Annotated in this window: 50 protein-coding genes and 3 tRNA genes (1 of these 53 running past the window's edge); 23 read left to right on the plus strand and 30 right to left on the minus strand. The window is 42.1% G+C overall.

Annotated features, from left to right (window positions below; all coding sequences use genetic code 11):
• From CL667_16075 to CL667_16130, 12 genes are all read left to right on the plus strand, one after another.
• Positions 1–109 (plus strand): hypothetical protein (locus CL667_16075; GenBank protein ID MAL19217.1); only part of this gene is annotated, 109 nt, incomplete at its 5' end.
• 64 nt (positions 110–173) lie between these two features.
• Positions 174–246, plus strand: a tRNA-Trp gene (locus tag CL667_16080).
• Between the two features lie 18 nt (positions 247–264).
• A complete protein-coding gene (gene secE, locus CL667_16085; GenBank protein ID MAL19218.1) occupies positions 265–447 on the plus strand; it encodes a preprotein translocase subunit SecE in 183 nt (60 codons plus the stop codon).
• Between the two features lie 3 nt (positions 448–450).
• On the plus strand, positions 451–1,008 hold the full coding sequence (locus tag CL667_16090; protein ID MAL19219.1) for a transcription termination/antitermination factor NusG: 558 nt from the start codon (positions 451–453) through the stop codon (positions 1,006–1,008).
• Positions 1,009–1,081: 73 nt separating this feature from the next.
• A complete protein-coding gene (rplK, locus tag CL667_16095) occupies positions 1,082–1,513 on the plus strand; it encodes a 50S ribosomal protein L11 (GenBank protein ID MAL19220.1) in 432 nt (143 codons plus the stop codon).
• Positions 1,514–1,525: 12 nt separating this feature from the next.
• Positions 1,526–2,224: a 50S ribosomal protein L1 gene (locus CL667_16100; protein ID MAL19221.1), complete on the plus strand. Its 699-nt coding sequence runs from the start codon at positions 1,526–1,528 to the stop codon at positions 2,222–2,224.
• A 16-nt stretch (positions 2,225–2,240) separates the two neighbouring features.
• Positions 2,241–2,762, plus strand: a complete 522-nt coding sequence (rplJ, locus tag CL667_16105; protein MAL19222.1) for a 50S ribosomal protein L10 — start codon at positions 2,241–2,243, stop codon at positions 2,760–2,762.
• A 52-nt stretch (positions 2,763–2,814) separates the two neighbouring features.
• Positions 2,815–3,192: a 50S ribosomal protein L7/L12 gene (locus CL667_16110; protein ID MAL19223.1), complete on the plus strand. Its 378-nt coding sequence runs from the start codon at positions 2,815–2,817 to the stop codon at positions 3,190–3,192.
• A gap of 145 nt (positions 3,193–3,337) precedes the next feature.
• Positions 3,338–7,153, plus strand: coding sequence for a DNA-directed RNA polymerase subunit beta (gene rpoB, locus CL667_16115; protein ID MAL19224.1), 3,816 nt, complete (start codon positions 3,338–3,340; stop codon positions 7,151–7,153).
• A gap of 30 nt (positions 7,154–7,183) precedes the next feature.
• Positions 7,184–11,500 (plus strand): DNA-directed RNA polymerase subunit beta', encoded by a 4,317-nt coding sequence (rpoC, locus tag CL667_16120; protein ID MAL19225.1) that lies wholly within the window; start codon positions 7,184–7,186, stop codon positions 11,498–11,500.
• Between the two features lie 169 nt (positions 11,501–11,669).
• Positions 11,670–12,182, plus strand: a complete 513-nt coding sequence (locus CL667_16125) for a hypothetical protein (protein MAL19226.1) — start codon at positions 11,670–11,672, stop codon at positions 12,180–12,182.
• Between the two features lie 41 nt (positions 12,183–12,223).
• Positions 12,224–13,090 (plus strand): hypothetical protein, encoded by an 867-nt coding sequence (locus tag CL667_16130; GenBank protein MAL19227.1) that lies wholly within the window; start codon positions 12,224–12,226, stop codon positions 13,088–13,090.
• 57 nt (positions 13,091–13,147) lie between these two features.
• Here the strand turns inward: CL667_16130 and CL667_16135 are convergent, their stop codons facing one another.
• The 10 genes from CL667_16135 to CL667_16180 form a co-directional block, all read right to left on the minus strand.
• A complete protein-coding gene (locus tag CL667_16135) occupies positions 13,148–13,543 on the minus strand; it encodes an oxidoreductase (protein MAL19228.1) in 396 nt (131 codons plus the stop codon).
• A 186-nt stretch (positions 13,544–13,729) separates the two neighbouring features.
• Positions 13,730–15,247, minus strand: a complete 1,518-nt coding sequence (locus tag CL667_16140; protein MAL19229.1) for a peptidase M28 — start codon at positions 15,245–15,247, stop codon at positions 13,730–13,732.
• 178 nt (positions 15,248–15,425) lie between these two features.
• Positions 15,426–15,773 carry a rhodanese-like domain-containing protein gene (locus CL667_16145; protein MAL19230.1) on the minus strand — a complete coding sequence of 116 codons (348 nt, stop codon included), beginning with the start codon at positions 15,771–15,773 and terminating at the stop codon, positions 15,426–15,428.
• A 64-nt stretch (positions 15,774–15,837) separates the two neighbouring features.
• Entirely contained in the window at positions 15,838–16,974 is a 1,137-nt protein-coding gene (locus CL667_16150) for a peptidase M20 (GenBank protein ID MAL19231.1), read from the minus strand.
• Between the two features lie 2 nt (positions 16,975–16,976).
• On the minus strand, positions 16,977–17,447 hold the full coding sequence (locus CL667_16155; GenBank protein ID MAL19232.1) for a reactive intermediate/imine deaminase: 471 nt from the start codon (positions 17,445–17,447) through the stop codon (positions 16,977–16,979).
• Between the two features lie 50 nt (positions 17,448–17,497).
• Positions 17,498–18,787, minus strand: coding sequence for an aminotransferase V (locus CL667_16160; GenBank protein MAL19233.1), 1,290 nt, complete (start codon positions 18,785–18,787; stop codon positions 17,498–17,500).
• A 135-nt stretch (positions 18,788–18,922) separates the two neighbouring features.
• Complete coding sequence (locus tag CL667_16165; protein MAL19234.1) at positions 18,923–19,231, minus strand: gas vesicle protein; 309 nt, start codon at positions 19,229–19,231, stop codon at positions 18,923–18,925.
• Positions 19,232–19,383: 152 nt separating this feature from the next.
• Positions 19,384–22,572, minus strand: a complete 3,189-nt coding sequence (locus CL667_16170; protein MAL19235.1) for a hypothetical protein — start codon at positions 22,570–22,572, stop codon at positions 19,384–19,386.
• Entirely contained in the window at positions 22,569–25,697 is a 3,129-nt protein-coding gene (locus tag CL667_16175; GenBank protein MAL19236.1) for a hypothetical protein, read from the minus strand. Before CL667_16175 ends, CL667_16170 begins: the two co-directional genes overlap by 4 nt.
• Before the next feature lie 5 nt (positions 25,698–25,702).
• Complete coding sequence (locus tag CL667_16180) at positions 25,703–27,082, minus strand: efflux transporter periplasmic adaptor subunit (protein ID MAL19237.1); 1,380 nt, start codon at positions 27,080–27,082, stop codon at positions 25,703–25,705.
• A gap of 186 nt (positions 27,083–27,268) precedes the next feature.
• Here CL667_16180 and fsa point away from each other — a divergent pair, with 186 nt between their 5' ends.
• Entirely contained in the window at positions 27,269–27,928 is a 660-nt protein-coding gene (fsa, locus tag CL667_16185) for a fructose-6-phosphate aldolase (protein MAL19238.1), read from the plus strand.
• 83 nt (positions 27,929–28,011) lie between these two features.
• Here the strand turns inward: fsa and CL667_16190 are convergent, their stop codons facing one another.
• The 8 genes from CL667_16190 to CL667_16225 form a co-directional block, all read right to left on the minus strand.
• On the minus strand, positions 28,012–29,574 hold the full coding sequence (locus CL667_16190; protein ID MAL19239.1) for an amidase: 1,563 nt from the start codon (positions 29,572–29,574) through the stop codon (positions 28,012–28,014).
• 64 nt (positions 29,575–29,638) lie between these two features.
• Positions 29,639–29,959 carry a hypothetical protein gene (locus CL667_16195; protein ID MAL19240.1) on the minus strand — a complete coding sequence of 107 codons (321 nt, stop codon included), beginning with the start codon at positions 29,957–29,959 and terminating at the stop codon, positions 29,639–29,641.
• 68 nt (positions 29,960–30,027) lie between these two features.
• Positions 30,028–32,409, minus strand: coding sequence for a hypothetical protein (locus tag CL667_16200; GenBank protein MAL19241.1), 2,382 nt, complete (start codon positions 32,407–32,409; stop codon positions 30,028–30,030).
• An 86-nt stretch (positions 32,410–32,495) separates the two neighbouring features.
• Positions 32,496–33,563, minus strand: a complete 1,068-nt coding sequence (locus tag CL667_16205; protein MAL19242.1) for a PAS domain-containing sensor histidine kinase — start codon at positions 33,561–33,563, stop codon at positions 32,496–32,498.
• Between the two features lie 148 nt (positions 33,564–33,711).
• Positions 33,712–35,190 (minus strand): phytoene dehydrogenase, encoded by a 1,479-nt coding sequence (locus CL667_16210; GenBank protein ID MAL19243.1) that lies wholly within the window; start codon positions 35,188–35,190, stop codon positions 33,712–33,714.
• Positions 35,191–35,254: 64 nt separating this feature from the next.
• Positions 35,255–35,920 (minus strand): septal ring lytic transglycosylase RlpA family lipoprotein, encoded by a 666-nt coding sequence (locus CL667_16215; GenBank protein MAL19244.1) that lies wholly within the window; start codon positions 35,918–35,920, stop codon positions 35,255–35,257.
• Between the two features lie 52 nt (positions 35,921–35,972).
• Positions 35,973–36,974: a hypothetical protein gene (locus CL667_16220; protein MAL19245.1), complete on the minus strand. Its 1,002-nt coding sequence runs from the start codon at positions 36,972–36,974 to the stop codon at positions 35,973–35,975.
• A gap of 95 nt (positions 36,975–37,069) precedes the next feature.
• Positions 37,070–37,141: transfer RNA gene (locus CL667_16225), tRNA-Thr, on the minus strand.
• A gap of 82 nt (positions 37,142–37,223) precedes the next feature.
• Between CL667_16225 and CL667_16230 the strand changes: the two genes are divergently transcribed.
• Positions 37,224–37,817: a rhomboid family intramembrane serine protease gene (locus CL667_16230; protein ID MAL19246.1), complete on the plus strand. Its 594-nt coding sequence runs from the start codon at positions 37,224–37,226 to the stop codon at positions 37,815–37,817.
• A 9-nt stretch (positions 37,818–37,826) separates the two neighbouring features.
• Here the strand turns inward: CL667_16230 and CL667_16235 are convergent, their stop codons facing one another.
• On the minus strand, positions 37,827–38,906 hold the full coding sequence (locus CL667_16235; protein ID MAL19247.1) for a 3-phosphoserine/phosphohydroxythreonine aminotransferase: 1,080 nt from the start codon (positions 38,904–38,906) through the stop codon (positions 37,827–37,829).
• Positions 38,907–38,944: 38 nt separating this feature from the next.
• Entirely contained in the window at positions 38,945–40,159 is a 1,215-nt protein-coding gene (locus tag CL667_16240; GenBank protein ID MAL19248.1) for a hypothetical protein, read from the minus strand.
• 122 nt (positions 40,160–40,281) lie between these two features.
• Here CL667_16240 and CL667_16245 point away from each other — a divergent pair, with 122 nt between their 5' ends.
• The gene (locus tag CL667_16245) at positions 40,282–40,608 is read left to right on the plus strand and encodes a hypothetical protein (GenBank protein ID MAL19249.1); all 327 of its coding nucleotides are present in this window, start codon (positions 40,282–40,284) and stop codon (positions 40,606–40,608) included.
• Positions 40,601–41,032 (plus strand): hypothetical protein, encoded by a 432-nt coding sequence (locus CL667_16250; GenBank protein ID MAL19250.1) that lies wholly within the window; start codon positions 40,601–40,603, stop codon positions 41,030–41,032. Before CL667_16245 ends, CL667_16250 begins: the two co-directional genes overlap by 8 nt.
• Positions 41,033–41,084: 52 nt before the next feature.
• Here the strand turns inward: CL667_16250 and CL667_16255 are convergent, their stop codons facing one another.
• The 4 genes from CL667_16255 to CL667_16270 form a co-directional block, all read right to left on the minus strand.
• A complete protein-coding gene (locus CL667_16255) occupies positions 41,085–41,738 on the minus strand; it encodes an energy transducer TonB (protein MAL19251.1) in 654 nt (217 codons plus the stop codon).
• Positions 41,739–41,936: 198 nt separating this feature from the next.
• The gene (locus tag CL667_16260; protein ID MAL19252.1) at positions 41,937–42,344 is read right to left on the minus strand and encodes a hypothetical protein; all 408 of its coding nucleotides are present in this window, start codon (positions 42,342–42,344) and stop codon (positions 41,937–41,939) included.
• Positions 42,345–42,346: 2 nt separating this feature from the next.
• Positions 42,347–43,846: an NAD(P)H-hydrate epimerase gene (locus CL667_16265; protein MAL19253.1), complete on the minus strand. Its 1,500-nt coding sequence runs from the start codon at positions 43,844–43,846 to the stop codon at positions 42,347–42,349.
• A 1-nt stretch (position 43,847) separates the two neighbouring features.
• The gene (locus CL667_16270) at positions 43,848–45,314 is read right to left on the minus strand and encodes a proline--tRNA ligase (GenBank protein MAL19254.1); all 1,467 of its coding nucleotides are present in this window, start codon (positions 45,312–45,314) and stop codon (positions 43,848–43,850) included.
• 412 nt (positions 45,315–45,726) lie between these two features.
• Here CL667_16270 and CL667_16275 point away from each other — a divergent pair.
• Positions 45,727–45,803: transfer RNA gene (locus tag CL667_16275), tRNA-Met, on the plus strand.
• A gap of 48 nt (positions 45,804–45,851) precedes the next feature.
• Here CL667_16275 and CL667_16280 read toward each other — a convergent pair.
• Positions 45,852–46,316 (minus strand): hypothetical protein, encoded by a 465-nt coding sequence (locus CL667_16280; GenBank protein ID MAL19255.1) that lies wholly within the window; start codon positions 46,314–46,316, stop codon positions 45,852–45,854.
• A 410-nt stretch (positions 46,317–46,726) separates the two neighbouring features.
• Between CL667_16280 and CL667_16285 the strand changes: the two genes are divergently transcribed.
• A complete protein-coding gene (locus CL667_16285; protein MAL19256.1) occupies positions 46,727–47,107 on the plus strand; it encodes a hypothetical protein in 381 nt (126 codons plus the stop codon).
• 365 nt (positions 47,108–47,472) lie between these two features.
• On the opposite strand, the gene CL667_16290 is transcribed toward CL667_16285, so the two are convergent.
• Together CL667_16290 and CL667_16295 are read right to left on the minus strand one after the other, a co-directional pair.
• Positions 47,473–48,129, minus strand: a complete 657-nt coding sequence (locus CL667_16290; GenBank protein MAL19257.1) for a DNA-binding response regulator — start codon at positions 48,127–48,129, stop codon at positions 47,473–47,475.
• Positions 48,130–48,298: 169 nt separating this feature from the next.
• Positions 48,299–48,730, minus strand: coding sequence for a hypothetical protein (locus CL667_16295; GenBank protein MAL19258.1), 432 nt, complete (start codon positions 48,728–48,730; stop codon positions 48,299–48,301).
• Between the two features lie 82 nt (positions 48,731–48,812).
• Here CL667_16295 and CL667_16300 point away from each other — a divergent pair, with 82 nt between their 5' ends.
• Entirely contained in the window at positions 48,813–50,597 is a 1,785-nt protein-coding gene (locus CL667_16300; GenBank protein ID MAL19259.1) for an aspartate--tRNA ligase, read from the plus strand.
• Positions 50,594–51,301 (plus strand): hypothetical protein, encoded by a 708-nt coding sequence (locus tag CL667_16305; GenBank protein ID MAL19260.1) that lies wholly within the window; start codon positions 50,594–50,596, stop codon positions 51,299–51,301. Before CL667_16300 ends, CL667_16305 begins: the two co-directional genes overlap by 4 nt.
• A gap of 53 nt (positions 51,302–51,354) precedes the next feature.
• Here the strand turns inward: CL667_16305 and CL667_16310 are convergent, their stop codons facing one another.
• The gene (locus tag CL667_16310) at positions 51,355–52,815 is read right to left on the minus strand and encodes a Si-specific NAD(P)(+) transhydrogenase (protein ID MAL19261.1); all 1,461 of its coding nucleotides are present in this window, start codon (positions 52,813–52,815) and stop codon (positions 51,355–51,357) included.
• 217 nt (positions 52,816–53,032) lie between these two features.
• On the opposite strand from CL667_16310, the gene CL667_16315 reads away from it, so the two are divergent.
• The 3 genes from CL667_16315 (at position 53,033) to CL667_16325 (ending at position 54,672) form a co-directional block, all read left to right on the plus strand.
• Positions 53,033–53,641, plus strand: coding sequence for a superoxide dismutase (locus tag CL667_16315; GenBank protein ID MAL19262.1), 609 nt, complete (start codon positions 53,033–53,035; stop codon positions 53,639–53,641).
• Between the two features lie 23 nt (positions 53,642–53,664).
• Positions 53,665–54,135: a four helix bundle protein gene (locus CL667_16320; GenBank protein MAL19263.1), complete on the plus strand. Its 471-nt coding sequence runs from the start codon at positions 53,665–53,667 to the stop codon at positions 54,133–54,135.
• An 81-nt stretch (positions 54,136–54,216) separates the two neighbouring features.
• Positions 54,217–54,672 carry a hypothetical protein gene (locus CL667_16325; protein ID MAL19264.1) on the plus strand — a complete coding sequence of 152 codons (456 nt, stop codon included), beginning with the start codon at positions 54,217–54,219 and terminating at the stop codon, positions 54,670–54,672.
• Between the two features lie 252 nt (positions 54,673–54,924).
• On the opposite strand, the gene CL667_16330 is transcribed toward CL667_16325, so the two are convergent.
• Together CL667_16330 and CL667_16335 are read right to left on the minus strand one after the other, a co-directional pair.
• On the minus strand, positions 54,925–56,622 hold the full coding sequence (locus CL667_16330) for a hypothetical protein (GenBank protein MAL19265.1): 1,698 nt from the start codon (positions 56,620–56,622) through the stop codon (positions 54,925–54,927).
• A 416-nt stretch (positions 56,623–57,038) separates the two neighbouring features.
• Positions 57,039–57,671, minus strand: partial view of a hypothetical protein gene (locus CL667_16335; protein MAL19266.1) — the 3' portion only. 201 nt of this gene lie beyond the right edge of the window; 633 of the gene's 834 nt are visible here — the last part of the coding sequence; the start codon falls outside the window, past its right edge; it ends in the stop codon at positions 57,039–57,041.

Consider the following 57,671-nt stretch of genomic DNA (forward strand, 5'->3'; position numbering starts at 1 on the left):
AAGTGTAGAACTTATCCAGCCAGTGGCTATGGAAGAGGGATTACGCTTTGCGATACGCGAAGGTGGCCGTACCGTCGGTGCCGGAGTGGTAACTAAAATATTGGATTAGGTTATTACCTAAATAAGGCCAGTGCAAAGAGCAGACGGATTCCGCCTGCTCTTGTGCGCTTTACACGGGTGTAGCTCAGTTGGCAGAGCACTGGTCTCCAAAACCAGGTGTCGGGAGTTCGAGCCTCTCCACCCGTGCATATTCAAATAGATAATATGAGCAAGATTAATAATTTTTTTGATGGAGTGGTTAAGGAGTTCAAGAAAGTTTCTTGGCCTACTCAGCAAGAACTAATCGATAACACGATTATCGTTGTAGTTTTTACAATAATAGTATCGTTATTCATCTTTGGTGTCGATCAAATGTATAGCACCATATTAGAAGCTATTTACAATTAAATAATGAGTAAAGAACAAACGCATGATTGGTACGTAGTTCGATGTTTTTCCAGTCATGAAAAAAAGGTTAAAGAGTTTCTTGAGCGCGAAATAGAAGATCAGGGTTTGGAAGACAAGATTAGTGAAATCTTGATTCCTACTGAAACTGTGGTTGAAATTCGTGCAGGAAAGAAGCGTACCAGAGAGAAGAATTTCTTTCCGGGTTATATCCTTTTAAATACTCATTATGATGAAGAAGTAAACAATTTAGTACAAAGTGCACCTTCCTGCCTTGGTTTTTTGAAGGTAGGTAAAAATGTAACGGTGCCATCACCACTTAAAGAGCACGAGGTCAAGCGCATCATTGGTAGAGTGCAAGATAGTGGTGAAGAATCACGGAATATTGAAATTCCGTACAGCGAGGGAGACCTGGTTAAAGTGATATCCGGACCATTTAAAGATTTTGATGGTACTGTTCAGGAAGTGAATCCTGAAAAACTAAAACTGCGAGTTATGGTAAGTATTTTTGGCCGTAAGACTCCGGTAGAAGTGGATGTTAGCCAAGTTGAATCCGCCAGCTAAAGAACCTAGTTGATGCACACTAGCTATTACGCAAAATAAACTGAAGTTATTAATTATAGGATCCTGAGAATCCATGGCTAAAAAAGTTGATAAAATCCTGAAGCTCCAGATTGTTGGGGGGCAGGCAAACCCTGCGCCACCTGTAGGACCGGCACTCGGTCAGGCAGGAATCAATATTATGGAGTTTTGTAAAGCCTTTAATGCTAAGACTCAGGACAAGGCCGGAACTGTTGTTCCTGTTGAGATTACGGTTTATGCTGATAAGTCTTTTACATTCAAAACTAAGACTCCACCAGCACCTGTACTTCTCAAGAAAGCAGCGAAAATCAAGTCCGGATCAGGTGAACCTAACCGAAATAAAGTAGGTACAGTAACCTGGAGCCAATGCAAAGAAATCGCAGAAGAAAAGATGGAAGACTTAAATGCGTTTGACATCGAAGCTGGTGCGGAAATGGTTGCAGGAACGGCTCGCAGTATGGGTCTTAGAGTAAATCGCGAAAAGTAAGGAATTGTGATCATGGCAAATAGAGGAAAAAAATACCAACAGGCTGTGGCACTCGTGAATCCCGAGGTAGAGTATACTTTGGAAGAAGCGTGCGATCTGGTTAAAAAAACATCTAACGTAAACTTTGATGCTTCTGTGGACGTTGACGTCCGATTAGGAGTTGATCCCCGCCACGCTGACCAGATGGTCCGTGGTACTGTGAGCTTGCCTCATGGAACAGGGAAAGAAGTTCGCGTGCTGGCTTTGGTAAACGAAGCTAAGCAAGATGAAGCTAGAGAAGCTGGTGCTGACCATGTTGGTCTTGATGACTACATCACGAAAATTGAAGAGGGGTGGTCCGATATCGACGTGATTATCGCAACCCCTGACGTAATGGGTAAACTCGGTAAGCTTGGGCGCTTTTTAGGGCCCCGCGGACTGATGCCTAACCCTAAGAGTGGAACCGTAACAATGGATGTGGCTGATGCTGTTAAAACAGTTAAGGCCGGACAGATTGATTTCCGAGTTGATAAAGCCGGAATCCTTCATACATCGATTGGAAAAGTTAGTTTTGGAGCTAGCGACTTGAAGGAGAATGCTGAGTCATTCTTCCGAACCGTTATGAATCTGAGACCGGCTTCCGCGAAAGGGCTGTATGTGAAAAGTGTTTTCATAAGCAGCACAATGGGACCAAGCATCCCGATAAGCAGAACCGCAGTTACATCCCTATAATAGGAGGAATTAAATTATGCCTACTGCAGAAAAGCAAGCAGTTTTAGACGAGATTGCCGATAAACTAAATAGTTCAAGTGCTTTATATATCACGAACTATTCTGGAATGTCGGTACCTGAAGTTAATGAGCTGCGAGGTGCATTTCGTAAGGGAGATATTCGCTTCAAAGTATATAAGAACAAACTGATGAAGCTCGCAATGGAAAAGGCTGGTGGATATGATGAAATCATCCCGGCACTTGTTGAGCAAAATGCGTTTGCATTCGTTGAAGAAGAATTATCTGCACCTGCCAAGGTACTTAAAGATTTTATCAAGGATAATAACAAGCCACAATTTAAAGCAGCTATCGTAGACGGAGATTTCTACGGGGAAGATAAGCTGGACGTTCTTGCCGCTATGAAGTCGAAGAACGAGATTATTGGTGATATCCTTGGTCTGTTGATGGCCCCACTATCTAATGTAGTTGGTGCGCTTGAATCACAAGGATCTAACCTTGTTGGTGCTGTTAAAACCATCGCTGAAAAAGGCGAAGAGTAACCCCTTTATACACAACTAGAATTTTTTATATCAAAACAACTGGAGAAAAATAATGGCTGACGTTAAAGATTTAGCTGAACAGCTTGTCAACCTGACAATTAAAGAAGCAAATGAACTTGCAAAAGTTCTTGAAGAAGAATACGATATCAAACCTGCTCAAGCTGCTGTTGCAGTAGCTGGACCTGCTGGCGGTGGAGAAGCCGGTGGTGGAGAAGAGCAAACTGAGTTTGACGTAGTTCTGAAGAGTGCTGGTGCTAAGAAAATCGCCGTGATCAAAGAAGTACGCGGTATCACTGGTCTTGGGCTTAAAGAAGCCAAAGAATTAGTTGATGGAGCTCCTAATAATGTTAAAGAAGCAGTATCGAAAGATGAAGCTGAAGACATTAAATCCAAGCTTGAAGAAGCTGGTGCTGAAGTAGAGCTCAAGTAACTCATACTTACAAATTCGTTGGTAGCCAATGCCGTGAAAACGGTATTGGCTATTGGCGTCTATATAAATCGACCCCGATAGCCTTGGGGTTTAGCCGTATCATTTACCTTCAATCTAAGAGGAGAGGTTCCTTTTGAGCAAGAAGATGCAAACTATTCCGAACACGGAACGCTTATCGTTTGGTAAAACCAAACATGTACTGGATTATCCGGATTTTCTGGACATCCAATTAGAGTCATTCGAAAAATTTGTACAACTTGACATTGCTCCCAATGAGCGTGAAAGTCAAGGGCTACAACGAATATTTAATGAAAACTTTCCGATTCAGGACAGTCGTGAGACTCACATACTTGAATTTCTATATTTCAATGTTGATGTGCCTCGTTATACGATTGCTGAATGTCAGGATCGTGGTTTAACTTATTCCGTTCCGCTTAAAGCAAAATTGCGACTATCGTCTGTTGATGATAGTGACGAAGCCAGCGAAACTATTGAGCAGGAAGTATTTTTAGGCGACCTGCCCTGGATGTCAAATCGCGGAACATTTATAATCAATGGCGCAGAGCGTGTAATTGTAAGTCAGTTGCACCGTTCCCCCGGAGTTTTCTTTGGACAAAATGTCCACCCGAATGGAACACAATTGTATTCTGCACGAGTGATTCCTTTTAAAGGCTCATGGATTGAGTTTACAACGGATATTCGTGACGTACTTTGGGCGTATATCGATCGTAAGAAAAAAGTTCCAGCCACTACACTATTACGTGCACTTGGTTATTCATCAGATATCGAGCTCCTTAGCTTGTTTGAGATGTCTGAAGAAATCAAGTTTGGCAAGAAGGCTGATTACAACAAGAAATTAGTTGGGCGACGCCTTGCTGAGAATATTGTTGTTGAAAGCATGGAAGAAGTGGTTGATGATGAGACCGGTGAAGTTACCGAGGCACTGAATCGTCAGATAATCTTTGAACGTGATCATGAACTTACAGAAGATGACTTTGGATCCCTTCAGGAAGCAGAAGTAGAGAAAGTTCTGGTACAGAAAATTTCAGCTGAAGAGTCTGAGCGTTCTGTAATTATGAATACGCTTCGTAAGGATCCTACTTATGATGAGTCAACTGCACTTGGAGAAATTTACCAGCAGATTAGATCAGGTGAAATGCCAGATCCTGAAACTGCACGTTCAATTCTTGAGCGACTGTTCTTCAGTGACAAGAAATACGACTTAGGTGAAGTTGGAAGATACCGACTTAACAAACGACTTAAATTAGATCAGGATAACACCCTTCAGTATCTGACTAAAGAAGATATTGTAGCGATTGTAAAAGAGGTTATCCGCCTTAAGAACATGAAGTCTCAGGTTGATGATATTGATCACTTGAGCAACCGTCGTGTACGTACGGTAGGTGAGCAGTTAGGTCAACAGTTTGCTATTGGGCTTGCCCGAATGGCGCGAACAATCCGCGAGCGTATGAACTCTCGTGATGCTGAGCAGCTAACTCCACAGGATCTTGTGAATGCACGTACCATTTCTAGTGTAATTAACACTTTCTTTGGTACTAACCAGCTTTCTCAGTTCATGGATCAAACGAATCCATTAGCTGAATTGACTCACAAGCGACGTATGTCGGCCCTAGGACCTGGTGGTTTGACACGTGAACGAGCCGGTTTTGAGGTTCGTGACGTTCACTATACTCACTATGGTCGTCTTTGTCCAATTGAAACACCTGAGGGTCCAAACATTGGTTTGATCTCCTCTTTATGTGTGCATGCGAAAGTAAATGACTTTGGATTTATTGAAACTCCTTACCGAAAAGTGAAGGAAGGAAAAGTTTCCAAAGATGTAGAATATCTCGCGGCTGAGCAGGAAGATGAGACAGTAATTGCTCAGGCTAATGCAGAAATTGATGATAAAGGGGTTTTTGAGAGTGAAGCTATTTTCTCTCGTACACGTGAGGGTAACTACCTGCGTGTGAAGCCTGAAGAAATTGAATATATGGATGTTGCTACTAACCAGATTACTTCTCTGGCGGCAGCGATGATTCCATTTATTGAACATGATGATGCTAACCGTGCCCTGATGGGTTCGAACATGCAGCGTCAGGCAGTTCCTCTTCTCCGTCCGGAGGCTCCTGTTGTGGGAACCGGACTTGAGCAACGTGCTGCCCGTGACTCACGTGCTATCATTACAGCAGATTCTGCTGGTGAAGTAGTATATGTAAGTGCGACTGAAATCAGAGTTAAATACAACCGTACCGAAGACGAGCAGCATTGCTACTTTGATGGTGGGGTGAAAACGTACAAGCTCGATAAATTCATTCGTACCAACCAGGATACTACCATAAACCAGCGTCCGGTTGTTAAGATTGGCGACAAAGTTAAAGAAGGTCAGGCTCTTGCCGACGGTTGTTCAACCGATAAAGGTGAGCTTGCTCTTGGCCGTAACCTGCTCGTGGCTTTCATGCCTTGGAGAGGGTACAACTTTGAGGATGCTATTGTAGTGAGTGAGCGCATCGTTCAAGATGACATTTATACTTCCATTCACGTTACTGAATTCGAACAACAAGTTCGTGACACTAAGCGTGGTGAAGAAGAACTGACTCGTGAAATTCCTAACGTAAGTGAGGATGCAACCCGCAACCTTGACGAGCGTGGAATTATTCGCGTAGGTGCTAAGATTGAGCATGGCGATATATTAGTAGGTAAAATTACTCCAAAAGGAGAAACAGATCCTACCCCGGAAGAAAAATTACTCCGCGCCATTTTTGGTGATAAAGCTGGTGATGTGAAAGATGCATCCCTTAAAGTACCTCCGGGTGTTGAAGGGACTGTTATCGACACTAAGCTTTTCAGTCGTAAGCGTGATGAGTTAGTATCTCGTAAAGAAGAGAAAAAACGTGTTGAGCAGGAAGAAGAACGTCATAAGCAGAAGCTGGCTGAATTGAACCAGCTTTGGGCCGACAAGATGTACTCACTGCTTCGCGATAAAACATCTCCAGGTGTATTGGACTACAGTAATGTAGAGCTGATCCCGAAAGGCGAGAAATACAAGAAATCTGTATTTGAAGAATTAGATCCGGTAAACATCAACGAAAACATCGACTGGGCCACTGATGGTGAGCTTGTGAAGATGGTTAAAGAGTTGTTTGCTAACTACCGCGAGCTTCGTCGTGAAATTGACACCGAAGCTAAGCGTCGTAAATTTGCCATCCAGGTAGGAGATGAACTCCCGCCAGGTATCATTCAGAAAGCGAAAGTTTATGTTGCTAAGAAACGTAAGCTTCACGTAGGTGATAAGATGGCCGGTCGTCACGGAAACAAAGGTGTGGTTGCTAAAATCGTGCCTGCCGAAGACATGCCATTTATGGAAGACGGCACCCCGGTTGACATCTGTCTAAACCCACTGGGTGTACCTTCTCGTATGAACCTTGGTCAGATTTATGAAACCATTCTTGGATGGGCTGCCAAGAAAATGGGTGTGACCTTTGCGTCGCCTATCTTCGACGGTGCATCTATGGATGAAGTTAGAGAGAAACTAAAAGAAGCAGGATTACCTGAAGACGGTCGCGTAAATCTTTATGACGGACGTACAGGTGAGCCATTCGCACAGAAAACAACTGTAGGTTATATCTACATGTTGAAACTAAATCACCTGATTCAGGACAAGATGCACTCTCGTTCTATCGGGCCATATTCACTTATTACGCAGCAACCATTGGGCGGTAAAGCTCAGTTTGGTGGCCAGCGACTTGGTGAGATGGAGGTTTGGGCACTGTACGCATATGGTGCATCCAGCATCTTGAAAGAAATGCTCACTGTAAAAAGTGATGACGTAAAAGGGCGCTCTAAAGTATATGAAGCGATCGTGAAAGGTGAGAACCTGCCCGATGGCGACGTGCCCGAATCATTCAAGGTATTGTTACGAGAGCTTATGGGTCTCGGCCTTGAAATGCACATTGAATAATTTCACTGTTAATAATTTGGAGGAACATCCTTGCCAGTAACTAAGACATTAACAGTCACGAAAGACTTCGACAGCATTGGGGTATCCCTTGCTTCCGCAGAGACGATTTTATCTCGCTCTCACGGAGAAGTCTTGACTCCTGAGACAATAAACTATAGAACATTCAAACCGGAAATGGACGGTCTTTTCTGTGAAAAGATCTTCGGGCCGGTGAAAGATTACGAATGCCATTGTGGTAAATACAAGCGTATCCGCTATAAGGGAATTATCTGCGACCGTTGCGGTGTAGAAGTTACCCGGAAAGCTGTACGTCGTGAGCGAATGGGGCATATCACCCTTACCGTTCCTGTAGTACACATCTGGTATTTCAAATCTCTTCCTAACAAGATTGCCTATTTAATAGGTACATCATCTAAGAACCTTGATAAGATTGTTTATTACGAGACATTCGTAATTATCAATCCGGGTGTGGCGCGTGACCTCGGTTATGCTCAGGGTGATATGATCTCGGAAGAAGAAAAATGGGATATTTTAGAACAACTCCCTGAAGACAACCAAGAACTTGATAATGACGATGACGACAAATTTATCGTTAAGGAAGGAGCAGATGCTTTAGAAGCACTTCTTGCTGATCAGGATCTTGATGAATTGGCTTATCAGTTACGTTATGAAGTGAAGCATGAGACTTCACAGATGCGTAAGAAGAAAAAGCTGAAGCGTCTCCAGGTAATTGAGTCTTTCCGTGCAGCGAACCAGCATACTGAAAACCGTCCCGAGTGGATGGTTCAGAGTGTAATCCCGGTAATTCCACCAGAATTACGTCCGTTGGTGCCTCTTGAAGGTGGTCGTTTTGCAACGTCTGACTTGAATGATCTATATCGTCGTGTCATCATCCGTAACAATCGTCTTAAGAGACTGATTGATATTAAAGCTCCTGATGTAATTCTCAGAAATGAGAAACGTATGCTTCAGGAAGCGGTTGATTCACTTTACGATAACTCAAGAAAATCAAACGCAGTAAGAAACAACAACCGACCTCTTAAGTCACTTTCAGATATGCTGAAAGGTAAGAGTGGCCGTTTCCGTCAAAACCTTCTTGGTAAGCGTGTTGACTATTCCGGCCGTTCTGTGATTGTGGTAGGACCCGAGCTGAAAATGCACGAATGCGGTCTGCCGAAAGAAATGGCGGTTGAGCTCTACAAGCCATTCATTATCCGTCGACTCATTGAGCGTGGATATGTGAAAACGGTTAAGAGCGCTAAGAAAGTAGTAGACCGACGCGATGCCGTTGTTTGGGAAGTCCTTGAAAATGTAATTGATGGACACCCCGTAATGCTTAACCGTGCACCAACCTTGCACCGTTTAGGTATTCAGGCATTCCAGCCGGTACTTATTGAAGAAAAAGCTATCCGATTACACCCGCTCGCATGTACAGCGTTTAACGCTGACTTTGACGGTGACCAGATGGCTGTTCACCTTCCATTGAGCCATGATGCCGTACTTGAGGCTTCTGTGCTGATGTTAGGTTCTCACAATATTTTATCTCCTGCGAATGGTGGACCAATTGCGGTTCCTTCTCAGGATATGATTTTGGGTCTGTATTATCTTACCAAGCCGGATGATGGCCGTAAAGGTGAAGGCAAAACCTTCTCTTCTCCAGCAGAAGTATTGGTTGCTTTCGACCAAGGTAAGTTGGATACACACGCCAAAGTCAACGTTCGGATTCCTGTAATCAATGAAGACGGAGAAGTATCTAACGAAGTAATTAAAACTTCTACGGGACGTGTTCTCTTCAACCAGATTACACCTAAGGAAATCCCATTCATCAACAAAACTCTTGGTAAAAAAGAACTGAGAAACTTGATTGGTGATATTCATGCAATTGTAGGAACGGCTAAGACGGCTAAATTCCTTGATGACATGAAGAAAGTTGGTTATGAAGAAGCCACCATTGGTGGTCTGTCTTTCAGCCTTGATGATATCATTATTCCGGATGCGAAAGCTGAGTTGATTACTAAAGCGAAGGCAGAAGTGAATGATATTCAGGGACGTTACGAGATGGGTTTCATTACCGACAACGAACGTTACAACCAGGTTATTGATAAGTGGACCAGTACCACAAACCGTGTTTCCGAAACCCTGTTTACTGCCCTGCAGAACGACAGAGATGGTTTCAACCCGGTATATATGATGGCGGATTCCGGAGCTCGAGGTTCTAAAGAGCAGATTCGTCAGTTAGGTGGTATGCGTGGTCTGATGGCGAAGCCTCAGAAGAGTTCCATGCAGCAAGGGAATGAGGTAATTGAGAACCCGATTCTTTCTTCTTTCAAAGAGGGACTAACGGTACTTGAATACTTTATCTCTACTCACGGTGCTCGTAAAGGTCTTGCCGATACGGCTCTTAAAACTGCCGATGCGGGTTACCTGACTCGTCGTCTAGTTGATGTGTCACAAGATGTGATCATTAACGAGAATGACTGTGGTACACTCCGTGGTATTAAGATGTCGGCATTGAAAGACAATGAAGATATCATTGAAAGTCTTGAGGACAGAATTATCGGGCGTGTTTCACTCCACGAAATTTATGATCCTATTTCTGATGATCTGATCTGCGAAGCCAATCAAATGATTGACGAAGTAGTAGCTCAGAAAATCGCTGAGACCTCCATTGAAGAAGTAGAAATTCGTTCAGTACTTACCTGTGAAACCGGACGTGGTGTATGTGCCAAATGTTATGGCCGTGACCTCGCTCGTGGAACCGTAGTTGAGAAGGGAGAAGCCGTAGGTGTTATCGCTGCTCAGTCTATTGGTGAGCCAGGTACGCAGCTGACCCTTCGAACTTTCCACGTTGGTGGTACAGCTTCTCGACTTGAGGCTGAATCTCAGCATAAGACGAAATTTGAAGGTAAAGTAGAATTTGAAAACGTTCGCGTTGTGGTTTACAACGACGGTGAAGAAGAGCATAGCGTTGTTCTTTCCCGTGCTGGTGAAATCAAGATCGTGAACGACGAAGGTAAAGTACTCATCAACTACAATGTGCCTTACGGTTCAGAGATGTTGGTTGAGGAAGGCGATATGGTGCCTAAAGGAGCTGTGCTCTGTAAGTGGGATCCATATAACGCACTTATCTTCTCTGAAATTGACGGTACCGTTGAGTACAAAGATATCATTGATGGAGTAACATCTTCTGATGATACTGATGCTCAAACTGGTCACCGCGAAAAAGTTATCACGGATTCCAAAGATCGCTCGCTGGTACCAACCCTTGTGATCAAAGGAACCAAAGACCGAATCCGCGAAAGTACTCTGCCAGTTGATACACACATCGTTATTGATGACGGTGAGAAAGTTGAAGCCGGTCAGGTTATCGCTAAGATTCCACGCGCTACATCCAAATCGAAGGATATCACCGCTGGTCTTCCACGTGTAACTGAACTATTTGAAGCACGTTCTCCAAGTGAACCTGCCGTTGTTTCTGAAATTGACGGTATTGTTGAAATGGGTGGACGTAAGCGTGGTTCACAAGAGGTATTTGTGAAATCCAAAGACGGAACCGATGAGAAGAAATACCTGATCTCGCTCAGCAAGCATATCTTGGTTCAATCCAATGACTTTGTGAAAGCTGGACAGGCACTTTCAGACGGAACTATTCCGGCTCAGGATATCCTAAACATCCTCGGACCTTATGCTGTACAGTCGTATCTCGTGAATGAAATTCAGGAGGTTTACCGACTACAGGGTGTGAAAATCAATGACAAGCATATTGAAGTTATTGTACGCACCATGATGCAGAAGACCGAGATCACAGATCCCGGCGATACAATGTTCCTTGAAGGGGACAAAGTTGATCGCTTTGAAGTGAACAAACGTAACGATGAGTTGATTGGTAAATTTGTAGTAACCAATCCGGGTGGCAGCGAACTTAAGAAAGGTGCTATCCTCGATCGTCGTGAAGTAAGAGATGTAAACAATGAGCTAATTAAAGAAGGCGTAGAAGAACTCGAAACCCGTGAAGCAGAACCGGCTATTTCTAAGCCAATTCTGTTGGGTATCACGAGAGCTGCTCTTTCAACTGATAGCTGGTTGTCAGCTGCTTCCTTCCAGGAAACAACGAAGGTACTTACTCAGGCTTCTATTGAAGCTAAGAAAGACTTCCTCCGCGGACTCAAAGAGAATGTGGTGGTTGGGCATAAAGTACCAGCAGGAACCGGTCTTCGAGACTACAACGACATTGTCGTTGGGTCTAAGAAAGACATGGAAGAAGGAGACGAAGAAATCGCTAAGGTATTTGAAGAACTTGGCGGTAGTGAAAATGGTGAAAGCGAAACCGCTGAAGCCGAAGATTAATCTTCATTTCACTGAGACTTCGTTAGCCGAAGTAGCATAAATAAAATTAAAGCCCTGTTCATTAAGTTGAGTAGGGCTTTTTTTTATCTATTAATTACGGATGCATTGTTGTTTCTTATCAAATAATTGTGCTTTTTCGCAAAAACAAACTCAAAATTCGTGGGGTGATATGGAATTATATTGGACAGTTTTGGCTGCTTGTCTTGCTGGTTTTTGGGCTTTAGTGACCAGGTACGGTGAAAGGAAAAGAATGGCAATTGAAGATAACAGAAGTTTAGTAAACCGGCTTCTTACATCAGATCAGTTATTAATCGAACATCCAGAAGTAATTAAATATATTTCAGCTACCGCCCTTGAAAAAGAGGAATACTTTCGGGATCAAAAACGCTTAGAAGAAGACCTATTTTATAAAGCTAAATCACATATCTATTCTCAATTAAACTTATATGATGAGATACTTTGTACTTCAAACCATAATAAAGCTAAATTTTTCTTTATTAATTCACCAGCAATGATAGAAGTTGAAGACTGGGAAGAATATATGAAGTGTAAAATGACACATCCTTTCATTCAGTCTATTTTAAATAATGAAGCTCATATTTTTGGTAAATCTCTACAAACATTTTGGAATGTTTATAGGAAGGAAATAACTGGGAAAACAACAGATAGGTTTTCTTGGTAACTTACTTAGAATAGAAACCAGGGCTAATAGAAATACAAAAAATGGTGATGAAGATACTATCAATCCCTTTATTTTTACTCTTTTCAACACAGATCATTGCTCAACCAAATCCCGAAGTATATGTAGGTGATTTCGAATATTCGGATGGAGGCATCACTATTCAGAATCTGAAGAACGTATCCCAGAGTCCCTTTTACGATAATCAGCCTTCGTTTCTGCCGGATGGTTCGGGGTTTCTTTATGCAAGTATTCGACCTGATGAAAGCAGTTTAGACATCAGGCAATACAATTTTGATTCAGATACAAATACCTGGATTACTGATTTACCTGGTGGAGAATATTCCCCAACTGTTATGCCGGATCAGAACTACTTTTCGGTTATTCGAAGTGAGCCGGAGCAACTGCTCTGGAAAATTCCACTTGCAGAAGGAGAAGCCTCCGTATTGGTTCCAAATGAGATTATTGGATACCATACTTGGTACGATGAAAGCACTCTTTATACGTTTGTACTGTCTGAGCCTTTTACTTTTGTAGAATTTAAGCTCGGAGATAAAATTCAGCGAGAAGTAATAGCTGAAAACCCCGGCCGGTCCATTCATAAGGTGCCGGGCAAAAACGAAGTCAGTTTTGTAGATAAAAGTGATTCCACCAACTGGGTGGTTAAAACCTATTCTCCTGGGGAACAGATGTTCAAAACCTTAGTTTCAACACCAGAAATTTCAGAGGATATGTTCTGGATTGACGGAGAGACCTTTTTGATTGGAGAAGGAAATAACCTGATGGTTTGGAATGAGGTTGCCGGATATACCGGGCCTTATAAGATTTTCGATGATGAGTCAGGGCAAATTACCCGCCTGGCCTTAAGTCCGAATCGGGATAAAATTGCACTCGTTTTTGTAACAGAATAATCAGGCTTAATAGAAAAAAGACCACCCTGAGTTTAATCAAGGTGGTCAAGATTGGGTTTATTCTTCAGAAGGTTTATTCAACATCGAATCAAGGGAATAACTACCAGTGCTCATCATAGCTAAGGCTAAACTGGTAAGCATTAAAATGATTTCAAGGCGCATACCTCTGAAGCCGCCGTCTCCACCCATTTTTACGGTGAAAATAGCAACAAGCATGGTTATAGACAGAAGAATACCGGGCACCTGAACTTTATAACCTATAAGGATCATAATTCCGCCAACAAACTCAACAAGGGCAACAACCCAAGCCATAAAACCTGCCATGGGAATTCCGATATTTCCGAAAAATCCCTGAACTCCTTCAATTCCGGTTAGCTTCCCCCAACCGGCTACAATAAAGATTATACCTACTCCAATACGAAGCAGTAAAACTGCAATATTTTTGTTATTCATATGTACTCCAATTAGTTAAGAGGGTAGCTCAATCTATTTTAAAAGAGCTGAATTTCAAAGAAAAAGTTTAATGTTAAACTAAATTTACATTTGAAACTCCTTCATAGACTGAGATAGAAATAAAAAAGCCATCTTGACAAATCAAGATGGCTTCGATACTAGCTTTGTGTAAATTCAACTTTAGATTTAATTCCCGCCATCCCGGTTAGCGGTACGAGGGGTAGGCCAGGTCATTTGTTCGCCTGTTCTTCGGCTGATTGGAAGTACTGCTTTATCACGAGGGAATGTTTCAGGATCTTCACTTGCCATATAGGTAAGAACTGCGGTAAGAATTGCGTTATTCCGGACATCATCAAAAACAATTTTGTCGTAGGTATCACGATTAGTGTGCCAGGTGTAGTTCCAGTAGCTCCAGCTGAGAGAACTCAATGAAAATCCTGGAGCCCCTGCTGATACGAATGAAGCATAATCAGAACCACCACCACCGGGAGTTCCAGGGAAAGTTGTCTCAATATGTTGACTTACATCTCGGGGAACAGCTTCAAGCCATCTTCCTAAAAACTCATAAGCGTGCAAGAAACCTTGTCCTGAGATACGAACTACTCTACCCGTTCCATTATCCTGATTGAATAGAGCCTGCATGTTGTCAACGATTTCGGGATTGTCTGCTACAAATGCTGCTGAACCATTCAGGCCTTGCTCTTCACTACCCCATAATCCAACAATAATGGTGCGTTTAGGGTTAGGATACACTTCCTTTAAAATGCGGGCAGTTTCCATCATAGTTATAGAACCGGTTGCATTATCTGTGGCTCCGGTTCCGCCATCCCATGAATCATAGTGAGCAGAAAGAATAATATATTCGTCCGGTTTTTCTGATCCCGGTATGGTTGCAATGGTATTAAAAGTAGGCACTTTACCTAACTTAGTGGATTGGGCATTTACTTTTATAACCGGTTGATCTCCGTATTCTACCATTCTATAAAGCATACCATAATCTTCAAGAGCAAGGTCAATGACCGGTACTTTTTCCGTTCCTGCACTAAAAATCTTATTCACCCCAAAACCGCTGGACCAACGTGACTGTATGATTCCCGCAGCTCCTGCTTCTTCAAGAACCCCTAATACTTCTCGTGAATTATAGCCTATTTTAGTGAAGCGTTCTCGCCATGCATCTTCCATAGCATCACGCTCTTGTCTCATTTTTTCAAAAGACTCTTCGGTTGCAAACTCTTGCCAGTTGTAGTCAGGTCGCCCGGTAGGCTGCATCATCGAAACCAGAATGAACTTCCCTTTGATGGTCTTAAGCCATTCTTCAAAAGCTGCTTTATTCTCAACGTTCGGAATGATGTCTAATTTTCCTTCTACGCCACCCTTTTTGGTAGAAGGGCTCCAGGCAAGCTGCATCCCTTCCAGTGAGACTACACGCGGCGAAATGAGGTCTACATGCGTAATGCCGCGCTCCCATCCTTGCCACTGTCCAAATTGTTGGTTTTCAGCAGAAATACCCCATTGATTAAATTGGGCTACCGCCCATTCGTGAGCATTTTGCATTTGCGGTGTTCCCACTAAACGTGGTCCAATAACATCTGTAAGCTGATGTGCTAAGTATTCCAGCTGAGAGTTTTCAGTAGCTTCCTTTACAATAGCATCTACCATGTCGTCTGTGGTTTGGGCATTAACAAAGCCCGGCACAGCTACCATCACCATACATAAAACAAATATGATTCTTTTCATGAACCCATTCTCCGATTCTTTCAGTTAAGATTGATCGAAGAATATATTCTATAAAGGGGTAAAAGGGATTAACCGTAATTTCTTTTTACGAAAAAAAAGCCGCCTCATGCGAGACGGCTTTCTTCAATATTAAGTGAATTAAAAATCAGACTTCAGAACCGATTAAATCATATCCGGCTTCTCTCCATCCTGCAAGCCCCTCTTCAAAATCACTGACGTTTGTATAACCCATTTCTTCGAGCTTTTGAGCCAGGTTTGGAGAAGCATCGCAGTCAGCATTGGCACAGTAAACAATGATTTCAGCATCCATATAAGGGATTACTTCTTTAGCCCTTTCTGCATTTTCAGTTTGAATATTTATAGATCCGGGAATATGCTTGGCCACATAGGCATCTTGCGATAATGCATTTATGATTATCGGTGAATGTTCACCGGTCATTTTACGATATAAAGTTTCTGCGTCTACTCGTTGAAGTGTTGCTGTAGCAGTCATAATCTTTAAGATTAGATTCGACTTCTAAGTTCATTTCTATAAACAAATCATAGTCTGTTGTCATTCAGAGGAGCTTTTCGGAATAAATGGAATAGAAGATGTTTGCGGCAGGATCGATAATATCATCAGGGAAATCATAGCTGGGGTTATGTAAAGGAGGAAGACCTTTTCCTGAACCAAACCCAAATTGGGCACCTTTATTGGTAGCAGTGAAATAGGCAAAATCCTCCGACCAATTATTAGGTTTGTCCATTTGCTGAACCGTTAATTTTTGTGTTTTTGATGCCTGACTTACCATGTCTACACAAGTTGGATCGTTTTCGGTGGCGGGATAGATTTCAGAATAGCTCCATTCAAAATCCAGGCCATTCTTTTGGGCAAGTTCTTTGACTATGGACTCTGACTTTTCACATAGCAGATCAAGATCATCGTTCTCATAGGCACGTAAGGTTATGCCCATTTCGAGGCTACCCGGAGATATTCCAAAAGAAATTTCCCCTAATCGAATAAATATGAGGGTAGCAATGGTGTGATCAGAAAAGGCAGCTCTATTATTATTTGCAAGCTCCAGAATTTGATGCACAATTTGATTGGCTGTGCCGTAAGGATTAAGCCCATTCTGAGGTTCCGCTGCATGAGAAGTCTGTCCTTCAAGCTTTATAGTCATTCCACAAGAGGCGGCAGAAAAACTTCCTGTTTTCAAAAGAACGGTATTCTTTTCTACACCGGGAATGTTATGAAGGGCAAAAATATAGTCAGGAGAAAGTGCATGGAATTGCGGGGATTCAACGACATCTTTAGCTCCCAGATAGGTTTCTTCTGCAGGCTGAAACAGCAGTACGGCTTTTCCTGATTTGGGGCGGTTCTCTGCAATCAGTTGCCCGAGTCTTGCAATGACTGCCATATGACCGTCATGTCCACAAAGGTGTGCCACACCGGGAGTCGAAGAGCGATAGGCTTTAGTTGATTTTTCCTGAATCGGTAGGGCATCAAGTTCACAACGAAATACTAAGGTTTCGCCGGGTTTTTTGCTATCAAATACAAAGGCTTTGCCTGTATCTGAAATAGAGATCTCTTCATCAGGCTTATGCTCTTCGAAGAAAGAGGAAATTCTTTTTGAGGTTTCAAACTCCTGATTGGAAAGCTCTGGATAACGGTGAAGAGTACGTCTCAGGTTAATAACACTTTTTAAGTCAGACATAACTAATTTTTTACTGCTGTAACCATAATTTCTACTTTGGCATCAAGGGGAATGCGGCTGACTTCAACGACAGCTCTCGCCGGGGGATTTTCAGAAAAATATTGAACATATACATCATTAAAAGCACTGTAGTCATTCAAATCAGATAAGTAAACCTGAGCCTTTACCACATCAGAGAGAGTAAAATCGGCAGCCTGAAGAACAGACTGTATGTTTTTGAGAGTTTGATGTGATTGTGACTCTAAATCATCGCCGGCAAGCTCGCGTGTTTCAGGGATGAGCCCAATTTGACCGGATAAATAGATTGTATTTCCGGTTTGAACTGCCTGCGAATAAATTCCGACAGCAGCAGGTGCGCTTTCGGTATTTATGATTTTCTTTTGCTGGGATGAGTTCGTCTCAGATTCGAATTTTACGCAAGAGGTAATAAGGCCTGCGGCAAGCAGGCTTAAAACGATTGGTTTCCAAAACATAGTTTTCTCTGTTTGAGTGGTTTTCATGATGAACTGATAGCTGTAGTTGCCTAAACTTTTTTAACCTGATCTTTCATTGCACCAATAAAGCGATCGATTTCTTCCAGCGTCGTATACACGTTAGGAGTAACACGGATACCCTGAAATTGTGCATGGTTAATAGGGGTGGTTATGATACGATAATCTCTCCAAAGGGTACCGTTTAGTTCATTAGGCTCCAATCCCTTAATCTGAACAGTAGCAATTCCACAAGCATATTTGGGATTTCGGCTGGTGTGAAGAACTACCTTATCTCCATCCACAAGTTCATCAATCCACAAGTCATTGAGATATTTTAGCCGAGCTTCTTTTCTGGCAGACCCAATACCTTCATGGAAAGTAAGAGCTTCACCAATTGCGAGGAAATTAGCAGCGGGGTGAGTCCCAATCTCCTCAAACTTACGGACGTCATTATCCTGAGATTCTGCTGCTGCCATGAGGGGCCAAAGATCTTTGATCTTGTTTTTTCTTACATATAACATTCCGGTTCCATGAGGGGCAAAAAGCCATTTATGAAGGCTTGTTGTGTAATAATCGCAATCGAGGTCAGCGTGGTTAAACTCAAAATGAGCGTATGCGTGGGCACCATCAACAATAACAGGGATTCCCTTTTTACGAGCCATTTGTACCACCTTTTTGACCGGTAAGATTTGGCCCGTCAGGTTAATGATGTGGCACATCAAAATGAGCTTTGTATTTGGGGTGATGGCTTCTTCAAATCGGCGTACGATTTCTGTATCATCTTCAGCAGGAACGGGAATGCTAATTTGGTTGAGTTTGATACCCTCACGCCGCTCACGCTGTTTAAAGGTGTTTATCATACGCGGGTAATCCTGATCGGTGGTTAAAACCTCATCGCCTGCCTTCAAATCAAACCCAAACTGACAAATCTGTAAGCTTTCTGAGGCATTTCTAGTGATGGCGATTTCTTCTGTATCTACCCCAAAATTCTTGGCTAGTCGCTGGCGAACACCTTCTCTTCGTGGTTCAAGAATACGCCACATATTATAAACGGGGGCCTGATTCGAGAAATCCAGATGCTTTTTCATTGCTGCCTGAACGAACTCAGGAGACGGACTGACTCCGCCATTGTTTAGGTTGATCAAGCTGCGATCTACCGTAAATGCTTGTTGGACCGTTGACCAGAAATCTTCATTTATTGCAATTTCTTGAGCCGTTCCCGAATAGCTATTTAATTCTTCCTGAAGCTGTTGAGATTTTAGAGGATTAAAAAAGGCGCCTGCAGTTAATGCAGCAGCTCCGCTTCCGATTTTTTTTAAGAATTGTTTACGTGTGTCCATAGCTAATACCCGTTAATGCTTTTTTGGGAGTTAGCTAATGAATAGGAAAGATGCAAGGAGAAGAAATTCGCACAAATAAAAAACCCACTACTTTAATCAGCAGTGGGTTTAAATTCATAAACTTTCTAAAGTTGTTTAAGCTTTTTTCTTAGCTGTCTCGATAGATTCTAGTAAATCCTCGGCTTCTTTGATTAAGCCTTCTGCTTTTTCTTTAGCATCTAAAACAACTTTATCGCCCTTTTCTTTGGCTTCAGAAACCAAGAGCTCTTTTTCTTCCTTCAGCTGATCGATAAGCTCATTCAGCTCATCGTAATAATTGCTGAGTTTGTAAGAAAGACGGTCTCTCGTATTCTTTCCAGTATCGGGTGCATAAAGCAATGCAATGGCAGCTCCAACGAGAGCTCCTGAAATAATGCCTGATAAATAATCTGATGATCTACTCATAATTTTTCTCCTTTTTATATTCTAAACAAGTATAGCGTAAACAAGTTCCAAATTCCAAGCTTATAACTACATTTTAAGGAAATTATTTAAACTAAACAGGTCTGTGTAACCCTTAATCTCGCATTGAGATAAAGGGAAATCTTTTTATGAATTTAGGCCTGTGTAGCCGCTTTATTTCTTCGGAAAAGTTCTTTAAACCACTCAATAGTCATACTTAGCGACACAGAGATGACGGGGGTAATGAAGAGGGTCAAAATTGATCCAAACATTAAACCGCCAATCACGGCTTTTGCAAGTGGAGACCATGTTTCTGCACCGGAACCAATTTCAAGCGAAAGAGGAATCATAGAACAAATGGTTGTGATAGCAGTAAGTAAAATAGGGCGCATTCTGCGGCGACAAGCTTCTGTTATTTGTTTGAGAAGTTCAGAGTTCTTAGCGGTAGGTTTCACTTTCCAGAAGAAGACAGGGATAAATAGATTATGCCATCTTACAGAATCCTTGTTCAGCATATCATAATCAATACCTTTGGTATAAAGGTGCATATAATCAACTAAGACAATCCCGTTATTCACGATGATACCGACCAGCATAAAGATTCCAATTTGGGAAGTTGTGCTAAGTGGATCACCTATTGTAAACAGGTAAGCAAGCGCTCCAAACATTGCCAAAGGAATGCATAACCATATCACGAAAGGATCTCTGAAGTTTTCGAACAGGGAGGCCATAATCATAAACATGAGTAATAGTGCTGCCAATAGTGCAAAACCAAACTCAGACTGCCCCTGCTGAGTCTCACGTGTGCCACCCGTAAATTCATATCGATATCCTTCAGGAAGAACCACTTCGGTTTTAAGGAAATTTCTGATTACAGGTTCATACTCCAAGGCATTACCTTGCACCTGAATGTTTACATCCAGTAGAGTCTCACGGTCTCGCCGGCTGAAAGAATCTACACCTTCAGTGGGTACAAATTGACCAACAGCAGCAATAGGAATTCGTTGATCTCCAACTTGAAAAACCTCAAGATCAAAAAGATCTTCTCGACTGGTTAAAGCTTGTTTTTGAGTTCGCACTTCAATCGGAATTTCTCGTCCATCGGCTATATAGTACCCTGCCTGGTTCCCTAAGGTTTGCGTTCTGAGATTTCCGGCAATGGTGTTCAAGTTTGTGCCAAGTTTTCCAAGACGTTCACGGTCGGCATAAAAGTGTAGTTCAGGGGTTGGATCTGTACGGCCATTATCGACAGAAACCACGGTTGGATCATCTAAGAGCTTCGCTTCAATTTTAGCGGAGATAGCTACGAGCTCTTGAATCTCAGGTCCAATGAGGCTAAGTCGAATAGAGCCACCACCTGAATTCCAGCCTCGGCCAAAGCGAAGTCCACCACCTTCAACCCGAACCCGAACATCTACGCCAGGGGAGGTTAATTCTTCTCGTAGAAGGACTGCGAAATCAGTACTGCTTTGCTCCCTTTCTGTTTCAGGAACGAGTGTTAGACTAATTTCTCCCCGGTTACTTTGAGTATTCCAGCGACTCCGGCCAATAGAGGTAATCATAGTCTCAACCTCTGGCATGTTACCAATACGGTCGCTGAAATTCTCCATCACGTTAGCGGTACGGGTGAGTTTACTCCCCTCTGGTAGGCTAATATCAATATCGATTTGTCCGGAATCAGCTTCGGGGAATCCTTCCTTAGAAATGTTCGTGTATAAGTAGAAAGTGCCTGCTAAAATGCCAACCATAGCAAGTAACGGAACCCATTTATGGTGGAAAAACCAGCCGAGTATTTTTGTATATCCACGTTCAATTTTTGAAATGCCTCTGAACGCAAGGTTTTTAGCATTAAACTGATTGGCATCTAAGGTTAGTAAAGAGATAACCGGAACCAAAATAATGGATGATAAGAATGAGAAGCCAATAGCAAAACAGATGGTGTAGGCGAACTCACGGAAAAAAGCCCCCTGCGTACCTGATATCAAAATAATAGGAATAAAAACTCCAAGGGTCGTGAGGGTTGAACCAAGAAGTGCTCCGATAACTTCATTTGTCCCTTCCAATGCAGCTTTAAAACGTGGGGTTCCCTCTTCCAGTTTTCGTGCAATACTTTCAGTAACTACGATAGAGTTATCAACCAAAAGTCCGATCGCCAGTGCCAGAGCAGAGATAGTTAAAATATTAAGTGTTAGATCTGCAGCATACATAGCGGCAAAACTGGCAGCTATGGAAACCGGGATAGAGGAAGCCACAACAAGTGAAATTCGCCATCCACCCATAAACAATAGGATTACTAAAATAACAACAACAAGTGCCGCCGTAGCCGACTGTGCAAGGTTATTAACAGAGTCTTCAATGGTTTTTCCTTCATCTGAAAGTACTTGAAGAACCACACCCGGTGGAAGTATGTCGTTAATTTCAGGGACAACCGCTTTTACGGCATTTACCACATCAAGCGTATTGGCATCTGAATTTTTTTGGACTTCTACCGAAACACTATTGCGGCCGTTTACCTTCACCAAACTGGTTACTTCTGTAAATCCATCACTTACATCAGCCACATCTTTAATTCGAATTGGGACACCGTTCTCAGAGATGTTGACAATAGTATTGGCAATTTGATCTACGGTTTGATAGGTAGATTGAGCTCTTACACTGTAATTAATCCGGTCTGCTACAACATTACCTATGGGGAGCTGTACGTTGTTCTGGCGAAGTGCATTTTGAATGTCAGCAGGAGATAGGTTATGCTGAGCCAGTTTCATTGGAGTCACATCGATATAAATACGTCGCTCAAGTCCGCCCTGAGTCTCCGCTGATGCAAGCCCTTCAATACGTTCTAGTCTGGTTTCAACGGTTTCAATACCAATGTTTCTTAGTTCATCAAGACCTCGGTTGTCAGCGTCAATACTCAGCCTCATAATGGGCCTGCTTTCGGGGTCAAATTGAAAGATAACCGGTTCCTGAGCCTGATCCGGGAGTTCACCCCGAATTTGGTCAATAGCTTTACGGACTTTAAGTTCCGTTTTGCGGATATCAGAGCCTTCTCTTAACCGCAGGATTACAAATGCATTTCCGCGGCTTACCCGTGCTTCAAGAGTTTCAATTCCTTCAATCGCAGAAACGGCTCCTTCAATAGGGTTTACTATTAACCGATTAATATCTTCCGGGGATACATTATTGTACCCGGATGAGACGGCCAGGACCGGGATATTCAATGAAGGATACAGCGTAACCTTTAGGTTGGTTAATGAAAAAACACCAAAGCCAATCACGATGAGTGTCATCATAATGACGGTAATGGGGCGCTTTAAAATACCTCCGGCTACACTGAACTGTTTCATGCTAAGGCCTCTTTTTGGTTTGCTAAGGGATCAACTTTATGGACGGCATCAAAGCCAAATTTCTCTACCCAACTATTTATGATATTATAAAAACAAGGAACTACAAAAAGCATCAGCAGAGTACTCATTGTTAAACCGCCGATAACAGTTCTTGCCATGGGGCTCCAGGTCTCTGAACCAGAACCTAACTCAAGAGCTAAAGGAACCATTGATAGAATAGTGGTGAATGCAGTCATCAAAATTGGGCGCAATCTACGGGTGGCACCATCAGCAATTGCTTGGTGACGTTCTATACCACGAGATTGTAATATTTTGATGTAGTCAATCATCACGATACCGTTGTTAACTACAATTCCTGTAAGTAAAATCAACCCTACCATTGATGTTACACTAACGCTGGTTCCTGTAATCCAAAGCATAATTAATACACCTGTTAACGCAAGAGGAATGGTTAGTATGATAATAAAGGGCTCAACCAGGCTCTCAAATTGTGAAGCCATGACCATATAGGTTAGAATGCCGGCAATCATGAAGGCAATCAGTAAAAAGTTGAATGACTCTGTTTGTTCCTCGGCAGTACCGGCAATTTCATAGCGGTATTCATCCGGCCAGTCCACATCATTCAGCAAAGCACGTGCGCCTGCGGTTGCTGTTTTTAAGTCAGTTCCTGTAAGTTCTGCTGTAACTTCTGTTACGCGTTCCTGATCAATACGAAGGACGTTCGTAGGACCTGAATACCTTTCCACACGGGCAAGGTTCTTCAATGGCATCCAGTTTCCGTCAGGGGTTTGAATTTGAATGTTGGCTAAATCGACAGACTGAGATTTATCCATTGGATCCAGCTCTACTACTACCTCAAATTCCACACCTTGATCTACAAAAGCAGTAGCAACATTCCCTTTTACGGCATTACTTACTGCTGTGGCTACCTGATTGGTATTCATTCCAACTCTTGAAATTCTCTCGCGATCCATGATTAATCGCAATTCCGGTCTGCCCTGATCAGAAGTACTGAATACGCTATTAATTCCATCAACCTGAAGTAATTTCTCCTTTACTCCATTAGCCAGTTCTTCCTTAATTGCAGGATCGTAGCCAAAGATTTGAACAATCAGTCCATTTTCTCCATCTGGACTTAGCGGATCAATAATTATTTCCTGAATCTGAACTCCGGGGACAATTTTGAGTTCTTCGAGTAGGGAGGAAGTGATTTCAAATTGAGTTCGGTCTCGCTCGTTTTGTGGGACTAGCTCGATACGAACCGTTCCTGTAAAACCACCCGGATCGTCTGCACCTTCAATTCCTTCCTTGTCGCCATAATCAGAAACTACCAAACGGGCTTCGGGGACTTCCTGCTCAATAATACTTTCAACCTGAGAGATTGAGCGTTCAAGCTCAAATAAATTCACACCCGGCTCTCTTTGTACCTGAAGAGTGAAGGCATTTTCATCAACACGCGGAAAAAATTCACCCCCGATGAAGTAGAACAAAGGAAGGCTGATTACAAAAAGGAGAACCGCACCGGTAACAACCATGCCACTTCTGTTTAGAGCTGCATCAAGCTGTTTGTTATAGGTAGATTCAATTTTGTTCAATAGGTTGCTGAAAAAGACGGCAATCTTATTCTTGGCTTCAAAAGACTGAGCCTTCTCTTTGAAAAATTGCGAAGTCATTAGTGGGATAAGAGTCAGCGCCACTAAGGAAGAAATAGATAAAGAGAAAGAAATTGTCAGTGCCAAATCACGGAATAGGAAACCGGCAATACCCGGAACAAACAATATGGGTAAGAAAACAACCAGTGTGGTAAGGGTTGAAATTACCACGGGAACGGCCACCTCTTTAGCCCCTTTTACTGAGGCCTCATTCCGACCCGCACCTTGCTCCCTAAACCTGAAAATATTCTCCAGAACAACCACCGCATCATCAACTACCATACCAACGGCAAGCGTAAGACCGGAGAGAGATATGATATTCAAGCTCAAGTCTGCGATATCCATCACCGTAAAGGTTGTGATAATAGATACCGGAATAGAAATAGCGATAATGAGAGCAGAACGCCCGGACCGAAGAAAAGCGAGCAGAATCAGAACCACTAGCAGAACGGCTTGAACTCCCGTTAGTAATAGGTTGCTGATAGATTCTTCAATGAAATCAGCTTTATTGGTCAGTACTGAAATTTCTATATCGTTGGGCAGGCTTCTCTTAATTTCGTCAAGGCCTCCAACTACTGCGTTTGCTGAAGAAACAACGTTGGCATCACTTTGGCGATATACATTCAATATCACGCCATTTTCACCATTAATGTGGACATTACCGATGGGCTGAGCGATACCATCTTCAACTTTGGCAATATCTTTCAAAAGCAAAGGCTGCTCATTTCGAACGGTTATGATGGTATTTCGAATCTGATCTACATTCTTAAATTCACCAATAGTTCTCAGTGAATAGATGGTATTTCCTTCTGTGAGCTGACCGGCTGGTACTTGTATATTTTCTTGCTGAAGCTTAGAGGCGATGTCAGCAATAGTGATGTTGTACAGACGCATCTTTTCATTGTCGATCTGTACATTAATTTGCCGTTCTAAGCCGCCGGAAGTCTCTACGGAGGCAATTCCATTGATACGCTCTAAACGTTGCTCTAAAACCTGTTTTGAGTATGTACGTAGCTCACGTGGACTTCGTGCGTTGGAGGTAACCGTCAGTACTACAATAGGCTCTTGGTTGGGGTCATAAGAGAAAACCAGAGGAGTTTCAGCATCATCAGGAATAGAGCGTTCTACAAAACCCAACTCCTTACGGACGTCATTTTCGGCTTCATAAAGATCCGTTCCCCATTCAAAATTCAGTTTTACAACAGAAGCACCCTGACTGGATAGAGACCGAACTTTACGAATACCGCTAATACTGCCAACGGATTCTTCAATAGGTCGGGTTACCAGTGTTTCGATATCCTCCGGAGCTACACCTTCGTAGCTGGTGTAAACCGTAATAGTAGGGAAGGAAACATCCGGGTATAGGTTTAACCGAAGATTTTGTAATCCATAAAACCCAAATCCTAAAAGGATGAGGGTGGTCATTAAAAATGTAATTGGGCGATCAACCGCCAGTTTGGATAAAGATCCCATCAGTACTACTCGTTTGTGGTTGAATCAGCAGAAGAAGCTTGTTGCTGGCGTAACTTTTGTAGGTAAGCCATACGTTCTTGTTGCGACATGCCTTGCATTTCTTCACGCGCTTTTGTTCGCTCTTCTTCACTCATATTGGCTAAAGGATTTTGTCTTCCTTGAGGGCGATTGCCTTGTTGAGCTTGTTCTTCCTGCCCCTCTTGTCCGCCGATTTGACGTTCCTGGGGAGCCTGAAATTGGTCTCCAGATGCTACGGCGATACGAGCTCCATCTTCAAGCCCGCTTTGACCGGTGATAATAATTTCATCGTTGGGAAGTAAGCCGCTTAACACTTCAATACGGTCGCCTTGTTCGATGCCTAATTCCAATTGGCGTCGTTCTGCAACAGAATCACCCCGCGAAACAAAAACAGAATAGGTTCGCTCCAGTTCAATAGTATTAGATTCCGGATTGATAACGGTTTCAACCTGTTCAACCAATGCACTTCGAGGAACGATCAAGGCTTGGTCTTTGGTGGTGATATTAATAACATTTTCAGCCAGCACTCCTGGGTAAATTGAATTACCCATACTAGTAAGTGTGATAACTACTTCTCCCAAACCTGTAGTAGCGTCTAGTTGAGGACTTTTTCTAGAAACAATTCCTCTTGCGCTAACGCTACTTTCATTAGAAAGGCGCAGATTAACTTCTTGACCTACAGCAACGGCCCGCCAGTCTTGTACTGGTAAATAAATGCGGGATTCATATCCATTTGTACTGGCAACCTGAAATAGTTCCGTTCCGGTTGTCGCTAAATCGCCAACTTCCAAAGCACGTGATGTAATCACACCGGTAACAGGGGCGCGTACAACGGTATTATTAAAGTCTTCTTGGGCTTGTGTGAGTGATGAACGGGCTGACTCAAATTGAGCTCGGGAACTTTGGTAAGCAGCCTGAGCGATGTCCATTTCAGACTCACTGGTAAGGTCGCGCTCCATTAAACTCTTTTGTCGCTCGTATTCAGAACTATCTCTTCGTACCGCAATTCTGGTCTGTTGTAGTTGAGAGCGGGCCTGGCTAAGCTGGTCCCGGAATGTAGCATCATATATCTTAGCAAGAGCCTGCCCTTGACGGACGGTATCTCCAAGATCCACATAAATTTCAGTGAGTCTGTTACTAACTTGAGGGAGAACTGAAATCACGTTTTGTGCTTTTACGTTACCGTAAGACCTAACCTGATCGGCAATGGAGCCAAGCTGGATATTTTGTGTTTCAACACTTGTTGCAGGTCGGCCTCCATTTCCTCCAAATCGAGAAAAGGGTGAACTGCTTTCGCTGGAATCATCACTTCCACAGCTTATTGTTAGAACAGCCAGTAAAGCAATTAAAAAGAAAGAGTTTTTCACTATTGTAGATTAAATTTATTTTTATTGGTGTAATTATACTCAACTGTACAAGTTCATGATAAAGTTCGTTTATACAAGATCTTATTTTGTAAAAAAAAGAAATGAATAGTTACGAATTGTAACAAGAATGGGAGTAAGCGAATTATTATCTTGGATGACAAATAACAACTAAACTTTCGCTCACTCATGAAATTTTTTATAGACACTGCTGATCTTGACGAAATTAAGGAAGCCAATGATCTTGGCGTACTTGACGGAGTAACTACAAACCCAAGTTTATGTGCTAAAATTGGAGTCCGTGACTTTGAAGGACACATCGCTAAAATATGTGATATCGTAGATGGAGACGTATCTGCTGAAGTTGTTTCAACAGAATATGATGCCATTGTAGAAGAGGGGCGAAATATCTCCAAAATTGCTGACAATGTAGTCGTAAAAGTCCCTCTGATTAAAGACGGGATTAAAGCAATTAAAACCTTTTCCGAAGAAGGAATTAAAACAAATTGTACACTTTGCTTTTCACCCACCCAAGCTTTGATTGCCGCAAAAGCAGGAGCCACTTATATATCTCCATTCTTAGGTAGGCTGGATGACATCTCTACCGATGGAATGCAGCTGATTCGCGATATCGTACAAATTTATGATAACTACGGGTATGAAACAGAAGTACTGGCAGCAAGTATTCGCCATCCAATGCACTTGCTTGAATGTGCTAAAGAAGGCGCTGATGTTGCAACCATGCCTCTTAGTGTTATCAAAGGCTTGCTGAAACATCCATTGACTGATTCCGGCCTTGAGCGTTTCTTGGCTGATTGGGATGATCTTCAAAAAAGCCTAAACGACTGACACTTGTCTTATAACATATTGATACAAAAAAGGCCCACGAAAATGGGCCTTTTTTATGTAAAGGAATTCTTTCCGGGCATTAATTACATGTCAGCATTTTTAAACTGAGGCGCTTTTCTAACATTGGTAGCTTGTTCAAAAGCATAAGCTATTTCAAGAAGTTGAGGTTCACTCCACGCTCTCCCAAAGAAAGAAATCCCAACAGGAAGTCCATCAATATATCCCATGGGAACGGTAATATTGGGATAGCCGGAACGAGCAGCAGGAGAGCTGGAAGAAACCGCAAAGTTATCGCCATTGGTAAGATCCGTTTTCCATGCAGGTCCTCCCGTTGGCCCAATAATAGCATCTAAATTATTCTCATCCATAACTTTGTCGATACCTTCTGTACGGGTGAATTTCATCATTCGTTCTAAGGCATCGGTATATTCCTCGGAGGTCAGATCGCCTTTCTCACTTGCTTCAATGAGCAAGTTATGATCAAAATAACGCATCTCTAAAGAATCAGCTAAGGTAGAATCGACAAGTTCAGCCATTGTTTTAACGGGGGCGTCATCACCCAAAGAGGTAAAGTATTTGTTTAGCCCATCTTTAAATTCATAGAGCATAACCTGGAAAGAGTTACCACCAACATTCGCACCTGAAATTCGGTCAACTTCAACAACAGTGGCTCCCTGACTTTCCAAGAACCGGACTGTTTCATGCATTAAAGTATCAACCCGGAAATGTCCGCCTAAAGATCCCGTCCAAAGCCCGATTCGTTTTCCTTCAAGTCCGTCAGCATTTAGAAATTGAGTATAATCGGTGTGGAAGTTTCCTTCGCTTGCCGCGGTTTTAGAGTCAGCTTCATCAACTCCAACCATCGTTCCTAAAGCAATAGCAGCATCAGTTACGGTACGAGCCATAGGTCCGGGCGTATCCTGGGTGTGGGAAATGGGGATGATTCCGGATCGGCTCAATAGTCCAACTGTAGGCTTAATACCAACTAACCCATTGGCAGAAGAAGGACAGGTTATGGAACCATTGGTTTCTGTACCGATAGAAAATACCGTTAAGTTTGCAGAAGCGGCAGCACCAGAACCGGCGCTTGAACCACAAGGGTTTCGGGTCAGATCATAGGGATTGTGAGTTTGCCCACCCAACGCACTCCATCCACTTGACGAAAAGCTACTATGGAAATTCGCCCACTCACTAAGGTTTGCTTTGCCAAGAATAACAGCACCGGCATCTCTTAATTTTTGAGTGATAAAAGCATCCTGGTTGGGAATTGAGCCGTCTAAAATTCGGGCACCAGCGGTGGTAGGCATATCATAGGTATCAATATTATCCTTCAAAACAACAGGGATTCCATGTAAAGGCCCTCGTTTATTTCCAGCCTGTAATTCTGCATCCAGCCCCCGTGCAACTTCAGTTGCTTTAGGGTTGATATAGATCATTGAGTTGAGCTGAGGACCGAATTCATCAATCGCACTGATGCGCTTTAAATAGGCATCGGTTACATCTTCAATAGTGAAAGCGCCATTGTCATAACCGGCTTGCAGTTCCGAGATCGTAATTTCTTCAAGCTCCAGCTGGTGGTACTCAGATTGGGGCTTGCAGCCAAGAATGATAAATGGAAGTAATAGAGAGAGCAGTATTCGTTTCATGAGAAAAAATATTTAGTCCGTAATTAGACGGGGAATATATCATGCTTTCAGAGTAATTCCAGTTTTATGAAATAGAAATGAGCAAGAGAATAGCGAAGATGATGTTTGGAAGGGTTCCAAACTTGGCGTCTTTCCAGGATTGTATGATCAAGACCTGTGAAACCAGAATACCTACAAAACCGGTTCCTAAGTAGAAGCTAATATTGACCAAATAAAGATTTACAGTAATCGCAAAAAGAATGAATGAAACCAGCCAGGCGATAGCAGCCGGCTTTGAGATGGGGACGTTTAGTTGCTCAACCTTAGCAAGTTCAAACCCTTTTAAAAAGCCAAGCAGGTGTATAATTCCATGTAGAGACATGAATATCAGGATGGCAGTTTTCATAAAATCTCCCCTTCATTAAAACTTTGCACATTCTAATGCTTTCAGATAAAGATTTTATGAATGTTCACTTATTTTACCAGTGAAAGCTTGCGGGAATAAGAGTAATTCTCCGTTTTCATACGATAAATATAAAAGCCACTCGAAAGCTTGGAAGCATTGAACGTTACCGTATGCCATCCCGCTGATTTATAGCCGTCTTCAAGTGTGGCTACAGTTTGCCCTAACATATTTAGTACGTCTATTTGAACACGGGTAGCTTCGGGGATACTGTAGCGGATGTAAGTGGTTGGGTTAAAAGGATTGGGATAGTTTTGTTCGAGAGTATAATTCAGTCCTGTAGAAGAGGCTCTCTTAGTTGGTTCTGATATAGGAATAAAGCTCCGTATATCAGACCAGTCAGATGCACCGCCAACATTTGTTGCCTGCATGCGCCAGAAAAATTGTTGTTTGGATGGGAGGTCACGTTCCAGAGTTAGCGAAGAATCTAATGCAGTTATGGTAGTATCAAATACAACTTTTTCAAATTCGTCATCCGAGGAAATTTCAAGCTTATAATTTTCAGCACGCTTTGTTTCTGACCAAAAGAATGTTGGGCGTGTTAAGGCGTCTTCAGTTTCATCTAAAGGAGCTTTTAAGGCTACTTTTTCAGGGCGTTCAATAATTGAAATAAATGGCCAGCTTTCGCTCCAGGGTCCTTTTTCATCGGCATTTACACCACGAACCCGCCAGTGATAATAGGTATCATGCTTTAAGGTATAGTTTAGCTCAAAAGTGGTTGTGTCAATATCTGAAACGTTGATTAGAATCGGGTCAAAGTTTTCATTTTCTGAAATTTGCAACTGATAGGAATCAGCAAGAAATGCAGGGTTCCAGGTAAAAGCAGGAGAAGTTTCGATATCCTCCTGAAGCTCGAATGGTTTTTCCAGTTCAACCTGATCAGGCATTCTCAGAACGGTTAATGGGAAAACTCTACTGAATTGCTGGGTTCGAAACTCAAGCTCAAAATTTCCTTTATCATCGGTGGTAGTTTGCCAACTCAGAACGGCTGTGGTGTCTTCATTAGGGCTGAGGGTTATGTTGTCTATGCGATCAAGTTCAGTGTCTTTTCCATCCCATAAAATGAGATCGTTGGTGTCTTTTTTCTTTCCGGAATTCTTAAGGCTGACTTCGAAGTAGATAAAGTCACCACTGGTAATGGTTGATGTAGGTGAAAAAACTTCCCGAATTACAAAATAGGAAGTGGTCCACAAAAGCTGAGGGGTTTTGTCAGGAACATATCCCCATATCGAATTGAAGGAAAACCCGGACATATTCTCATAACTTAGGTTTCCGGTGATTTCATCTGAATTCAAGGCCGTGATGCCTTCGGCGTTACCTGTGCTTACGGCAATTGATTGCCCTGACTTTTCTTTATCCCAGTACCCGGCTTTCACAGGATCACGGTTCACCCCGATGAAGCCCCCGGTTTCTAAAGTTCCGGTTACTTTGCTTACGGTGTAGGTCTCTTCAATTTTTCCATTTCTCCGGTTAACTCCGGCAAGTCCTCCGACAAGATTGAACCCGGATACCGTTCCTGTTGAATACGACCATTTTATTTCCCCGGAATGATTATTCCCAACCAGACCTCCCACGTAAGATTTTCCAGATACATCAGCTGTGGAATAAGAGCGGGTAATAAGTCCACCATTACTTCCGGATAATCCGCCAATGGAAGAGGCTTTCTCACCAGTTACCGTTCCTTCAGCAATAGACTCAGAAATAAGCCCGTCATAATTATTACCGACCAATCCGCCAGCATTATGTCCGGTTCCATTTACTTTTGATGAAGATTTGCTTTGAATGATTCGCCCCCGGTTAATGCCAGCCAATCCTCCAATGTATGAGGTGCCGGTTGCTTCTACCTTAGCTTCATTATTTTCAATCCGCCCTCGGTTAAACCCGACAAGACCTCCAACATGAGTTCGGCCCTTTATTTTACCTTCTACTGAGCTGTTTTGGATTTCACCACTCGTGACTTTTCCTGTCAGCCCACCGGTAATATTTTCACCCTGCACGGAGATCTCGGTAAGGTGTAGATCGCTGATACTTCCTTTGTTAATATGGCCAAATAGCCCATTGTATGCTTTGTTTGGCCGGTTAATTTGTAGTCCGGAAATAGTAAATCCTTGTCCGTTGAGGTGCCCAGAGAATGCATTCGCTTCGTCTCCAATTGGAATGAACCCTTGCCCCGAATTCCATGAAGTTGTTTCTGAGGCGTCAATATCCTGTAGAAGAATGAAGTGCTTATCCAGGTGATTGCTTATTTCCTGAAGTTGTTGAAGGGTTGCAACCTGGTAAGGATTAGCCAGAGAACCATTTCCGCCCGCAAACTGCGCACTAAGACTTGCCGAATAAATCAGGCAAAACTGGAAGGTTATAAAAAGAGCCCTAAAAAAGATTGTATTGATCACAAATTTAGACGTTGAGCTTGAGTCTTACCGTACCAAAAAATATGATTTTAAGCTGTTGTAGCCAACCTGTAATTAAGATAATTGGCTTAAGGAAAAGTGAGGGTAAAAGTAGTCCCCTTATTCTCTTCACTCTTAACCGAAATAGAACCGCCCAAGCTAGTGATGTGGTTGTAAACCAAATAAAGTCCTATGCCCTTACTATCGGCATGGTCATGAAAGCTTTGGTTGAATTTAAAAAGCCGGTTTTTATTCTTTTTAGAATCAAAACCAATTCCATTATCAGAAAAAATAAGCTTCTTCTGTCCACTTTCTTCAACACTTTTTATGGTGATAACCGGGTTTCGATTAGGGTGAGCATACTTTATTGAATTAGAAATGAGGTTCAGGAAAACACTTTCCAGATATATCTTGCTAAACGGAACGGTGTCAAATGCTGAAAGGTCAATATTAAATTCAGTTTCTGTTTCTTTTATCAGAGAGTCAATTGAAATGAATATGTTTTGTAAGACCTCGGGCAGATTTATTTCAGCAATAACTGGTTCGAGATTCTCTTTCTTCTGATGATCAACATATTCATCGAGTTTGCTCTTTATGTTTTTTGAAGCTTTTTCAAGTAACTCAACAAATTCCCTTGTTTCTTCATCCTCGATGGTTTCTATATCCATTAAAGAAAAGATGCTTAAAATACTGTTGAGAGGTGAGCGAAGGTCGTGTGTGGTGCTGAAACGAAGTTGCTTGAGGTGTTTATTGGATTTTGTGAGCTCCGATAATAACCTGTTTCGTTCGTCTTCATGTGTTTTCTTATGAGTGATGTCTCTTGCTATGGCATAAACCAGTTCCTTCTCCTTTACTGATTTAGCAGCCCATGAAAGCCATAATACATCACCATTTTTTGTGATGTATCGATTTTCAAAGTTGACCAACTTTTTGCCTTCGTATAAGTGTTCCCTTTTCTTTTCCGTTATTCCAACATCATCAGGATGAATGAACGTATTGATGGGGCGGGAGAGTAATTCTTCTTCAGTATATCCTAAAACTTTGCACAAAGCAGGATTGATCCTTTTCAAGTATCCATCAAAACCTGCTACACAAAATAAATCAGATGATAAATCAAAAAAGGGTCGCAGAGAATATTCTGCTGATTCATTATTCATTGGCTGTCTAACTTAAAAAAATAACCTAAAGCTATGCCTCCCAAGTTATAGGAATGCACGGAATTTTCTAGTGTTTTTTTAAGCTCAATTAATATTGAAAAGAAAGTAAGGCGTGTCGCTCTTTTATATAGAATTTAGAATCACATTATCAGGCTTTACCAATTAAATCCTGGGCAATAATGGACGAAGAAAGTACGCCGGGCAGACCTGCTCCCGGATGAGTGCCAGCTCCTACAAAGTAGAGATTGTCAACATCCTCTGACTTATTATGAGGCCGAAACCAAGCTGATTGAGTCAGTATCGGTTCCACTGAAAAAGCTGATCCCTTATAGCTGTTCAATACATTTTGAAAGTGGAGAGGGTCAATGTAATGTTCAGCAATAATGTTTTCCTGTAAATCAGGTAAGTAATTTTCTTCGAGGAAATTCATGATGGCATCTCGGTATTTAGGAGCCATTTCTTCCCAGTCAGTTCCGCTGTCTAAATGGGGGACAGGCGAAAGCACATAGAAACCTTCACATCCTTCCGGTGCCATTGAAGGATCTGTGATGGTAGGCATGTGGAGGTACAGAGAGAAATCTTCAGCAAGCTTTTTATCATGAAAGATATCTTCCAATAATTCTTTGTAGCGTTCACCCAAGATGATATTGTGGTGAGCGAGTCCTGAATCGGTGTACCGCTTTTTAGTTCCGAAATAGATAACAAAAAGAGACATGCTATACTTGGTACGCTCAATTTTGCGGTCGGTGTATTTCTTCCGGTGTTTTGGGTTGATGAGATTTTTATATGTGAAAGCAACATCAGCATTAGAAACGACTTCATCAGCTTTTACTACTTCTCCATTCTTCATCCTTACACCGATGGCCTTCCCGTTCTCTACTAAAATTTCATCAACTTCGGCTTCAGTTTGAATTTTTCCGCCTTGCTCGAGAATAAGTTTTTCTAAGGCATTCACAATAGCCCCGGTTCCTCCCATAGCATAATGAACTCCCCATTCTCTTTCGAGGTAGTGAATCATCGCATAAATAGAAGTGGTGTCGAAAGGATTCCCGCCAACCAGTAAAGGGTGGAAGGAGAAACACTGCCGCAAGAAGTCGTCTTTTATGAATTGAGAAACATATTTATAGACCGTTTTGTAAGACTGAAGTTTGATCAAGTCTGGGGCCACCTTTAGCATATCTGTAAACTTAAGGAATGGCTGGTCTGCCAGCTCTACAAATCCTTTGTCAAAAATAGCCTTCGTGGTACCGAGAAATTTTTCATAGCCTTCAATATCCTCGGGACTTCGCTTACGAATCTCTTCAAGTGTAAATTCATGATCATTGTTATAGTCGAAGTGTTTACCGTCAGCGTCGAAAATACGGTAAAAAGGATCACAGGGGACAAATTCCACATATTCTTCCCGCTTCTTTCCCGCCGCTTCGAATATATCATCGAACATAAATGGAGCGGTGATTACGGTAGGTCCGCCATCAAATTTAAAGCCGTTTTTCTCATAGACGTAAGCCCGTCCGCCAAGCTTATCTCTTTTCTCTAAAATGGTTACATCGTGACCGGCAGAAAGGAGGCGTGATGCAGCACCTAAACCGCCAAATCCACTTCCTATAACAATGATCTTCTTTTTCATTCAACAATTGATTTTGTGTTCTGTGCGAAAAACGGAAAATCAGGAATAATCAATCCCGAAAAAATCAATTATTTTCAATTTGCTTCACAAAGCCGGCGTATCCATTTCTATTAAGCCGATTCATTTCTTGCTTCGCTTTTTCAGGATCTGTGTATCGTCCAAAGTATACCCGGTAAAATGTCTGCCCTTTCACTTTGATATTCTCAACTCTGGTTCCCTCTATTTCTGCAGAATGCTTCTCAGCTTCTTTCTTATCCTGATAAGAGCCAAGCTGAACCGTGTAGTTAGGAACTTTAATGTCAGTAATGCGTGAATTTTCTAAATCACCTTCTAACAAATATAGCCGAACCCTTGCGGTACCCGGGCCAATCATTTCGATTTGCTTAGCAGCAGCTCTTGATAAATCTATAATGCGGTCTTTGGCATAAGGTCCTCGATCATTAATGCGAACCTGAACGGTTTTGCCATTATCCAGATTTTCAACCAATAAGATGGTTCCGAAAGGAAGTGTTCGGTGAGCGGCAGTGACCCCGTCCATATCATATATTTCACCATTGGCGGTTAATTTGCCATGAAAGTTTGGTCCATACCAGCTGGAAACGCCGGTTTCAATAGCTTCCGCATTTTCAGAAGAGTAATCAGCAAAGTCAGCGCCCCTTTTCGAGACACCACAGGCAGAGATAAAAATAGCCGTTAAAACAAAAAGAAGCGTTTTGGTAAATATATGCATGGAGATGATTTGATTTAGCATCTCAAAATATATCTCGCTTTGATATGAAATGCTATTTGGCTTCTTCCAAAATAACAGAAAAAACAGACCCTTCACCTGGAGTAGAGTCCAAGTGAATGCTGCCATTCATTCTTTCAACTAAATTATGAACAATAAATAAACCTAGTCCGGTAGTTTTTTCGCCACCGGTTGGAGCAGCGGAAAGCTTAGAAAATTTTTGATAAAGCTTTTTTCGATCGTCTTTCGTGAAACCGGGCCCCTCATCACTAATACTAAATTTAACTTTCCCTTCTTTTTTTAGATGCTCAACAGCAATTTTCACTGTTGAGTGCTTGTCTGAAAACTTATAGGCATTGTTGATGAGGTTTTCTAAAATCCGTTTCAATCCATCCTGATCAGCCACTACCCTCGGAAGGTTATCCTGAATACTTAAAGTCGTTTTTATTCTTTTTTTATTGCCTAAAACGTTGAGGGAGTCATAGGCTTCTTTGGCAATAGCCTCAGCTTTAACAGGCTTTAATTCTAGTTTAACTTCCCCATGGTCAATATTGTTAATGTCTTTCATATTACTCACCAGATTATTTATTCGCACAGTGAGGTCATAAATATTGCCGGCATATTCTTTGATCTCTTCAGGAGGCAGTTGATCGGCATCCATAGTCATGATTTCCGAAATGGCAGAAATAGAATTGAGGGGGCTGCGAATATCATGTGACACAACTCCAATAAAGCGATGAACATCATCATTTACGGAGGTGGAACTTGTTGAGCGAGAACTCAAAGTATCATTCAAAGTGTCCAGGTTTTTTCTATCCTTTTGGTAATTCATAATTCTATTACCCAAAAAGATGATAACTACTAGACTGACTCCAAGCAGAATCAGGAGTGTTTCGTGAGTAAGCCATTGCAGGTTATTAACCATCAATGGGCCATAGAAGATATTAGAGATTTGCCGGTTCAATATGCCTATAGCGTGTGGCAGTGATGCATAGTCTTGCATCGTTACCACAAAAGTGCTAACAAACATACCTTGGTGGCATGCTGAGCCAATCATTTATTACCCTTAAAAGCTGTATTTCCTAAAGTTGTGGCTAATATACTTTAACAAATGGTAAATATCATTCGGAAGAAAGGAATTTTATGGAACTGAGCCGAAGATCGGATTTGAACCGACGACCTATTCTTTACGAGAGAATTGCTCTACCCCTGAGCTACTTCGGCTTGTCTTGAAACTAATAGTACTATTCTTTTTGATTCTTATGCAAGAGTAGAGTAATCAACGTACCTTAAAAAGAAAAAATAGATGTCGGTAACTCTTATCCTGATTGTGGCGAACGTACTGGTTTCGATGTTAGCCCTTTATGTAGTCCCGCAAGTTTTTGAGAAAGGAATGATGATGCCTTATCGGGTCGTTCGCGAAAACACCTGGTATGAACTGATTAGCTCAGGCTTTATACATGCGGGAATTGGCCATTTATTTTTGAATATGTTCGTGCTGTTCTTTTTCGGGCTTGTACTGGAAAGGTCAGTTGGGAGAGAGCATTTTATTGCGCTTTACCTCACCGGTCTTATCATTTCGAGTTTGCCTTCATTATTTCAACACAAGGATAATCCCGACTTTGCAACAGTGGGGGCTTCAGGAGCCGTAGAGGGAGTGCTATTCGGATTTATAGTTCTATTCCCCCTTGACCCTATATATATCATGTTCATCCCCTTTGGGATACCTGCTATTGTTTTCGGAATTTTATTCCTGATTTACAGCGTCTATGCAAGTCGCAGGGAGGGCAAGGTAAACCATGAAGCACATATAGCAGGCGCTGTTTGGGGTGTGCTGTACATGATTATTTTTGTTCCCAACACCATTGATCACTTTTTGACCGTACTTGGGTTACTTTAAGAGGTGGTCCTAGCCATTTTTTGAGCGGAAGTCCTTCATGAAATCTGTTAAAGCCTGCACGGACTCTAGCTCACAAGCATTATAGATACTGGCTCTGATACCACCCATACTGCGATGACCTCTTAAAGCTACGAGATCATGTTGTTTTGCCTCTTGAAGAAACAGCTCTTCCAACTCTTCTGAAGGTAATCGAAAAGTAACGTTCATTTTGGAACGGGATGCTTTCTCGGCAGCACCTCTGTAAAACTCATCAGAATCAATGGTGCTGTAAAGCAGATCTGCTTTTTTATTATTGATATCTACGAAATGAGGGATGCCGCCTTTCTCTTCCACCCATTTCAAAACAAGATTCACCATGTATACTGCAAAGGTGGGAGGTGTATTGAAAATCCTCTCGGCATGCGAATGGAAATCAAGAAAACTGGGGATGTCTTTTTTATTGGCTGTTTGAAGAAAGTCTTTTCGAACAATTACAACGGTAACCCCTGATGGGCCCAGGTTTTTTTGTGCACCTGCATAAATCAATCCATAGCGGTCGATGTCAATCGGGCGGGAGATGAAATCTGAGGAAGCATCACAAATAAGAGGAGCTCCATTCGATTCCGGTTCAGAAGAAAATTGAGTTCCATAAATGGTATTGTTTGAAGTAAAGTGAACATATCTTGGATCTTCTGAAAGATTCAGCTCACTATTTTCAGGGACCCTTGAGAACTTTTGATCCTCGCTGCTAAAAGGCACATGAACCTTGCCAAACAGCTTAGCTTCAGCGATAGCTTTTTCTGACCAAACCCCGGTATTAATAATATCTGCGGTATCATTCTTAGAAAGAAAATTAAGCGGGATTTGCATGAACTGAGCTGTGGCTCCGCCCTGTAAAAACATGATGTGGAAATCATCACCAAGTCCTAAAATTCGTGTAAGCCGTTCTTTTGCCTCGGTATCGACTTGAGTGTAAGAGGGGCCGCGGTGACTTTTTTCCATGATGGAAGTCCCAGTTCCTTTATAATCGAGAAGTTCTTCCTGTACAGTTTCTAAGACTTCAAGAGGCAAGGCAGCAGGGCCGGCACTAAAATTGTGAACTCGTTTCATCGGGTTAGAGAAATAAGAATGTTAGAACTAAAATGAGATTAGTTAAAGGTATGAATTAAAAGCCCTGAGCGCAGTTTTGGCTCAAACCATGTCGATTTGGGGGGCATTAACAGACCTGCATCAGAAACGTCCAGGAGCTCCTCTATGCTGGTTGGATATAAGCTTATGCCGAGTGCTGCTTCACCATTATCTACCAACTTCTCTAATTCGTCAGTGCCACGAATTCCTCCTACAAAATCGATATTTGGATCTGTCCGTTGATCTTTAATTTCCAGTAATGGTCCTAAAATCTGTTCCTGGAGGAGCGAAATATCTAACGCCGATGCAGGGTCATTTTCAACGGGAGACTTCAGGGTAATTCCATACCAATTGTCATTCAAATAAAAGGAAACCATGCCTTTTTTAGGAGGGGTGGGTTTTGCTTTTTTCTGAACAGTAAACTTCTTGCCCAACAGTTCAATAAAGTTATCAGGAATAGAAAATACGATCCTGTTATAGGCCAGAATTTCCATTTGGTCCATGGGGAAAAGAACAGCCGGAAAGAAATTGTAGCCATCTTCTTTATCGTGATCCGGGTTCTGTGATGCATACTCTTTAGCTGCTCTGGCAGCACTTGCACAACGATGGTGCCCATCGGCTATGTACAATTTTGGAATTCTGGCAAAGGCTGAGACAAGCTCATCAGATGAGTCAACTTTCCAGATAGTGTGCCTGATTTCATCAGAAGTTTCGATATCATAAAGAGGGTCCCGTGAATCCATATAATCGTTCATGAACGAAGTAACTTCGCCCGGGTCTCGAAATGTAAACATCACCGGTTCAGCATGGGCTTCCTGAGTAATGATATGCTTGGTCCGGTCATCTTCTTTGTCAGGCCGGGTCAGCTCGTGTTTTAGGATAACATCGTTTTCATAATCATCAACACTTACACAGCCAAAGATTCCCGCTTGAGAGCGCCCGTCCATTATTAGCCGGTAGATGTATAACGATTCGGTGTCTTCCTGTTCCATAAAGCCGGAAGACAAAAGCTCATTCAGGTTTTCCCGTCCTTTTTGGTAGACCTTTGTATCATATGATGAGGTTTTATCAGGAAGGTCTATTTCAGGTCGTATAACATGCAAAAAGCTATTTGGTTTGCCATTTGCCAGTGCCTTTGCTTCTTTTGTGTTGATGACATCATAAGGAACGCAGGCTACTTCTTTCGCAGATTCGGGTTTAGGTCTCCATGCCTTAAAAGGCTTAACAACGGCCATAAAAAAGTATTTGATTTTAGTTATCCTTGAGAGCGTATAATGTACACAAAAATGAACTTTATTTAACTGGAAAGCCCTTTACTTTAATAAGTCAAAACAATCAATTTTAAGTAAACAAAATTATGAGTGAGAACGGAAATAAATTGAATGAAGAACAGCAAGAGCAACTTCTCTTTATGATGCTTGTTCAGCAACATCAGCAAATTGCGATGATGGGTTTAGGAAAAATCCAGAATCCACAAACCGGTGAATCTGAAACAGATCTTTCTTCCGCAAAGTATGCGATTGATACCCTCGGAATGCTAAAGAAATTCACCAAGGGAAACCTGTCTAAGGAATCAGCTAACTATCTGGAGCAAGCTCTTACAAATTTAAGACTGAATTACGCGGAAGAGTCAAAAAAGGGAAAAGAATCTGAAGGCAGCGAACCGAAAAAAGCTGATGAGTAAAACTAAAATTAAACCGGTTAGCGCTGCAGGTGGTATTGTCTGGAGGTATCCTGAAAACTCATCTGAGCCTGAGGTTTTAATGATTTTCAGGAACGGATACTGGGATCTACCCAAAGGTAAACTGGATAAAGGCGAAACGATAGAGATGTGTGCTGTTCGTGAAGTCTCAGAAGAAGTTGGCAGTGGTATTCCTGCTATTATCTACAAGATTGGCACCAGCTATCATGAATACACCGAAAAGGGAAAGAAGAAAACCCGAGGCAAAACAACCCACTGGTATTCAATGATTTTCACTAAAGAGGAAGAGTTGACTCCTGAAGAAGAAGAAGGAATTGATGAAGTTAGATGGGTTGGACTAGGGGAGGCAATTGAATTAGCCGGATTTGAAAACCTGAAGAATGTTTTAAGAACCTTTCAGAAATAAAAAAAGGTGTGATCAAATGATCACACCTTAAATCTATATCAAATCGTATTTGTTAGTTCTCTAATCGGAAATTGATTGAGAGTGCGTACTGAACACGAACCGGACGACCACGCTGCATTCCTGGTGAAAATTCAGCTTTCTGTACTGCTTTTAGAGCTTCTTCATCACAACCGCCGCCAATACCACGAACAACCTGGGCATTTTCGACTTTTCCTTGCTCATTCACAATAAACTGTACAGTTACTCGACCTTCAATTCCAGCACGTCGTGCCATTTCAGGATACTTAACACTTCCCTGAAGTTTCGCCATGCCACCTTTGAGGTCAGGCATTTGCTCTACAACAACGAAGAAATCTTCTTCTTCCTCTTCTTCAGGAGGGGGAGGAGGTAGATCCATTGGTGCATCCATGTCAAGTTCAGCATCCAGATCAATCATCTCATCTTCAATGATCTCATCGTTGGGAACTTCTACCGGGACCGGTGGACGCGGAGGTGGTGGAGGTGTTTCAATTTGTTTCGTTTGTACTACTTCCTCCATCTCGACTACATCCTGTTCATCAAGAGCAATAGCTTTTGGGGGTTCAGTTTCGAGGGTGACCTTTACAGCAGTAATCATAAAGAGAAGTGCAATAATCAAACCTGCCTCTAGATAGACAGTGTACGATCTCTTAAGATCTGCTTTAGGTGTTTTTCTTTCTTTTGTCATGGTTCAAATACGATGTTTACCAGTTAAAATGATAAGTTGAAAAGAACGGCATTTTATAAGTACTGTGCAAGTAGTAGCACGAATATTTAACTATTGAAACAAACTTTTAGTCTTTATCGTTTTTTGCAGTTTGTTAATACCGGCTCTTTCAACGGCCTGTGATCAACTAACTAAAGTGCAATGCTAATCTCTATCGCATTATAATGCGGTGTCTGCTTTAAATTCTGAAACCCTTTTGGAAAGTATATAAAGGACTATTAGCGCTAATCCGGTTCCGGTAATATCAGCCAGAAAATCCATTACCTCAGGCGTTCGTTGTGTCGGTAAAAGATATTGTAGTACTTCGATGAGCAGTCCAAAAAATGCTCCAACCAAAAATACAGGAAAGAGCTTGTATTTCTTTTTTAAAAACCGAACAAGGCCATAAAATAAAGTCCAGGCTCCAAACATCAACAAATGGACGAGCTTGTCCATACCGACTAAAGAGTTTGGAACTTTATAGCTAACAGGAAATAGTGTCCCGTAAAGAATAACTCCGGTAGAAAGTATCAAAAGAGTAATATAAAGCTTGACCGATCGGGTCAGGAGTTTAGTCGGTTTTTTCATTTTCAAATAATATCAATAGGTGCTAGTGAACCGGAATTCTTAGAGTGAAATTGCTGAGACTTTTCAAATCCGTCCAATAAACCATGGCAGCAAGCGAGCTCAGGTGATGAATATGTTAGCCAATAAGCGCCGATCTTTCCTGCTAAAACATCGCCAAAACCGGCGCGGGAAAAAATTCGGGTTTCGTATCCTGTTAAATAAGAATCTCCTGATTGTGTTCCAATAATAGAAGGCATTCCTTTTGATAAAATAGTAATATTTGTTTGACCGGCTTTTTCTTTAATCAGTTTAAGCCGTTCAAAATCATCACTTACATCTTTCTTGAATAATGATTTTAGTTCTCCTGGATGAGGAGTTAAAATCCAATTTGAAGAGTCGGGTTTTTCCCAGGAGTCCAGTTGAGAAAGCGCAAAAAGCCCATCGGCATCAATGAGTACATCGCCTTGAAGCTTCTGTATCAAGCTTTGGGTAAACTGAATGGTTTCTTCCAGCCTGCCTAATCCGGGGCCTATCAAAACTTTTCCAGGTTTTTCCTGGATAATCTCTGTTACCTGATCGAGATGCTTCTTTTTGAAATACATATCATCCCGATCACCCACCGGTTTTTTAATAATCTGGATTAGCTGCTTTTCATAAACCTCCAGTAGTCCTTTTGGAGTGATAAGAACTACGGCTCCCAGCCCTGCCGACCAAGCACTTTTAGCTGCTAGAATACCGGCACCGGTCAATCCCTCCGAACCAGCTATTATATATAGTACACCGCCGTCATATTTGTGTTCAGGTATGTTCCTGGAGGGAGAATTATGGTCTACCCAATCCCTTGAAATCAGGCTGGCAGTAGGTTCTTTGTATTTATTCGGGAAGGAAAGCTCACATAAAATAACTTCCCCGGCAGTTTCAAATCCTTGGTTTAAATAGAAGCCGGCTTTCAAGGCTCCAAAACTTAAGGTGAAATCAGCCTCAACTGCTATTCCTAAGATTTGGCCTGAATCAGCATGAAGTCCGGTTGGTATGTCTAAAGCAAATACGGGACTTTCTTGTTTATTTATCCATTCAATGGCATCAGAATAGGGAGAACGAACATCTGAGTTGAGGCCGGTTCCCAGCATTCCATCAACAACAAAGTCATAATCTGTTGGGGTGAAGTCATCCCAATCCAGAATCTCAAATTCTTCGTCCAGTTTTTGAATGAGCTCCAGATTCTTTCGAGTGTCCGGGCTCAGTTCACTCCTTCCGGAAAGTAAGCAAATAGAGATTTTATAGTCCTGCTGTGAAAGTAACCGGGCAATGACTAAAGCATCCCCGGCATTATTTCCTTTCCCACAAAAAAAGATCCCGTGCGAACCCGGCTCAACTTCAGATTGAATGAAGTCAGTGGCTCTTGTTCCCGCAATTTCCATCAGCGTAAATCCGTCGATACCGAATTCAGAAATGGTTTTCTCATCCATAGAGCGACACTGTTCGGCCGAGCACAAATAATATGGATGAGGAACCCTGATCATATTAGTATGATCTTGCGAATAAGACTTTTTGCTTCGAAAGCTTTCCGGTAACCATGCATTCTCCAGCTTCGCCATCTTCCAAAGGAATTAAGCGAACCGTAGCTTTGGTTTCATTTTTAATCTTTTCTTCGGTCTCAGGAGTGCCATCCCAGTGTGCCCATACGAAGCCACCTTTATTTTCTATCACTCTCTGGAATTCATCATAAGAATCCACCTCTGAAGTCATTTCTTCGCGACGGGTTTTTGCTTTATTAAACAGCTCATCCTGAATGTCGGTAAGTAGTTTTTGGATACGCTCACTTAAACCTTCTCGGGATTCGATGTTCTTCTCTTTCGTATCACGTCGGGCCAATTCCACATTGTTGTTTTCAAGATCACGGGGTCCCACGGCAATTCGTAATGGAATTCCGGCAGCTTCATGCTCAGCAAATTTATAGCCGGGATTCTGGTTGTCACGGTCGTCCACTTTAATCCGAACTCCGAGTTTTTTCAACTCATCATAGATGCCATCTGCATATTCGAGTACGGCTTCACGTTGCTCATCACTTCTGTAAATAGGCACAATCACAACCTGAGTAGGAGCCAATTTCGGAGGAAGGACTAATCCTTGATCGTCAGAGTGTGTCATAATCAATCCACCAATAAGTCGGGTAGAAACACCCCAGCTGGTTGCCCAAACAAGTTTGTGTTCGCCGTCTTTATCCTGAAATTTCACATCAAAAGCTTTGGCAAAATTCTGTCCCAGGAAGTGGGAGGTACCGGCTTGAAGTGCTTTTCCGTCTTGCATCAATGCTTCAATGCAATACGTTTCAACAGCTCCGGCAAAACGCTCACTGGCTGTTTTCACTCCTTTGATGACCGGCATAGCCATAAATTCTTCCGCAAAAGTAGCATACACATCCAGCATCTGGCGAGTTTCTGCTTCTGCTTCTTCTTGAGTGGCGTGAGCCGTGTGGCCTTCTTGCCATAGGAATTCCATGGTTCGAAGAAAGAGTCGTGTACGCATTTCCCAGCGGACAACATTTGCCCATTGGTTAATTAGAAGCGGAAGGTCGCGGTAGGACTGAATCCAGCCGCGGTAAGTATCCCAGATAATAGTCTCGGAAGTGGGACGTACAATCAGCTCTTCTTCGAGTTTCGAATCGGGATCAACTTCTACTCCGCCATCTACACTCTTGAGTCGGCTGTGAGTTACAACCGCACATTCTTTAGCAAAGCCTTCTACATGCTGGGCTTCTTTTGATAAAAATGATTTAGGGATGAAAAGAGGGAAGTATGCATTTTCATGGCCGGTATCCTTGAACATAGTATCGAGGGCGTCTCGCATATTCTCCCAAAGTGCCATTCCGTTCGGACGAATCACCATGCTGCCACGCACTGGAGAATGTTCTGCAAGTTTAGCTTCCCGGATTACATCCAGATACCATTGTGAATAATCTTTTTCTTGTGAAGTTATTTTTTGTGCCATGAACCTGTTTAATGTGATTTTTAACTAAGAGGTGGAAGTTAAGAAACTTAGCTTAGAGAATAAGGCGTGGGAGGGGAAAATCTTTTATAGCAGCTGACTACTTTAACTCTCGTTATGAAGCTCCGGCTTCCCGTTCTTTTGTGCCGACAAAAGAACCAAAAACTCCCGGCTGTGAAAAAAAAGCTAAAGCTGACTCCATTACACTAAAATAAATCAAAGTTCCATCTCTATAATTGCCTTCAGTCAGTCACTTGTGCGGAGTGATTTATTTCTTAACGCTCCATTTCGTCATCTTTTTAACGCTCATTTTTCTAAGGCCGATTTGATTAAGCTGGATTGCCTAAATCAGACTTAAAAAATGTTTTACCCTTTGTTATATAATGCCGTATATTTAAGGCCTTTGAAAAAAGACGCCGTGGTAGCTCAGATGGTTAGAGCGCACGACTCATAATCGTGAGGTCGACGGTTCAATTCCGTCCCACGGTACAAAAAGCTCAGCTTGGAAACAGGCTGAGCTTTTTTCTTTTCAGTTCATGTCTAAAAATAATACCGAAACCCAAACCCGCCATTTCCTGCGAAGGCAATATCAGGGGTCACATCAAGGATTGGGGCGATTTCGACAAACATATCAAAAGGGATGTTTGGAAAGATGTAGGTCAATCCCAGCGGAGCGCGAATTCCAACCTTGGCATTACTGGCAAAAAGAACGCGGGCACCCACACCATGATAAAAGAACAGGCTCGGGTTCTTAGTGATGTTATCCTGAAAGAGCAGGTTTGCGTGAATGTGCAGCGCTTCATTTTGATTAGCCAGCGACCAGGCAGCGCCAATATCAAAAGCGCCACGTTCGCTCATGTATTTTTTTACGGAAACTCCGGTCGGTTCGCCAATCATTACCCCAACACCTAGTGAAGGGCGTTCAGCTTGGGCAAAAAGAGAGGAGGAAGAAATAATGGTGATGGTAAAGAGTAGTATCCCCGGTAAATAAAGTTTTTTGAGCATGAGTGAGTCTGTAGAAAATTTAGTTCAGAGAAGATAAATTTAGCCGAGCCAAAATCCACAAAAATATTACAGTTCGCATCAAATAAAATATTCTGCCGTACCTGTTCGACAGATTGAAGAATTATTCGTTACTTGAGCGGGTATAAAATAGATTGGTGATGAAAAAATCAGAGCAATACGAAATGGCGCTTTTGGCTGAGAAAGCGCTGGAAAAAGCTTATCAGAAGTACGATGAGTTAGTATCGGAGCTGCAACAGAGTATAGATTATAAAGAAACGAACCTTCAGGTATCTGTGGAAGACTCCATCCGGAACCTTTCCCGAAAAGTAGAGGCTTATCTGCACGAACGCATCACGATGAATAAACTGCTGGATGAGTTTGTGTTCGAGTATGATATTATTGACGGGGAGATGGAAATCGAGAAGGAGGCGTCGCCTAAAATTAAAAGGCTTGCAAAAAGGCTCCTCTCGAGTTACGAAGACTTCATTGTTCAAGTAGGCGGAAGAAGAAGATTAAAGAATAGAGTAAAAGAAGCCGCACTCACATACCCAAAGAAGTCTAAAGGGAAGGCTTATCTATTTTGGCTGGTTGGTTTTTTTGGAATTTTAGGCTTTCACCGATTTTATTTGGGGCGAACAGGAACGGGAATTGGCTGGCTATTGAGTGGAGGTTTGCTAGGTTTTGGAGCTGTTTATGATTTGTTTGCCCTGTCAAAAATGGTGGAAGAGCAGAATATGTATAATGAATTAAGAGCCGTAAAGCTGAAACAACTGGCTGGTAAAAAAGACTAATCTAGAAAGTATCGACATAAAAAAAGCTGACGCCAAATCAATGGACGTCAGCTAATATCATCTACAGACGGCTATTACCCCATTTGCACTATAAACATACATTTATGTGTGAAATGCGTCAATGGAGGGATATACGTAATTTTTGTACGTGTTTTTACGTAGGGCATTTTTTTAAATACCAAGTCCCAATGACCAATGACCAAGTCCCAAATCCCAAATCCCAAATCACAATGACCAATATTGTCTGACTTCGCGGTAAATATCGTTTACTTAGGGTTACTTAAGACACTCAGGATGACAAAGCTGGTCATTGGTCATTGGTCATTGGTCATTGGTCATTGGTCATTGGAAATTAAACCCTGTACTTACTGCAACAACGCCTGTTCGTTTTCCATTGCGAAACGAACCAGGGCAGCTGTATTTTTGAGCTTCAGCTTTTTAAGCAAGTTGGTGCGATGCTTTTCTACCGTTCTGGGGCTGATAAATAACTTAGAGGCGATTTCGGTACTCGTCATTCCTTCCACCAATAGTCCCAGAATTTCCCGTTCTCGGTTAGTGATAGATTTAACCGGATCGGGCCGCTTCTTTTTCTTGGCCAGCCGCATATACTCTTTGGTCATCATGCGTGAGAACTGTTTACCAAGATAACGTTCGCCCGATGCTACTTTTTCAGCGGCATCAATAAGTTCAATGTGATGTGCTGATTTATGAATGAGACCAAATGCACCGGAATCCAGAAATTCGTTAAGGGTCTTTTGGTCGGTGTCGTCAGCTAAAAGTAAGATGTTGGCGTTGGGATCTTTATCGATGATTTTCTTGGCAATGATGATGCCTTCCATTTCAGGCATAGAAAAAGAGAGGATACACAGTTTAGGCTTCACGCTTTCATAAGCGGTAAGTACCAGAGCACCATTATCAATCTCGCTGCAAATATTGAATGTACCTTGTTCGCGCAAGATGGAACTTAAGCCGTATCTGAATATTTCGTTGCCGTCCGCAACGATGGTATCAATGTTGGTCATTTTACCTCCCCAGGTAGAAATGGTTTTCCTCCGACCCACTCGGAGAAAGGACAAATAATGTAGGTAAAAAAGGGATAAGTTCGCCAATTAAAATTTTTAGGCGGGTTTTTATGGTGAAAACTGCTCTGAAGGCTAGCACTAAGTCCAGGCTTATTTCAAAATAAAAAAGTTAAGAAATCAGATTCATCAGCAACCAGAAAGTAATTCCTGACTTTACTGTCCATAGAAGAGTTCGTATCCAATTTGTAGAAACAAGCTTTGAAATGGCGTTTTCATCTTTGCCGGATTCCAGCTTAGAATGTTCGGGGACGGAGAAAAGCCCCGTGGCTGCCCAGATCAAAATCACCACATAAAAACCAACTGCATTAAGGGATAACCAGCCGTCCATCCACGCTAAACCAAAGGAAGAGGTGATTTCTGCGACCATTACAGGGATCACAATCTTATCAATACTGTTGACATGGTGCTTCTGAAATGCCTCAAAATTAGTGTTGCCTACAAAATGAAAAGAAGGGTAGTGAACCAGCTGAACAATCCAGATGAGTCCCGTCATGAAGAAGGAAGAGAAGGTATTGATCAAAAAAATGAGTTCATATGACATTGGAGTAAGCGATTCGTTTACATTATGTGTATTTTCAGCGCCTCAATAACCAAAAGTTATCACTCACGATTCACTTATTCGAATGACGCTCAAAAGAACACATACCTGCGGAGAACTTACAGCAGAAAATATTGACGATGAAGTAATTTTAAATGGATGGGTTGGCCCCCGCCGTGACTTAGGCGGCGTTATATTTATTGATTTGAGAGATCGGTATGGCGTAACCCAGGTTGTTTTCACAGAAGAAGACGATCAGCTCCACGAAAAAGCTGAACAGTTGCGGTCAGAATATGTGATTGGGATTAAGGGAAAGGTTATCAGCCGTGGTGAAGGAAACATCAACCCAAACCTGCCTACCGGTGAAGTTGAAATTGAAGCTTCTGACTTGGTGATTTACTCGGAAGCAGAGACTACTCCTTTTGAAATCAAGGACGACATTAAGACCAACGAAGATGTTCGTCTTAAATATCGGTACTTGGATCTTCGCCGTCCTGAAGTTCAGGAAAGAATGATGCTGCGCTCAAAATTTTATCAGTCTGTGCGTTCTTTCTATCACAACCTTGATTTTGCAGAAGTAGAAACTCCGGTTCTGATGAGAAGTACCCCGGAAGGTGCTCGTGACTATTTGGTGCCAAGCCGTGTTAATGCGGGGAAGTTTTTTGCGCTGCCTCAAAGTCCTCAGACGTATAAGCAGCTACTGATGGTTTCAGGATACGACCGATATTTTCAGATCGTGAAATGTTTTCGGGATGAAGATTTACGCGCTGATCGCCAGCCTGAATTCACTCAGATTGATGTTGAGATGAGTTTTGTGGATGAGGAAGATGTGTACGCTCATCACGAAGAATTGATGAAGAAAATATTTAAGGAAACCGTAGGGTATGAAGTAGAAACTCCATTTCCTCGGATGACCTACGAAGATGCCATGAATACTTACGGCTCTGATAAACCTGATATTCGGTTTGGGTTAGAGTTCGCTGACTTCTCCGAAATTGTTAAAGATGCCGAGTTCAAGGTATTTTCCGGAACCGTCAAAAATGGCGGAGGCGTAGTTGGAATTACGGTGCCCGGACAAGGAGAAATGGGCCGAGGAGCCATTGACCGCCTAACCGACAGAGTGAAAGTAGAAACCGGAGCAGGTGGATTGATTTACATCAAGATGCAGGAAGATGGACCTCTTTGTAGTGTGGCCAAATTCCTGACGGATGAGATTGTGGATCAGATGGTGGAGAAATCAGGAGCTGAGAAAGGTGATCTGGTGCTGATTCTTGCCGGACCAAAACCGGATGTACTAAAACAACTGGGTCAACTACGGTTAATGATGGGTAAGGAGTTTGACCTTATTGATGAGTCGGCTTATAACTTTTTATGGGTAACAGAATTTCCGCTCCTGGAGTGGGATGAAGAAACTCGCCGTTATCATGCAATGCATCACCCGTTTACATCTCCAAAAGCAGAAGATGTAGAACTGATGGATTCAGATCCGGCAAACGTACGTGCCCGGGCTTATGATTTAGTGCTGAACGGGAATGAAATTGGTGGTGGATCGATTAGAATTCATGATCAGGAAATGCAGAGCAAAATGTTTGAGCTGCTTGGAATTGGTGAGAAAGAAGCCCGAGAGAAATTCGGTTTCTTGCTGGATGCTTTTAAATACGGCGCTCCTCCTCATGGTGGAATTGCCTTTGGAGTTGACAGACTGGTAATGCTGCTGACCGGAGCGAAAAGCTTACGTGATGTCATCGCATTCCCTAAAAACCAGAAAGCTCAAAGTATGATGGACAACTCACCGGACGTGGTTGATAAGCATCAGCTTGATGAGCTGCATATTTCCATAAAGAAAAATATTAAAGACGAACTATCGTGAAAACTGCTGGAATAGATGGCTGTAAAGCCGGTTGGTTACTAATCACTTTTGATGAAGGTGAAGAAAAATATGAAGTGCTTAGAGATCGTGAAGCTTTAAAAGAAGCTTTTGAAACGTATGATCGCATCTTTATCGACATGCCCATTGGCTTGGAAGATGAGGAATACACACGTGAAGCCGATGCTTTACTTCGTAAGAAAGTAGGAGGTGAATATTCCTCCAGTGTATTTAGTCCGCCGATACGGCCTGCTTTAACAGCGCCTTCTTATGTAGAAGCAAATATGATTAGCCACGAATACACCGAGAAAAAGCTAACGCTTCAGTCGTGGAATATCACTCCAAAAATACAAATGGTTGATGAACTGCTGAGAGCAGATAATGAACTCATCGATAAGGTATTGGAAAGTCATCCTGAACTTCTTTTTCAAAAGCTTAATGGTGGAATGATCTACCAGAAAAAGAATCTGAAGAAAGGAATAAAGCACCGCTTAAAAATCATTGAAGACCGTGAGCCGATTGCGGAAGATTTTTTCCGTGATATCAAGGAAGACTTCCGAAGAAATGAGGTTGAAGAAGATGATATTGTAGATGCAATGGTGCTAGCCTATTGCGCTAAAATTTCAGAAGAAGAAGGCATTAAAACCCTTCCGGAAGAATTTGAGTATGATTCGGAAGGAATGCGAAAAGCTATTCACTACGTTTGAAAAGGATGAATATTGAACACTGAATTTTTTATTTCAGTGTTCAATGCCCTTTCTTACTCTTTGTTCTTTAGGATTTTCTTGTACTTCACACCGGCTTTGTATACTCGGTTAATCCCGTTGAAAGCTGCAATTCGGTAGGCTTCACTGTAAGAAGGGTAGTTCAATACGTGATTAATGAAATATCTGATATCTCCATCAAAAGACATTACAGCCTGGCCAAGGTGAATAAGGTCACTGGCGCGCTCTCCAATAATATGTACGCCTACTAATTTGAGCGTATCGGTTTCAAAAACCAGTTTAAGCAAACCGTCCTGCTGATTACTGATATCACCTTGGGTAATATTTTTGTAATAAGCCCGGCCAACGGTCACATCGAGTCCTTCCGCTTTGGCATCCTTTTCAGTAAGACCAATATTGGATATTTCGGGTATTGAGTAAATGGCATAAGGAATCTCTGATTTAAGATCCTGAGCTTCGATGCCAAACATTCGGCAAGAAGCCATACGCCCCTCTGAAAATGCAGAAGAAGCCATTGCAGGAAACCCTTTCACATCACCGCCGGCATAAATATTAGAAACGGAAGTTTGGTAATCGCTATTAACTTCGACGTAGCCTTCCTTATCCACTTTCACTCCTAATTTTTCAAGGCCAATATTCTTTGTATTAGGAACTTTTCCACCAAGATAAAGTACGTGTTCGGTTTCAATAACACGGTCGCGGCTATCTTCATTATCATTGCGAAGATTATATTTCACCTCAATAGTGTTACGTAAGGTGTTACTTCGGATCTCGATGTTCTCAGCTTTTGAAAAGATTTCAATTTTATCTTTTTCCAAGACCTGCTGGAGTTGCTCTGAAATCTCATTATCCAGAAAAGTCATAAATGAGTCATTCTCGTTCAAAATCGAGACTCGACTTCCAAGATTTGAAAAGGTTGTTGCGTACTCAAGTGCACGCACGTCGCCACCAATAATAAGAAGCTTACGAGGAATATGGGACAGGGAAAGAATTGAGGTGTAGTCAAACACCTTGTCGTGGTCAAGCTCAAAACCTTTTGGTTTAACCGGTCTGGTACCTGTTGAAAGAAGTATAAACTCTGCGGAGTAGGTTTTCTTTTCGCCATCACCAGTTTCAACTTCGACTTCATGTTCGCTTACTAACTTACCTAAGCCACGAACGGTGTCTATTTCATTCTTATCAAAGTCAGCTTTTACTTTTGAGTTTTTGCTCTCCAGAATCTCATTCTTATAAACAAGCAACTCATCCATCTGATGGTGCTGGTATGCTTTTTCTTTGGCCAAATCTTTAAACTGATTCTGAAAACGCTGGATAATGCGGGCAGTTTCGCGAAGGGCTTTACTGGGAATAGTTCCTGAGTTAATCCAGGTCCCTCCAAACGAATCTTCGTTTGCTTCTACTACCAATACTTTCTTGTCGAATTTTGAGCTTTGCATCGCACAAGAAAAACCTGCGGGTCCGCTTCCAATAACAATAACGTCGTAATCGTATTTCATAAATAGGCTGAGTGAGTGTGAGCCCTAAAGATACTTCAATTTTAAGAGGATTTCAGAGCAACATTTACTGATAGTGTTAACAAATCTAAAAGATAGATTGTATAGATGAGGGGGTGGAACGAATTTTAGCACCGTTATGCTTATGTTTAGGAACGATAAATGAAAGGCGCACAAGTTGTAAGCGTCAATTAAATCAGAATCTAATTTGGAGGAACAAATGGCTTATTCATTACCGGATCTATCATATGACTACGATGCACTCGAACCTAATATCGATGCCCGTACCATGGAGATCCATCACACTAAGCATCACCAAGGGTATACAAACAAAGTAAACGCTGCTTTAGAAGGTCACGATTTTGCAGATCTTGATATTGAAGAAGTGTTGCAGCGAATTGATGAAGTGCCTGCTGATAAGAAGCAAGCAGTGATCAACAACGGTGGTGGATATGCAAACCACAAGCTATTCTGGACTATTCTTTCCCCTAATGGTGGAGGAGAACCTGAAGGCGACCTCGCGGATGCTATCAATGACACTTACGGTAGCTTTGACAAATTTAAAGAAGAGTTTGCTGCTGCAGCTGGTAGCCGTTTTGGTTCAGGCTGGGCATGGCTTTCTGTTGATGGAAGCGGAGCACTTCAAGTGCACTCAACTCCGAACCAAGACAGTCCGCTGATGAAAGGATTTACTCCAATTTTAGGTCTTGATGTATGGGAACATGCATATTATCTGAATTATCAGAATCGTCGTCCAGATTATATTGGTTCTTTCTGGAACGTAGTTAACTGGGATCAAGTAGCTGAATATTACGAAGCTGCTAAGTAAGTACGACGGTTGACAATCGACTAATGACCAATGACGATGGGATAGTTCCATCGTCATTTCTTTATATAAGTACTATGCCTTTTAAGTTTGAAAAATTAGAGGTTTGGCAGTTGTCAATAGACTTGTCAGCAAAGGTTTATTCTTTGATTGAGAATATGCCCAAATCGGAGCAATTCAATCTTAGCTCGCAGATCAGGAGAGCTGTAACTTCAATTTCATTGAATATAGCAGAAGGTTCAACGGGACAAAGTGATCCTGAGCAGACCCGTTTTATTGGGTATGCTCATCGTTCTTTGATGGAAGTTGTTGCTTGTCTCATGCTGATGAAGGATAGAAATTATCTTGATCAGAGTTCTTATGATAATCTGTATGCCGATACCGAAAAGCTTTCTGCTAAATTACTTGCTATGAAAAATTATTTAAGAAGAAATAGCAGTGTTAGTGAAGAAGGTGAAAGCTATAATTTTGAGGATGAGAGTGACATTGGTCAGTAGTCATTGGTCAATTGTCAGAGTACAAAGTTTGTATCAATAATTAGTATATTTAATTGAATTAAAAACGACAGAGGTAATATTATGCAATTTGGATTTGGAGTAGGACCCGACACTTCGTGGATGAGAGAAGAGCTTACACAATTTGGAGTTGAGGAATTGAAAACTCCCGAAGATGTGGACAAAGCAATGAAAGAATATAAAGGTACGATGTTACTTGCCATTAATTCCGTTTGTGGCTGTGCAGCCGGTAATGCCCGACCCGGACTTGGAATTGCTCTTGAGCAATCAGAAGTGAAGCCGGATCATATGGTTACCGTTTTTGCAGGTCAGGACAAAGAAGCAACTGCTCATGCCAGAGATTACTTTTCTGAATACCCGCCATCATCGCCGGCCTTCGCATATTTTGTGGATGGAGAAATTAAAGCAATGATTCCTCGCCACCGCATTGAAGGTCGCACCAAAGATGAAGTAGCAGGCGACCTGAAAATGGTATTTGAAGCTTTTTCAGGCGAGAAAGAAGAAGCGGAGAAGGAATAACGACCGCTTATTTCATAGATTACATTGAATATTAAAAGCCGACTCAATCGAGTCGGCTTTTTTTTGTTTAATAAGTTATAGCTGAAGCGTTCACAAAGTTCTTCAACGAATAAAGTGAAGTTAGCTTTGTTGCCTTTCCAATCTTCAGACAGCTAAGAGATCTAATTCTGATTATGCACTTTACTAAAGCGGTCGGACGAGTATGGGGTTGTTCTCTAACTTTTAATGAAACTCAGATTATTCGGGAATTTTCTATTTACTTGCCCCAAAATCTACTTCTTCTCCATTCTTGAAAATGCGGGTTCCTTCTGCACTTTTCTTATCGCCTTCAGGTCCAAAGCTATATACAGCGGATGCCAATTCTTCTTCCGATCGCTGCTCGCCAACTTCACGAGGCTGATCTTTATGGAAACTATCCATGTGCAGTGTTTGAGTTGGGAAGGCAAACTCGACACCGACTTCTTTAGCTAACTTCAGCACTTCCAGTAGGAAATTATGCCGCTGTTGAAGTTCAGTGCTCCAGTCAGGCACTTCAAAAAATACATATACTAATACATCTAAGGAGTGAGCTCCAAATGAATTAAAGTGAACTTCATAGACATCCTGACGAAAATGTTTGTTTGCCTTAACAAGCGCCTTGATTCCTTCCACAAAAGCTTCCATTTGCTCCGGTGTAGTCGAGTAAGTTAGGTTCAGTACCGTTTTCAATCGACGGTACTTCCGAAGCCCCAAGTTGTCAATATCTGTATTGGCAAGGTTTGAATTGGGGACGCTTACCAGCGAGTTGTAAAACGTACGAACCCGAGTTGAACGAAAACCGACTTCTTCAACGGTTCCTTCTACATTACCAACTTTAATCCAATCCCCAATTTTAAAAGGCCGATCCATAAAAATAGTGATGGAGCCAAAGAAGTTAGCCAGTGTTTCCCGAGCAGCCAGAGCCACAGCCAAACCACCAATTCCGAGTCCGGCAATAAGGGAAGCAACGTTGTATCCGTTGTTCTGAAGGATAGCAATCACTCCCATTATGACTACAAAAAAGCGGAGCGTTTTCCGGATCAGGGGAACCAGCTGATCGTCGAGTTCCGTTTCTGTTTTTGAAGTTAAAACGCTAAGATATTTTGAAAATACATCAGCGAGATTGTATATCAACCAAACCACACCCACCGACACTGCGATTTCAAGAATAGCCGATAGGTAGTAACTGATGGTTACCGAAAACTTGAGGTTGGAATAGGTGAGTAATAAAAACACCATCAGGAAAATAAAACCGGAAGGCTTATCAATACTTTTGACAAGATCATCATCCCAGGTGAACTTTGTTTTCTCAGCCAGTCTTTTTACGTAGTTATCGAGGATGAACTCGAATAGTTTCATCAAAACAAGTCCGATCAGTAACCAAAAGAATACGGCGATGTATTGCCAGATCTCAATTCCCAGCCACTCACCATGAGCCCAATTCGGGAGGTTATCAGTGATGATGGTCACAAAACCCGAAAATGTATTCTCATATAAGTCAGGAATTCGGTTTATCGTGGCTTCCGAAAACACCCATTGATTCTGATCCGTTTTTACAAGATAAACTTCGGGTAGCGTTGAAAATAAAATGTATTGCTGAAGTCCTGAAAGGCTATCAGTATAGTTTGGGTTAGACGGGATTCGCTCGTAATCAATCATTAAACCGCGCGCATCCAAAACACTTAACAGTTCGTTTGCCAGCTCCAGCTTTTCTTCAGCATTGCCATCCGAGAGCTTCATGGTGGTTATTACATTCTCATCATTTTGGTGGCCTGCTTGTTGCCAGTGCAGGAACGTATGAATGGCTCTGCGAGGACTATTCAGTAAGTTTTGGTCTGAAAGCTGTGGCTGGCTCTGAAGTGCTGAAAGACTCGGTGCCAAAAACAAGGCAGCTGAGAGAAGTAAAAACCCGGATCGTAATCTATGGTACATAAAGCGGCATTTTTAAGTGATTGATCAAGTATGAAATCTAAGAAAAGTGGAGCTCGTTCTGAAAAGCTATTGGCAAAAATAAAAAAGGCACCTACGCAGAGCATCGGTGCCAGATTTAGTTCGTTTTCTTCCTAAAGAAAGAAGGTCCAAGCGGGACGCTTGAACTAGTTTCTTATTAAATGAAATAATATGCCAAAAATAACTGTCGAGCCAGAAGAAGAGATAATTGAAAAAGGTTGCGGTGGTCAAGGTAATTAATTGACCATTAAATGTTAGCTCTGACGCAGAGCGTCGGAGCTAGGTGATGCTTAGTAAAAGAGAAGGTTATAATTCGAAAAGTTGTTAAGTCTCGAATTAAAGAATTAAAAACCTCGTGACGAACGCTCTGCGTCATCACGAACTATTTAAAGCCTTAGTTATTCGTCGTCATTATTCTTCTCTTTGTCATCTCCTTTATCTTGCTTTCTGATCAGGTCGGAAGGATCTCTTTTCTTGAAAGCCTCCAGGAAATCCATAGGTAGTGGTAAAAATGCAAAGGTGGCATTCTCTTCACTAATCTCATTCATGGTTTGAAGGAAGCGAAGTTGTAGAGCGGCCGGTGCAGTTTCAATCATTTTGGCTGCATCAACCAGTCGTTGTGCGGCTTGATATTCACCTTCCGCATTAATGACTTTAGCACGACGATCACGTTCCGTTTCAGCCTGGCGAGCCATTGCACGCTTCATGTTTTCAGGAAGTACAACATCTCGAACTTCAACCGAAACAACTTTAATACCCCATGGGTCTGTTTGAGTGTCAATATTTTGCTGGATCTGCTTGTTGATTTTTTCACGATTCGCAAGTAGTTCATCCAGTTCAACCTGACCAATAATACTTCTCAATGTGGTCTGTGCCAGCATAGAGGTTGCATGTACATAACGCTCAACTTGTATGACGGCGGCTTCCGCATCAACAACCCGGAAGAAGGTGATAGCATCAACATTTACGGTAACGTTATCTTTGGTGATAACTTCCTGCCGATCCACATTAATAGTGAGTACACGTAAATC

The sequence above is a fragment of the Balneola sp. genome (genome assembly GCA_002694685.1).
Lineage (GTDB): Bacteria > Bacteroidota > Rhodothermia > Balneolales > Balneolaceae > Gracilimonas.

Bases quoted from the DNA above. Each gene is read 5' to 3' on its own strand.
- CL667_16235 (MAL19247.1), bottom strand. From the start codon at position 38,906: ATGAAACGAGTTCACAATTTTAGTGCCGGCCCTGCTGCCTTGCCTCTT.
- CL667_16130 (MAL19227.1), top strand. From the start codon at position 12,224: ATGGTGATGAAGATACTATCAATCCCTTTATTTTTACTCTTTTCAACA.
- CL667_16240 (MAL19248.1), bottom strand. From the start codon at position 40,159: ATGGCCGTTGTTAAGCCTTTTAAGGCATGGAGACCTAAACCCGAATCT.
- CL667_16150 (MAL19231.1), bottom strand. From the start codon at position 16,974: ATGTCTGACTTAAAAAGTGTTATTAACCTGAGACGTACTCTTCACCGT.
- fsa (MAL19238.1), top strand. From the start codon at position 27,269: ATGAAATTTTTTATAGACACTGCTGATCTTGACGAAATTAAGGAAGCC.
- CL667_16245 (MAL19249.1), top strand. From the start codon at position 40,282: ATGAGTGAGAACGGAAATAAATTGAATGAAGAACAGCAAGAGCAACTT.
- CL667_16285 (MAL19256.1), top strand. From the start codon at position 46,727: ATGGAAATCGAGAAGGAGGCGTCGCCTAAAATTAAAAGGCTTGCAAAA.
- CL667_16110 (MAL19223.1), top strand. From the start codon at position 2,815: ATGGCTGACGTTAAAGATTTAGCTGAACAGCTTGTCAACCTGACAATT.
- CL667_16230 (MAL19246.1), top strand. From the start codon at position 37,224: ATGTCGGTAACTCTTATCCTGATTGTGGCGAACGTACTGGTTTCGATG.
- CL667_16320 (MAL19263.1), top strand. From the start codon at position 53,665: ATGACCAATGACGATGGGATAGTTCCATCGTCATTTCTTTATATAAGT.
- CL667_16290 (MAL19257.1), bottom strand. From the start codon at position 48,129: ATGACCAACATTGATACCATCGTTGCGGACGGCAACGAAATATTCAGA.
- rplK (MAL19220.1), top strand. From the start codon at position 1,082: ATGGCTAAAAAAGTTGATAAAATCCTGAAGCTCCAGATTGTTGGGGGG.
- CL667_16155 (MAL19232.1), bottom strand. From the start codon at position 17,447: ATGTTTTGGAAACCAATCGTTTTAAGCCTGCTTGCCGCAGGCCTTATT.
- CL667_16195 (MAL19240.1), bottom strand. From the start codon at position 29,959: ATGAAAACTGCCATCCTGATATTCATGTCTCTACATGGAATTATACAC.
- CL667_16190 (MAL19239.1), bottom strand. From the start codon at position 29,574: ATGAAACGAATACTGCTCTCTCTATTACTTCCATTTATCATTCTTGGC.
- CL667_16100 (MAL19221.1), top strand. From the start codon at position 1,526: ATGGCAAATAGAGGAAAAAAATACCAACAGGCTGTGGCACTCGTGAAT.
- CL667_16165 (MAL19234.1), bottom strand. From the start codon at position 19,231: ATGAGTAGATCATCAGATTATTTATCAGGCATTATTTCAGGAGCTCTC.
- CL667_16250 (MAL19250.1), top strand. From the start codon at position 40,601: ATGAGTAAAACTAAAATTAAACCGGTTAGCGCTGCAGGTGGTATTGTC.
- secE (MAL19218.1), top strand. From the start codon at position 265: ATGAGCAAGATTAATAATTTTTTTGATGGAGTGGTTAAGGAGTTCAAG.
- rpoB (MAL19224.1), top strand. From the start codon at position 3,338: ATGCAAACTATTCCGAACACGGAACGCTTATCGTTTGGTAAAACCAAA.
- rplJ (MAL19222.1), top strand. From the start codon at position 2,241: ATGCCTACTGCAGAAAAGCAAGCAGTTTTAGACGAGATTGCCGATAAA.
- CL667_16140 (MAL19229.1), bottom strand. From the start codon at position 15,247: ATGGTAGCTGTGCCGGGCTTTGTTAATGCCCAAACCACAGACGACATG.
- CL667_16090 (MAL19219.1), top strand. From the start codon at position 451: ATGAGTAAAGAACAAACGCATGATTGGTACGTAGTTCGATGTTTTTCC.
- CL667_16170 (MAL19235.1), bottom strand. From the start codon at position 22,572: ATGAAACAGTTCAGTGTAGCCGGAGGTATTTTAAAGCGCCCCATTACC.
- CL667_16125 (MAL19226.1), top strand. From the start codon at position 11,670: ATGGAATTATATTGGACAGTTTTGGCTGCTTGTCTTGCTGGTTTTTGG.
- CL667_16175 (MAL19236.1), bottom strand. From the start codon at position 25,697: ATGGGATCTTTATCCAAACTGGCGGTTGATCGCCCAATTACATTTTTA.
- CL667_16330 (MAL19265.1), bottom strand. From the start codon at position 56,622: ATGTACCATAGATTACGATCCGGGTTTTTACTTCTCTCAGCTGCCTTG.
- CL667_16265 (MAL19253.1), bottom strand. From the start codon at position 43,846: ATGATCAGGGTTCCTCATCCATATTATTTGTGCTCGGCCGAACAGTGT.
- CL667_16280 (MAL19255.1), bottom strand. From the start codon at position 46,316: ATGCTCAAAAAACTTTATTTACCGGGGATACTACTCTTTACCATCACC.
- CL667_16260 (MAL19252.1), bottom strand. From the start codon at position 42,344: ATGAAAAAACCGACTAAACTCCTGACCCGATCGGTCAAGCTTTATATT.
- CL667_16300 (MAL19259.1), top strand. From the start codon at position 48,813: ATGACGCTCAAAAGAACACATACCTGCGGAGAACTTACAGCAGAAAAT.
- CL667_16325 (MAL19264.1), top strand. From the start codon at position 54,217: ATGCAATTTGGATTTGGAGTAGGACCCGACACTTCGTGGATGAGAGAA.
- CL667_16160 (MAL19233.1), bottom strand. From the start codon at position 18,787: ATGGACACACGTAAACAATTCTTAAAAAAAATCGGAAGCGGAGCTGCT.
- CL667_16215 (MAL19244.1), bottom strand. From the start codon at position 35,920: ATGCATATATTTACCAAAACGCTTCTTTTTGTTTTAACGGCTATTTTT.
- CL667_16135 (MAL19228.1), bottom strand. From the start codon at position 13,543: ATGAATAACAAAAATATTGCAGTTTTACTGCTTCGTATTGGAGTAGGT.
- CL667_16270 (MAL19254.1), bottom strand. From the start codon at position 45,314: ATGGCACAAAAAATAACTTCACAAGAAAAAGATTATTCACAATGGTAT.
- CL667_16220 (MAL19245.1), bottom strand. From the start codon at position 36,974: ATGATTGGCTCAGCATGCCACCAAGGTATGTTTGTTAGCACTTTTGTG.
- CL667_16310 (MAL19261.1), bottom strand. From the start codon at position 52,815: ATGAAATACGATTACGACGTTATTGTTATTGGAAGCGGACCCGCAGGT.
- CL667_16145 (MAL19230.1), bottom strand. From the start codon at position 15,773: ATGACTGCTACAGCAACACTTCAACGAGTAGACGCAGAAACTTTATAT.
- CL667_16205 (MAL19242.1), bottom strand. From the start codon at position 33,563: ATGAATAATGAATCAGCAGAATATTCTCTGCGACCCTTTTTTGATTTA.
- CL667_16210 (MAL19243.1), bottom strand. From the start codon at position 35,190: ATGAAAAAGAAGATCATTGTTATAGGAAGTGGATTTGGCGGTTTAGGT.
- CL667_16315 (MAL19262.1), top strand. From the start codon at position 53,033: ATGGCTTATTCATTACCGGATCTATCATATGACTACGATGCACTCGAA.
- CL667_16255 (MAL19251.1), bottom strand. From the start codon at position 41,738: ATGACAAAAGAAAGAAAAACACCTAAAGCAGATCTTAAGAGATCGTAC.
- CL667_16295 (MAL19258.1), bottom strand. From the start codon at position 48,730: ATGTCATATGAACTCATTTTTTTGATCAATACCTTCTCTTCCTTCTTC.